This is a genomic window from Lampropedia hyalina DSM 16112 (genome assembly GCF_900129055.1).
GTDB lineage: Bacteria > Pseudomonadota > Gammaproteobacteria > Burkholderiales > Burkholderiaceae_C > Lampropedia > Lampropedia hyalina.
The window spans coordinates 1-57,671 of sequence record NZ_FQUZ01000020.1; the positions used below are offsets into that span (position 1 = coordinate 1).

The 57,671-nt window shown below is 60.1% G+C and carries 52 protein-coding genes and 1 tRNA gene (1 of these 53 running past the window's edge); 19 read left to right on the forward strand and 34 right to left on the reverse strand.

Annotated features, from left to right (window positions below; all coding sequences use genetic code 11):
* Positions 1-2: 2 nt before the first annotated feature.
* The 4 genes from tuf to rpsL all read right to left on the reverse strand — a co-directional run bounded on the left by tuf (position 3) and on the right by rpsL (position 4,576).
* The gene (gene tuf / locus BUE21_RS09025) at positions 3-1,193 is read right to left on the reverse strand and encodes an elongation factor Tu (protein WP_073356243.1); all 1,191 of its coding nucleotides are present in this window, start codon (positions 1,191-1,193) and stop codon (positions 3-5) included.
* A 156-nt stretch (positions 1,194-1,349) separates the two neighbouring features.
* Positions 1,350-3,458, reverse strand: a complete 2,109-nt coding sequence (gene fusA, locus BUE21_RS09030) for an elongation factor G (RefSeq protein WP_073356363.1) — start codon at positions 3,456-3,458, stop codon at positions 1,350-1,352.
* 85 nt (positions 3,459-3,543) lie between these two features.
* The gene (rpsG, locus tag BUE21_RS09035) at positions 3,544-4,017 is read right to left on the reverse strand and encodes a 30S ribosomal protein S7 (protein WP_073356364.1); all 474 of its coding nucleotides are present in this window, start codon (positions 4,015-4,017) and stop codon (positions 3,544-3,546) included.
* Between the two features lie 181 nt (positions 4,018-4,198).
* A complete protein-coding gene (gene rpsL / locus BUE21_RS09040) occupies positions 4,199-4,576 on the reverse strand; it encodes a 30S ribosomal protein S12 (protein ID WP_073356365.1) in 378 nt (125 codons plus the stop codon).
* 222 nt (positions 4,577-4,798) lie between these two features.
* On the opposite strand from rpsL, the gene BUE21_RS09050 reads away from it, so the two are divergent.
* Positions 4,799-4,888, forward strand: a tRNA-Ser gene (locus BUE21_RS09050).
* Positions 4,889-5,244: 356 nt separating this feature from the next.
* Here BUE21_RS09050 and BUE21_RS09060 read toward each other — a convergent pair.
* Complete coding sequence (locus BUE21_RS09060) at positions 5,245-5,646, reverse strand: GlcG/HbpS family heme-binding protein (RefSeq protein WP_073356367.1); 402 nt, start codon at positions 5,644-5,646, stop codon at positions 5,245-5,247.
* 229 nt (positions 5,647-5,875) lie between these two features.
* Between BUE21_RS09060 and BUE21_RS09065 the strand changes: the two genes are divergently transcribed.
* A complete protein-coding gene (locus BUE21_RS09065) occupies positions 5,876-6,937 on the forward strand; it encodes an RNA-guided endonuclease InsQ/TnpB family protein (RefSeq protein WP_073356368.1) in 1,062 nt (353 codons plus the stop codon).
* Positions 6,938-7,183: 246 nt separating this feature from the next.
* On the opposite strand, the gene BUE21_RS09070 is transcribed toward BUE21_RS09065, so the two are convergent.
* Genes BUE21_RS09070 through BUE21_RS09085 form a run of 4 tightly spaced genes read right to left on the reverse strand, consistent with a single transcriptional unit; the run spans position 7,184 to position 9,551 of the window.
* Positions 7,184-7,435: a BolA family protein gene (locus BUE21_RS09070; protein WP_073356369.1), complete on the reverse strand. Its 252-nt coding sequence runs from the start codon at positions 7,433-7,435 to the stop codon at positions 7,184-7,186.
* A 6-nt stretch (positions 7,436-7,441) separates the two neighbouring features.
* The gene (locus tag BUE21_RS09075; protein ID WP_073356370.1) at positions 7,442-8,197 is read right to left on the reverse strand and encodes an ABC transporter permease; all 756 of its coding nucleotides are present in this window, start codon (positions 8,195-8,197) and stop codon (positions 7,442-7,444) included.
* On the reverse strand, positions 8,197-9,156 hold the full coding sequence (locus BUE21_RS09080) for an ABC transporter ATP-binding protein (protein ID WP_073356371.1): 960 nt from the start codon (positions 9,154-9,156) through the stop codon (positions 8,197-8,199). Before BUE21_RS09080 ends, BUE21_RS09075 begins: the two co-directional genes overlap by 1 nt.
* Positions 9,157-9,158: 2 nt before the next feature.
* Positions 9,159-9,551: an arsenate reductase gene (locus BUE21_RS09085; protein ID WP_073356372.1), complete on the reverse strand. Its 393-nt coding sequence runs from the start codon at positions 9,549-9,551 to the stop codon at positions 9,159-9,161.
* 262 nt (positions 9,552-9,813) lie between these two features.
* Between BUE21_RS09085 and bfr the strand changes: the two genes are divergently transcribed.
* The gene (bfr, locus tag BUE21_RS09090) at positions 9,814-10,281 is read left to right on the forward strand and encodes a bacterioferritin (RefSeq protein ID WP_073356373.1); all 468 of its coding nucleotides are present in this window, start codon (positions 9,814-9,816) and stop codon (positions 10,279-10,281) included.
* A gap of 126 nt (positions 10,282-10,407) precedes the next feature.
* On the opposite strand, the gene BUE21_RS09095 is transcribed toward bfr, so the two are convergent.
* Entirely contained in the window at positions 10,408-11,424 is a 1,017-nt protein-coding gene (locus BUE21_RS09095) for a zinc-binding alcohol dehydrogenase family protein (RefSeq protein ID WP_073356408.1), read from the reverse strand.
* Positions 11,425-11,529: 105 nt separating this feature from the next.
* On the opposite strand from BUE21_RS09095, the gene BUE21_RS09100 reads away from it, so the two are divergent.
* Entirely contained in the window at positions 11,530-11,916 is a 387-nt protein-coding gene (locus BUE21_RS09100) for a winged helix-turn-helix transcriptional regulator (RefSeq protein ID WP_073356374.1), read from the forward strand.
* On the opposite strand, the gene BUE21_RS09105 is transcribed toward BUE21_RS09100, so the two are convergent.
* From BUE21_RS09105 to tadA, 3 genes are all read right to left on the reverse strand, one after another.
* Complete coding sequence (locus tag BUE21_RS09105; RefSeq protein ID WP_073356375.1) at positions 11,907-13,337, reverse strand: aldehyde dehydrogenase family protein; 1,431 nt, start codon at positions 13,335-13,337, stop codon at positions 11,907-11,909. The two genes, BUE21_RS09100 and BUE21_RS09105, sit on opposite strands and share 10 nt — an antisense overlap.
* A gap of 77 nt (positions 13,338-13,414) precedes the next feature.
* Positions 13,415-14,458, reverse strand: a complete 1,044-nt coding sequence (locus BUE21_RS09110; RefSeq protein ID WP_084523099.1) for an LD-carboxypeptidase — start codon at positions 14,456-14,458, stop codon at positions 13,415-13,417.
* Positions 14,459-14,489: 31 nt separating this feature from the next.
* Positions 14,490-15,827: a tRNA adenosine(34) deaminase TadA gene (tadA, locus tag BUE21_RS14510; RefSeq protein ID WP_143164476.1), complete on the reverse strand. Its 1,338-nt coding sequence runs from the start codon at positions 15,825-15,827 to the stop codon at positions 14,490-14,492.
* Between the two features lie 135 nt (positions 15,828-15,962).
* On the opposite strand from tadA, the gene BUE21_RS09120 reads away from it, so the two are divergent.
* The gene (locus BUE21_RS09120) at positions 15,963-17,252 is read left to right on the forward strand and encodes a mechanosensitive ion channel family protein (RefSeq protein WP_234971097.1); all 1,290 of its coding nucleotides are present in this window, start codon (positions 15,963-15,965) and stop codon (positions 17,250-17,252) included.
* A 9-nt stretch (positions 17,253-17,261) separates the two neighbouring features.
* Here the strand turns inward: BUE21_RS09120 and zapE are convergent, their stop codons facing one another.
* The 14 genes from zapE to BUE21_RS09190 form a co-directional block, all read right to left on the reverse strand.
* On the reverse strand, positions 17,262-18,359 hold the full coding sequence (gene zapE, locus BUE21_RS09125; protein WP_073356377.1) for a cell division protein ZapE: 1,098 nt from the start codon (positions 18,357-18,359) through the stop codon (positions 17,262-17,264).
* A gap of 119 nt (positions 18,360-18,478) precedes the next feature.
* A complete protein-coding gene (locus BUE21_RS09130; protein ID WP_234971098.1) occupies positions 18,479-19,435 on the reverse strand; it encodes a DMT family transporter in 957 nt (318 codons plus the stop codon).
* A gap of 62 nt (positions 19,436-19,497) precedes the next feature.
* A complete protein-coding gene (locus BUE21_RS09135; protein ID WP_073356379.1) occupies positions 19,498-20,280 on the reverse strand; it encodes a helix-turn-helix transcriptional regulator in 783 nt (260 codons plus the stop codon).
* 27 nt (positions 20,281-20,307) lie between these two features.
* Positions 20,308-21,108: a 3'-5' exonuclease gene (locus BUE21_RS09140; protein ID WP_084523114.1), complete on the reverse strand. Its 801-nt coding sequence runs from the start codon at positions 21,106-21,108 to the stop codon at positions 20,308-20,310.
* 22 nt (positions 21,109-21,130) lie between these two features.
* Positions 21,131-23,074: a DUF294 nucleotidyltransferase-like domain-containing protein gene (locus BUE21_RS09145; RefSeq protein WP_073356380.1), complete on the reverse strand. Its 1,944-nt coding sequence runs from the start codon at positions 23,072-23,074 to the stop codon at positions 21,131-21,133.
* A gap of 66 nt (positions 23,075-23,140) precedes the next feature.
* Positions 23,141-24,241 carry an SPFH and helix-turn-helix domain-containing protein gene (locus tag BUE21_RS09150; RefSeq protein WP_073356381.1) on the reverse strand — a complete coding sequence of 367 codons (1,101 nt, stop codon included), beginning with the start codon at positions 24,239-24,241 and terminating at the stop codon, positions 23,141-23,143.
* A 149-nt stretch (positions 24,242-24,390) separates the two neighbouring features.
* Complete coding sequence (locus tag BUE21_RS09155; RefSeq protein WP_073356382.1) at positions 24,391-26,961, reverse strand: PKD domain-containing protein; 2,571 nt, start codon at positions 26,959-26,961, stop codon at positions 24,391-24,393.
* A 62-nt stretch (positions 26,962-27,023) separates the two neighbouring features.
* Complete coding sequence (locus tag BUE21_RS09160) at positions 27,024-28,775, reverse strand: TonB-dependent receptor domain-containing protein (protein WP_073356383.1); 1,752 nt, start codon at positions 28,773-28,775, stop codon at positions 27,024-27,026.
* Between the two features lie 333 nt (positions 28,776-29,108).
* Positions 29,109-30,116 (reverse strand): FecR family protein, encoded by a 1,008-nt coding sequence (locus BUE21_RS09165; RefSeq protein WP_073356384.1) that lies wholly within the window; start codon positions 30,114-30,116, stop codon positions 29,109-29,111.
* Positions 30,113-30,778 carry an RNA polymerase sigma factor gene (locus BUE21_RS09170; RefSeq protein ID WP_084523104.1) on the reverse strand — a complete coding sequence of 222 codons (666 nt, stop codon included), beginning with the start codon at positions 30,776-30,778 and terminating at the stop codon, positions 30,113-30,115. Before BUE21_RS09170 ends, BUE21_RS09165 begins: the two co-directional genes overlap by 4 nt.
* Before the next feature lie 372 nt (positions 30,779-31,150).
* Positions 31,151-31,696 carry a Rossmann-fold NAD(P)-binding domain-containing protein gene (locus BUE21_RS09175; protein WP_200796720.1) on the reverse strand — a complete coding sequence of 182 codons (546 nt, stop codon included), beginning with the start codon at positions 31,694-31,696 and terminating at the stop codon, positions 31,151-31,153.
* A 23-nt stretch (positions 31,697-31,719) separates the two neighbouring features.
* Positions 31,720-32,781: an RNA-guided endonuclease InsQ/TnpB family protein gene (locus BUE21_RS09180; RefSeq protein WP_073356385.1), complete on the reverse strand. Its 1,062-nt coding sequence runs from the start codon at positions 32,779-32,781 to the stop codon at positions 31,720-31,722.
* Positions 32,782-32,898: 117 nt separating this feature from the next.
* Positions 32,899-33,693, reverse strand: a complete 795-nt coding sequence (locus tag BUE21_RS09185; RefSeq protein ID WP_073356386.1) for an SDR family NAD(P)-dependent oxidoreductase — start codon at positions 33,691-33,693, stop codon at positions 32,899-32,901.
* A 148-nt stretch (positions 33,694-33,841) separates the two neighbouring features.
* Positions 33,842-36,727: a UvrD-helicase domain-containing protein gene (locus tag BUE21_RS09190; RefSeq protein WP_073356387.1), complete on the reverse strand. Its 2,886-nt coding sequence runs from the start codon at positions 36,725-36,727 to the stop codon at positions 33,842-33,844.
* Between the two features lie 475 nt (positions 36,728-37,202).
* Here BUE21_RS09190 and BUE21_RS09195 point away from each other — a divergent pair, with 475 nt between their 5' ends.
* The 3 genes from BUE21_RS09195 (at position 37,203) to metG (ending at position 40,078) form a co-directional block, all read left to right on the forward strand.
* Positions 37,203-37,460 (forward strand): type II toxin-antitoxin system Phd/YefM family antitoxin, encoded by a 258-nt coding sequence (locus tag BUE21_RS09195; RefSeq protein ID WP_073356388.1) that lies wholly within the window; start codon positions 37,203-37,205, stop codon positions 37,458-37,460.
* Positions 37,461-37,465: 5 nt separating this feature from the next.
* Positions 37,466-37,888 carry a type II toxin-antitoxin system VapC family toxin gene (locus tag BUE21_RS09200; protein ID WP_073356413.1) on the forward strand — a complete coding sequence of 141 codons (423 nt, stop codon included), beginning with the start codon at positions 37,466-37,468 and terminating at the stop codon, positions 37,886-37,888.
* Between the two features lie 96 nt (positions 37,889-37,984).
* Positions 37,985-40,078, forward strand: a complete 2,094-nt coding sequence (gene metG / locus BUE21_RS09205) for a methionine--tRNA ligase (RefSeq protein WP_073356389.1) — start codon at positions 37,985-37,987, stop codon at positions 40,076-40,078.
* A 209-nt stretch (positions 40,079-40,287) separates the two neighbouring features.
* Here the strand turns inward: metG and grxD are convergent, their stop codons facing one another.
* Positions 40,288-40,605, reverse strand: a complete 318-nt coding sequence (grxD, locus tag BUE21_RS09210; RefSeq protein ID WP_073356390.1) for a Grx4 family monothiol glutaredoxin — start codon at positions 40,603-40,605, stop codon at positions 40,288-40,290.
* A 234-nt stretch (positions 40,606-40,839) separates the two neighbouring features.
* Between grxD and pilV the strand changes: the two genes are divergently transcribed.
* The 7 genes from pilV to BUE21_RS09245 all read left to right on the forward strand — a co-directional run bounded on the left by pilV (position 40,840) and on the right by BUE21_RS09245 (position 49,724).
* Positions 40,840-41,502: a type IV pilus modification protein PilV gene (gene pilV / locus BUE21_RS09215; RefSeq protein WP_073356391.1), complete on the forward strand. Its 663-nt coding sequence runs from the start codon at positions 40,840-40,842 to the stop codon at positions 41,500-41,502.
* Positions 41,503-41,518: 16 nt separating this feature from the next.
* Positions 41,519-42,439 carry a PilW family protein gene (locus BUE21_RS09220; protein WP_234971099.1) on the forward strand — a complete coding sequence of 307 codons (921 nt, stop codon included), beginning with the start codon at positions 41,519-41,521 and terminating at the stop codon, positions 42,437-42,439.
* A gap of 14 nt (positions 42,440-42,453) precedes the next feature.
* Positions 42,454-43,086 carry a pilus assembly PilX family protein gene (locus BUE21_RS09225; RefSeq protein WP_073356414.1) on the forward strand — a complete coding sequence of 211 codons (633 nt, stop codon included), beginning with the start codon at positions 42,454-42,456 and terminating at the stop codon, positions 43,084-43,086.
* A gap of 33 nt (positions 43,087-43,119) precedes the next feature.
* Positions 43,120-47,550, forward strand: coding sequence for a pilus assembly protein (locus tag BUE21_RS09230; RefSeq protein ID WP_073356393.1), 4,431 nt, complete (start codon positions 43,120-43,122; stop codon positions 47,548-47,550).
* A gap of 16 nt (positions 47,551-47,566) precedes the next feature.
* Positions 47,567-48,022, forward strand: coding sequence for a type IV pilin protein (locus BUE21_RS14995; RefSeq protein WP_073356394.1), 456 nt, complete (start codon positions 47,567-47,569; stop codon positions 48,020-48,022).
* On the forward strand, positions 48,019-48,582 hold the full coding sequence (locus BUE21_RS09240; protein WP_143164477.1) for a GspH/FimT family pseudopilin: 564 nt from the start codon (positions 48,019-48,021) through the stop codon (positions 48,580-48,582). Before BUE21_RS14995 ends, BUE21_RS09240 begins: the two co-directional genes overlap by 4 nt.
* Before the next feature lie 158 nt (positions 48,583-48,740).
* Positions 48,741-49,724, forward strand: coding sequence for an SGNH/GDSL hydrolase family protein (locus BUE21_RS09245; protein ID WP_073356396.1), 984 nt, complete (start codon positions 48,741-48,743; stop codon positions 49,722-49,724).
* Positions 49,725-49,737: 13 nt separating this feature from the next.
* Here the strand turns inward: BUE21_RS09245 and BUE21_RS09250 are convergent, their stop codons facing one another.
* Positions 49,738-50,742 (reverse strand): patatin-like phospholipase family protein, encoded by a 1,005-nt coding sequence (locus BUE21_RS09250; RefSeq protein WP_234971100.1) that lies wholly within the window; start codon positions 50,740-50,742, stop codon positions 49,738-49,740.
* 176 nt (positions 50,743-50,918) lie between these two features.
* Between BUE21_RS09250 and BUE21_RS09255 the strand changes: the two genes are divergently transcribed.
* Positions 50,919-51,260: a hypothetical protein gene (locus BUE21_RS09255; protein WP_073356398.1), complete on the forward strand. Its 342-nt coding sequence runs from the start codon at positions 50,919-50,921 to the stop codon at positions 51,258-51,260.
* 13 nt (positions 51,261-51,273) lie between these two features.
* On the opposite strand, the gene nrdF is transcribed toward BUE21_RS09255, so the two are convergent.
* The 5 genes from nrdF to nrdH all read right to left on the reverse strand — a co-directional run bounded on the left by nrdF (position 51,274) and on the right by nrdH (position 55,929).
* The gene (gene nrdF / locus BUE21_RS09260) at positions 51,274-52,263 is read right to left on the reverse strand and encodes a class 1b ribonucleoside-diphosphate reductase subunit beta (protein WP_073356399.1); all 990 of its coding nucleotides are present in this window, start codon (positions 52,261-52,263) and stop codon (positions 51,274-51,276) included.
* Positions 52,264-52,499: 236 nt separating this feature from the next.
* Complete coding sequence (locus BUE21_RS09265) at positions 52,500-52,787, reverse strand: GNAT family N-acetyltransferase (RefSeq protein ID WP_073356400.1); 288 nt, start codon at positions 52,785-52,787, stop codon at positions 52,500-52,502.
* 67 nt (positions 52,788-52,854) lie between these two features.
* Positions 52,855-55,059 carry a class 1b ribonucleoside-diphosphate reductase subunit alpha gene (nrdE, locus tag BUE21_RS09270; RefSeq protein ID WP_084523108.1) on the reverse strand — a complete coding sequence of 735 codons (2,205 nt, stop codon included), beginning with the start codon at positions 55,057-55,059 and terminating at the stop codon, positions 52,855-52,857.
* Between the two features lie 132 nt (positions 55,060-55,191).
* A complete protein-coding gene (nrdI, locus tag BUE21_RS09275; protein ID WP_073356401.1) occupies positions 55,192-55,614 on the reverse strand; it encodes a class Ib ribonucleoside-diphosphate reductase assembly flavoprotein NrdI in 423 nt (140 codons plus the stop codon).
* Positions 55,615-55,698: 84 nt separating this feature from the next.
* Positions 55,699-55,929 (reverse strand): glutaredoxin-like protein NrdH, encoded by a 231-nt coding sequence (gene nrdH / locus BUE21_RS09280; RefSeq protein ID WP_073356402.1) that lies wholly within the window; start codon positions 55,927-55,929, stop codon positions 55,699-55,701.
* Between the two features lie 524 nt (positions 55,930-56,453).
* On the opposite strand from nrdH, the gene BUE21_RS09285 reads away from it, so the two are divergent.
* The 3 genes from BUE21_RS09285 to BUE21_RS09295 form a co-directional block, all read left to right on the forward strand.
* A complete protein-coding gene (locus BUE21_RS09285) occupies positions 56,454-56,816 on the forward strand; it encodes a roadblock/LC7 domain-containing protein (protein WP_073356403.1) in 363 nt (120 codons plus the stop codon).
* 73 nt (positions 56,817-56,889) lie between these two features.
* Complete coding sequence (locus BUE21_RS09290; RefSeq protein ID WP_084523110.1) at positions 56,890-57,387, forward strand: PAS domain-containing protein; 498 nt, start codon at positions 56,890-56,892, stop codon at positions 57,385-57,387.
* 29 nt (positions 57,388-57,416) lie between these two features.
* On the forward strand, positions 57,417-57,671 hold the beginning of the coding sequence (locus BUE21_RS09295; protein WP_073356405.1) for a PhnD/SsuA/transferrin family substrate-binding protein. Its footprint extends 498 nt past the window's final position; 255 of the gene's 753 nt are visible here — the first part of the coding sequence; it begins with the start codon at positions 57,417-57,419; its stop codon lies beyond the right edge, outside the window.

Here is a 57,671-nt window from a genome sequence, read left to right on the forward strand (position 1 = left end):
ACTCAGGCGATGATGGTGGCGACGACGCCGGCACCGACGGTACGGCCACCTTCACGGATGGCGAAACGCAGACCTTCTTCCATGGCGATGGGAGCGATCAGCTTGACGGTGATGGAGACGTTGTCGCCAGGCATGACCATTTCCTTGCCTTCGGGCAGGGAGATGGAGCCGGTCACGTCGGTGGTGCGGAAGTAGAACTGCGGGCGGTAGTTGGCGAAGAATGGGGTGTGACGACCGCCTTCATCCTTGGACAGCACATACACTTCGGCGGTGAATTCGGTGTGGGGCTTGATGGTGCCGGGCTTGGCCAGAACCTGGCCACGCTCCACGTCTTCACGCTTGGTGCCGCGCAGCAGCAGACCAACGTTGTCGCCAGCCTGACCCTGGTCCAGCAGCTTGCGGAACATTTCCACGCCGGTGACGGTGGTCTTTTGCAGATCACGGATACCGACGATTTCGATTTCTTCGCCGACCTTGATGATGCCGCGCTCGATACGGCCAGTCACCACAGTACCACGACCGGAGATGGAGAACACGTCTTCCACGGGCATCAGGAATGCGCCGTCCACAGCACGCTCGGGCGTGGGGATGTAGGTGTCCAGGGCTTCGGCCAGCTTCAGGATGGCGGCTTCGCCGATTTCGCTCTGGTCGCCTTCGAGGGCCAGACGGGCGGAACCACGGATGATGGGGGTGTCGTCGCCGGGGAACTCGTACTTGTCGAGCAGCTCACGCACTTCCATTTCGACCAGTTCCAGCAGTTCTTCGTCGTCCACCAGGTCGGCCTTGTTCAGGAACACGATGATGTAGGGAACGCCGACCTGACGGGACAGCAGGATGTGCTCACGGGTTTGGGGCATGGGGCCGTCGGCAGCGGAACAGACCAGGATCGCGCCGTCCATCTGGGCGGCACCGGTGATCATGTTCTTGACGTAGTCGGCGTGACCGGGGCAGTCCACGTGGGCGTAATGGCGGTTTTCCGTTTCGTACTCGACGTGCGAGGTGTTGATGGTGATGCCACGGGCCTTTTCTTCAGGCGCGTTGTCGATCTGGTCGTAGCCTTTGGCTTCGCCGCCGAACTTCTTGGACAGCACGGTGGCGATCGCTGCGGTCAGCGTGGTCTTGCCGTGATCGACGTGACCAATCGTTCCCACGTTCACGTGCGGCTTCGTGCGCTCAAACTTTTCTTTTGCCATTTCTATACTCCGAAAGAACCAATCCGTGCAATGTTTTAGGTCTGCACCGGGCTGCATGATCTTCCCGCACGGAACACAGGAAGGCACCCGATCGCAGACCGTGCCTCAGGGGGTGGAGGCACACACCTGCAAAAAATATTGCGTTGTTGCTTGTGCTTACTTGGCGCGTGCTGCCACGATGGCATCGGCGACGTTCTTCGGGGCTTCAGCGTAATGCTTGAATTCCATCGTGTAGCTGGCACGACCCTGCGACATGGAGCGCAACTGGGTGGCGTAACCAAACATCTCGGACAGGGGAACCTCGGCCTTGATGGCCTGACCACCACCGGCCAGACCTTCCATGCCCTGCACCAGACCGCGACGGGAAGAAAGGTCGCCCATGATGTTACCGGCGTAATCATCAGGAGTTTCCACTTCCACAGCCATCATCGGCTCCAGAATCACAGGGTTGGCCTTGCGGGCTGCTTCCTTGAAACCAAAGATGGCAGCCATCTTGAACGCCTGTTCGGACGAGTCCACATCGTGGTAGGAACCGAAAGTCAGACGAACCTTGACGTCCACCACTGGATAGCCTGCCAGCACGCCGGAAGTCAGTGCCTCTTCCACACCCTTCTGCACAGCAGGGATGTATTCGCGGGGCACCACCCCACCCTTGATTTCATCAACGAACTCGAAGCCCTTGCCTGGCTCCTGTGGCTCCAGTGTGAACACCACGTGACCGTATTGACCCTTACCACCGGACTGGCGCACGAACTTGCCGTCCACATCGGCCACGGTCTTGCGCACGGTTTCGCGGTAGGCCACCTGGGGCTTGCCCACATTGGCTTCCACATTGAATTCGCGCTTCATGCGATCCACGATGATTTCCAGGTGCAGCTCGCCCATACCGGCGATGATGGTCTGACCGGATTCTTCATCGGTGCGCACACGGAACGATGGATCTTCCGATGCCAGACGCGACAGTGCAATGCCCATCTTCTCCTGGTCGGCCTTGGTCTTGGGTTCCACGGCCTGGGCAATCACAGGCTCCGGGAACACCATCTTTTCCAGCACGATCGGTGCGCCCACATCACACAGGGTTTCACCTGTGGTGACGTCTTTCAGGCCCACGCAGGCAGCGATGTCACCGGCGCGGATTTCCTCGATCTCGATACGCTCGTTCGCACGCATCTGCACGATACGGCCAATGCGCTCCTTCTTGCCCTTGGTGGCGTTGAATACGGTATCGCCCTTGGAGAGCACACCGGAGTACACGCGCACGAAGGTCAATTGACCCACAAATGGGTCGGTCATCAGCTTGAATGCCAATGCAGAGAATTTTTCGCTGTCGTCCGCCTTGCGCGAGAGCTTCTTCTCTTCGTCATCGGGATCGCTGCCGGCCACATCGGGAATATCCACGGGCGACGGCAGGAAGTCCAGCACGGCATCCAGCATGCGCTGCACACCCTTGTTCTTGAACGCCGAACCGCACAGCATGGGCTGGATTTCGGTGGCGATGGTGCGCTGACGCAGACCGGCGATGATTTCCTCTTCGCTGAGGGAACCCTCTTCCAGGTACTTGTTCATCAGGTCTTCGCTGGCTTCGGCAGCCGACTCGACCATCTTCTCGCGCCACTCTTCGGCCACATCCACCAGTTCAGCGGGGATATCCCTGTATTCGAACTTCATGCCCTGGCTGGCCTCATCCCAGATGATGGCCTTCATCTTGATGAGGTCCACCACGCCCTGGAAGTTGTCTTCTGCACCAATTGGAATGACGACTGGCACGGGGTGGGCATTGAGGCGAACCTTCATTTGCTCAACCACCTTGAAGAAGTTGGCACCGATACGATCCATCTTGTTCACAAAAGCCAGACGCGGCACCTTGTGCTTGTTGGCCTGACGCCACACGGTTTCGGACTGGGGCTGCACGCCACCCACCGCACAGTACACCATACAGGCACCATCGAGCACCCGCATGGAACGCTCCACTTCAATGGTGAAGTCCACGTGGCCGGGGGTATCGATGATGTTGATGCGGTGCTCTGGACGCTTGAGATCCATCCCCTTCCAGAACGCTGTCACGGCAGACGACGTGATCGTGATACCGCGCTCCTGCTCCTGCTCCATCCAGTCGGTCGTGGCCGCACCGTCATGCACTTCACCGAGCTTGTGGGTCACACCGGTGTAGAACAGGATACGCTCGGAGGTTGTGGTCTTGCCTGCATCGATGTGGGCCGAGATACCAATGTTGCGATAGCGTTCAATGGGGGTTTTGCGTGCCATAAATTTACTCCAATACAACCGAAAGCCCGCCCGCCAGGAATAGGACAGGTCGGGCTTTCAGCCTCGTCAAAATCAACTCAAAAGATCAGAAACGGAAGTGGCTGAATGCCTTGTTGGCTTCGGCCATGCGGTGCACTTCGTCACGCTTGCGCATGGCACCACCACGGCCTTCCGTGGCCTCGATCAGCTCGCCGGCCAGACGCTGAGCCATGGACTTCTCGCCACGCTTGCGGGCAGCCTCCTTGATCCAGCGCATCGACAGGGCCAGACGGCGCACGGGACGCACTTCCACGGGAACCTGGTAGTTCGCACCACCGACCCGGCGGGACTTCACTTCCACGATGGGCTTGACATTGTTGATGGCGGTATTGAAGACTTCCAGCGGATCCTTGTCCTTCTGCTTCTCTCCAATGATGTCCAGGGCACCGTAGATGATGCGCTCTGCAACCGCCTTCTTGCCGCCTTCCATGATCACGTTCATGAATTTGGACAGCTCTACATTACCGAACTTGGGATCCGGCAGAATTTCACGTTTGGGAACTTCGCGACGACGTGGCATTTTTCACCTCAAAAATTTGCTTCAGTTGGCATTTCTGCCATGCAGATCATCCGAACCTGCACTTACTCGACCATTGGCTCAGGCCAATCTGGCCACTACGCCCACTTCACTTGCCCAGCGAAGCAGACACCGTAAAACAAAACCATGACAAAAAGAAAACAGCGATTCAAAAAAGCCGCTATCAGGCTTTCTTCGGACGCTTGGCACCGTACTTGGAGCGCGATTGCTTGCGATCCTTGACACCCTGCAAGTCCAGCGAACCACGCACGATGTGGTAGCGCACACCTGGCAAGTCCTTGACACGACCGCCGCGCACCAGCACCACGCTGTGCTCTTGCAGGTTGTGGCCTTCACCGCCGATGTAGGAAATGACCTCGAAACCGTTGGTCAGGCGCACCTTGGCAACCTTACGCAAAGCGGAGTTTGGCTTCTTGGGAGTGGTGGTGTAAACGCGGGTGCAAACGCCCCGACGTTGTGGGCACTCTTCCATCGCCGGGCTTTTGGACTTGACAGTCTCAACCGCACGCCCCTGGCGAACCAATTGATTGATTGTTGGCATGTATTGACGTTCCTCAACGTGAAATTAAACGTGATTCTTTCCGGCCAGAAGGCCGAAAAGCCCTTAATTATGCCATGCCAGACACACGACAACAAGCCCCATTCCAGGCATGCAATGCCATATCGGTTTCAGACGTTCCAACATTTGGCTTTCGGTATGAAAAAATTCGACTATAATTTTTCGATTGTGCTGCATCTAATCTGACCGCAGTTCAAAACCACAGGAGAAGTGGCAGAGTGGTCGAATGTACCTGACTCGAAATCAGGCGTACGCGCAAGCGTACCGAGGGTTCGAATCCCTCCTTCTCCGCCAACATTGCTTCCACGGCCTTCCAAGCAAGTCCGTGGAAGAAACAGAAAGCCCCGCCCTTCACAGGGAGCGGGGCTTTTTTTCGTCCGTGTTCGTCCAGCGGCTTCCAGTACAAGCCACGGATTGCAGGGGGTATATTTGGGGGTATCGCATGGCACTGACGAACACCGAGGCGCAAAAGGCAATTGTGGAGACAATGCCGTGATGGAGCGTTTTTTTCCTGAACCTGAAGATGGAACGTGTCTGGCAACGTAGCTACGCCAATCCAGGGAGGCCATCTGCGGCATCACCCAGTACCTCGTTGGCTTATCTACAACACCCAGCAACTGCATTCGACGCTGGGCTACCGATAAATTTGTTTAGAGTGCAGCAATACCTGCTTTGGCAATTTGCGCATCTTCGTTGGACTTCACGCCGCTTACGCCAACAGCACCAATGGTCTGACCATCTTTGACGATTGGTACGCCACCTTCCAGCAGACCATCGATTTCTGGCGCAGAAAGGAATGCTGTGCGACCGCCGTTGATCATGTCTTCATAGCCTTTTGTTTCACGACGGCCCAAGGCGGCAGATTTTGCTTTCGCAGGTGCAATGTAGGCAGAAACTTGCGCTGCACCATCCAGTCTTTGCAGCCACAGCAGGTGGCCGCCTGCATCGGTGATGGCGATGGTGACAGGCCAGTTGTTGCTGGTTGCTTCGGCTTCCGCTGCGGCAGCAATACGCTTGATGTCCGCGAGTTCAAGTTCTACGATGTTCTTCATCAGTCATACTCCTGAAAAATCAATGAAATAGGGTAAACGAGAGTTGAGGCTACAGTATAGAAAAGATTTCTTTTTATTTTTTTATCAGGGTGCGCGGAAAACCCCGTCGTTCACAGCCTGCCCCGTACTGGATATGGGGGCGGGGATGCAGAGCGCGCAACCCGAAGGGTTCCATTTTGGTTCATGGATAACACATTGAAAATATATCTTCTCTGTTAAAGTCAGCACCATGGCCACCGTTGTCAAAACCCTGAAACTCCGCGTGAAGGACAAGCACGCGTCGCTGCTGTTGCAGATGGCACGGCAGGTCAGTTTCGTGTGGAATTTCATTAATGCACTTTCCAGTCGTTCTATTCGGGAGCGCGGAAAATGGCTGTCCGCATACGATATTCATCCGTACACCAAGGGAGCCGCCAAGGAGCTGGGTTTGCACAGCCAGACGCTGCAATGTGTGGCGCAGGAGTACGTCACGCGCCGTCGTCAATGCAAACGCGCCCGCCTGAACTGGCGTAAATCCATCGGCAGCCAGCGCAGCCTGGGCTGGATACCCATCAACACCGGCGCGGCCAGTTGGAAGAATGGGCAGGTCTATCACAACGGCCACTACTTCAGCGTGTGGGATTCCTACGGTCTGGGCCAGTACAAATTCAAAACCGCCAGCTTCAACGAAGATGCACGCGGTCGCTGGTATTTCAACGTGGCCGTGGAGGTTGAAACCAAACCCACAGAAGCCACGGCATCCGTAGGAATCGACCTTGGGCTGAAAGACTGCGCCACCACCAGCACGGGCCAGAAGCTGCATGGCCGCTGGTATCGGGAACTGGAGCCGCAGCTTGCAGTGGCGCAACGTGCACGCAAAAAGCAGCGCGTCAAGGCCATTCATGCCAAGATAGCGAACCGCAGAAAAGACGAAATTCACAAGTTCACAACGAACCTTGTGAAAAACAACGCCGCCATCTTCGTGGGCGACGTGGCTAGCGCGAAGCTGGTCAAAACCAGGATGGCCAAGTCCACGCTGGACGCGGGCTGGTCATCGTTGAAAACCGCTTTGGAATACAAGTGCCATCAGGCCGGAGTGGTTTTTGAGGAAGTGAACGAAGCGTATTCAACCCAGACCTGTTCGGCTTGTGGCTCGTTGCCGCAGTCGAGGCCGAAAGGTATCGCAGATCTTGGAATAAGGGAATGGAAGTGCAGCGAATGCGGGGCGGTACACGAGCGCGACGTGAATGCTGCACGCAACATTCTCGCGGCAGGGCATTGCCGTCTCGCAGGAGGAATCTCCTGCCTTTAGGCAGGGGAGGATGTCAATGCTGCAATCTGTCATAGCCAAGTTTTAATCAGACACGTTCCATCACGGCATTGTCCCCACAATTGCCTTTTGGGCCCATGCTGGCGATCAGGCCGTTGCGCGCCAGTAAGTCGTGGTGAGCCTGGCTGGCATACGGGCCAGGAAATACTCACGTTGATTTGACTACCGCTTTGAAGGCAGGCGCAAAAAATATTGCCATGGTGTCCATCCTGATGCACACCACACAAACTATGCACTCGTGCCGGATGCCGCCTGCCACTCGGCGGGTGTGAGGGTTTTCATGGAAAGGGCGTGGACTTCGTCGGTGTGCATGCGCTGGCCCAGCGTGGCATAGACCTTCTGGTGTCGCTGGATGGGGCGCAGGCCCTCAAATTCCGGCGAGACGATGGTGGCGAACCAGTGGCGGCCGTCGCCTTCGAGGGCGATGTGGGTGCATTGCAGGCCGTGGGCGATCAGGGTTTCGAGTTCATTCGCGGTCATGTTTTTTTATCCTCTTATTTTGTAGCCCTGCCGCAGCAGGCGCAAGGCCAGCGCGCTGGTCAGTGCCCAAGCGGTGGCGCAGATGCCCATGCTGACCCAGGGTGAAACGTCGCTCTGGCCAAAGAAGCCATAGCGAAAACCATCAATCAGGTAGAAGAATGGATTGAGGTGGCTCACGGTCTGCCACACCGTAGGCAGGGAGTGAATGGAGTAGAACACGCCCGACAGGAAGGTCATGGGCATGATGAGAAAGTTCTGGAAGGCCGCCAACTGGTCGAACTTGTCGGCCCACAGTCCGGCAATCAGCCCCAGTGTGCCCAGCAGCCCAGCCCCGGTGACGGCAAAGAACAGCACCCACAGCGGCTGGGCCAGCGGTGCGGGAGCCAGCAGCAGCGTCATCAGCCACACTCCTGCCCCCACGACCAGTCCGCGCACGATGGAGGAGCCGACGTAGGCGACGAACCAGTCGCGGTGCGACAGCGGCGTGAGCAGCAGAAAGATCAGGTTGCCGGTGATCTTGCTCTGGATCAGGCTGGAGGAGCTGTTGGCGAAGGCGTTCTGCAACACGCTCATCATCACCAGCCCCGGCACCAGAAAGTGGGTGTAGCCCACGTTGTCGTACACCTGCACATGGTCTTGCAGCACATGACCGAAGATCAGCAGGTACAGCAGGGCCGTGAGCACCGGCGCGGCCACGGTCTGGAAGCCCACGCGCCAGAAGCGGCGCACTTCCTTGATGAACAGCATCTGCCAGCCCGCCATCAGCGCACTCCCCCGGCGACAGCGGCATCGTTCGCGCCTGCCTCACCCATGATTTTCACGAATACGTCTTCCAGATCGGCGCGGCGAATCTCCAGATCGTCGATGCGAATGCCCGCCTCGCGCAACGCGGCCAGATGCGCTTCCACCTCGGCGACACTTTGTGCGGGCAGTTGCACGATGCGTCCGGTCACGCGCGCGAATCCCGCCAGTGCGGATGGCAATGCCTGATCGGTCTTGAACTGCACCACGGTGTGCGAGGCCGCACTGAGCAGGTTGCTGGTCTGGTCCAGTGCCACGATGCGCCCCTGCCGCAGCATGGCAATGCGGTGGCACAGGGCTTCGGCTTCTTCCAGATAGTGGGTGGTCAGCAGCACGGTACTGCCTTCGCGGTTCAGGCGGTCGATGAAGTGCCACAGGGTCTGGCGCAGTTCCACGTCCACGCCTGCCGTGGGTTCGTCCAGCACGATGATGGGTGGGCGATGCACCAGAGCCTGTGCCACCAGTACACGCCGCTTCATGCCGCCGGACAACTCGCGCATGTTCGCTTCGGCCTTGTCGGACAGCCCCAGATGGTGCAGCAGTTCATCGATCCAGTCGTCGTTGTGGCGGATGCCAAAGTAGCCGGACTGGAAGCGCAGTGTCTCACGCACGCTGAAGAATGGATCGAACACCAGTTCCTGCGGCACGATGCCCAGCCGCTTGCGGGCCTGGGCAAAATCCTGCTGCACGTCGAATCCTTGCACCAGCACCCGGCCCGAAGTGGCTCTGGACAGGCCCGCCAGAATGGCGATCAGCGAGGTCTTGCCCGCGCCATTGGGGCCAAGCAGGCCGAGGAATTCACCGGGGCGGATGTCGAGGCTGACGGCATCCAGTGCCTTGAAACGCCCCCGATGGGGCGTGGCGTATTCCTTGCTGACGGCCTGAAACGAGACGGCAGGCGCGTGAATGGAAGTGGGCATGTTCAGGCAGGCAACAGGGTTTGCCACTGCGCCACGGCCAGCCCGACGGTGACATGGCCTTGCCCTGCGGCATCCGTCCATTCCAGCACGGGCCGTTTGATGCTGCTGGGGTGCGCCAGCATCACCTGGATGGCCGATGCAGCATCCTGCACCCCGGCCTGCACGGCGGCATCGAGGCCACGCCAGGTCGTGCCCTTGCGGTTGAGCAGCGGCTCCCAGCCCAGCGCGTCGCTCCAGCGGACGAGTTCGGCCTGGGTCGGTGGGGTTTTCTTGAAATCGCGGAAATGGTATGGCAGGCTATGGTCGGTGAGCCACTGGCGGGCTTTCTTGACGCTGTCGCAATTCGGAATGCCGTGCAGCGCGATGCTGGGGACAGAAGGTGTGCTGGAATTCATGGCGGGGATTGTACGGTCAATGCCCCGCGCGATTGTTGCCCCTGCCGCAACAGCCTGAACGGGTTTTGCAGACCTTCCCTGAAGCAACAAAAACGCATCTCATGCCTGTTGCCATATCCATAAGCATACAGACTGGTTACGCGTGGTTAAGCATTTGCAACGGCAGTGATTTGGCGCATACTGGCTCATCACCAGACGGCTTAGAACGTGTTTACGATCTCATCCCGATGGGCTTTTTCTCCAGAACCCAGCGAGTCCCACCATGCAAGGCAATCCCAAAGTCATCGACACCCTCAACGAACTGCTGCGCGGCGAACTGACCGCCCGCGACCAGTATTTCGTGCATTCGCGCAAGTATGAAGATCAGGGCTTCGTGAAGCTGTATGAACGCCTGAACCACGAGATGGAAGAGGAAACCCAGCACGCCGATGCGATTCTGCGCCGCATTCTGTTTCTGGAAGGCGAGCCAGACATGCGCCAGAAGCCCTTCCAGGCAGGCAAGACCGTGCCAGAGATGCTGCGCATCGATCTGGACACCGAATACGAGGTGCGTGCCAACCTGCAAAAAGCCATGCAGTTGTGCGAGAGCGAAGGCGACTTCGTGACCCGCGACATGCTGTTGCAGCAACTGCGCGACACCGAGGAAGACCACGCCTACTGGCTGGAAAAGCAACTGGGCCTGATCGAGAAAATCGGCCTGCAAAGCTACCTGCAATCGCAGTCCGAATAAGCGGCATGAGCGGCTCCAGGGCATTGAGCATGCCCTTGCCCATCAGATTTTCCTTCCCTTGGGGCGTGAAGCAGCCATCTGCCTCACGCCATTTTTTGTTATTGGTATTCGGGGTGCAGCACGCGCTCAATCAAAACCACCCAGCGTGATTTTGCCAATGGCCTGTCCGCTCTCCAGCAGCGCGTGTGCCCGGCGCAGGTTCGCGGCGTTGATAGGCCCCAGCGACTGGGTACGGGTGGTTTTGATGCGCCCTTGATCGGCCAGTTCGGCCACGTTGCGCAGAATCTCCTGCTGGCGGGTCATGTCGGCTGTTGCCAGCAGGGAGCGGGTGAACATGAACTCCCAGTGGATCGACAGGCTCTTGCGCTTGAGCGCAACGATGTCGAGTGACTGGGGATCGTCGATCAGTGCGATGCGCCCTTGCGCAGCGATCAAGTCCACGATGTCTGCCAGATACCCGTCGGTGTGCGTGGTGGAAAACACGAAAGCGGGTGCGCCCAGGCCCAGTGCCTCGACCTGCGGTGCCAGCGGCTGGCGGTGGTCGATGACATGGTGCGCGCCACATTGGCGCACCCATGCCTGCGTCTGCGGGCGAGACGCGGTGGCGATCACCGTCAGATCCGTCAGGGCACGCGCCAACTGGACGGTGATGGAGCCAACCCCGCCCGCCCCGCCAATCACCACAATGGCATGGGCTGCACCTGCCACGGGTTGCGCAACCCGAAGGCGGTCGAACAGCATTTCCCAGGCCGTGAGTGCGGTCAGCGGCAGTGCTGCGGCATCTTCGTCGCCCAGCGTTTGCGGCGCATGGGAGACGATGCGGGCATCCACTGCCTGCACTTCGGCGTAGCAACCCGGGCGGTCGATGGCCCCGGCGTAGAACACCCGATCGCCCGGCCTGAAGCCAGTGACACGGGAGCCGACCGACCGCACCTGGCCCACGGCATCCCAGCCCAGGATGCGCCAGGTGCCCGGCGCGGGCTGCGCCGAGGCGCGCACCTTGGTGTCTGCCGGATTGACGGCAATGGCCTGCACCTCGACCAGCAGATCGTGCTCCCCGAATGCGGGTTCGGGCAGGGTGAGATCGACCAGCGATCCGGGTTCGGAAATGGGCAAGGGTTGATTGAAACCGACGGCTTTCATGGCGTACTCCATTCGTGAATAATGCACGCGATTGTTGCTGCTATTGTCGATTTACGTAAGAACGCACATACTTTGCATATAGTGTCACAAAAGGTACCACCCCCTATGCCCCGCATTCCCCACCCCAATTTCCATTGCGCCGCAGGCTGCACGGTCGAGGCCACGCTCACGCTGATTGGCGGCAAGTGGAAAGGCGTGATCCTGTATCGCCTGCTCACCGAACAGGTGCTGCGTTTCAACGAGCTGCGCCGCCTGCTGCCCAATATCACACAGCGCATGCTCACCCATCAGTTGCGCGAGCTGGAAGGCGACGGCCTCATCGCCCGCAAGGTCTATCCCGAAGTGCCGCCGAAGGTGGAATACCGGCTGACGGACTATGGACAGACGCTGGCCCCCGTCATCCACGCATTGAAGGCCTGGGGCGATGCCCATGTCGATAGGCACACAGCGGCAGTGCCGTCAGCCACTGTGGTGCCCCGCATTCAACCTTGAGGCAGCAGCAGGGCCTTGGCTTCCAGGAATTCTTGCAGGCCGTGTACGCCACCTTCACGGCCATAGCCGGACTGCTTGAATCCGCCGAACGGTGCGCTGCGGTTGAAGGCCCCGCCATTGATGTGGATTTGCCCGGTGCGGATGCGCCGCGCCACGGCGATGGCTTCGTCGTCGCTGGCGGCCCAGACGGCTCCGCCCAGTCCGTAGTCGGTGTCGTTGGCCAGTGCAACGGCTTCGTCGGTATCGCGGTAGGTGAGCACGGCCAGCACGGGGCCGAAGACTTCCTCGCGGGCTATGCGGCTGTCCGGGCGCACCTTGAAGGCATGGGGCCAGACGAAGTAGCCGCCCTGGGGTGCATCAGCCACGCCTGCTTCGGAACGGGCAATCAGTTCGTCGCCGTCATCCTGTGCCACTTGCAGGTATTGCTGCACCCGCACCTGCTGTGCGGCACTGATGAGCGGCCCCAGGCGCACATCGTCGCGCCAGGCAGAACCCACGCTCAGGCGGGAGATGGCAGCTTGCAGCAGCGGCACGATGGCGGGGTAATCGTCTTCATGGACGATCAGGCGGGTATGTGCCGAGCAGGTCTGGCCGGTGTTGAGCATGCACTCGCCCACGCTGGCCTTGATGGCTTTTTCCAGATTCGCGCCGCGCAGCACCACGCTGGCGGATTTGCCACCCAGCTCCAGTGCCACGCGCTTGACTCCCTGGCTGGCGAGTTCCGCCACGCGCTGGCCCGCGCGGGTGGAGCCGGTGAAGCTGACCATGTTCGTCTGCGGATGCCGCACCAGTGTTTCGCCCACTACGTCGCCCCGGCCATTGACCAGGTTGAAGACCCCGGCGGGCAGGCCGGCTTCGTGAATCGCCTCGGCCAGAATCAGTGCGTTGAGCGGGGCGACCTCGCTGGGCTTGAGCACCACGGTGCAGCCTGCGGCCAATGCCGGGGCCATCTTCAGCACGATCTGGCTGAGCGGGTAATTCCACGGTGTGATGGCCACCACCACGCCCACGGCTTCCTGAACGATGAGCGCGTTGCCGCTGCGCTCTTCCCATGCAAAACCCTGGCGCAGAATGTTGGCGTATTCCTGCACGACGGCAATCGGTGACTGCACCTGAATGCGGCGCGTCTGCACAATCGGCATGCCCACCTCGGCGGTGATGGCCTGCGTCAGAGCTTCCTCGCGTGCCTGCAAGCCCTGGGCGATACACTCGAGCCACTGTGCCCGTTCGGCAGGTGGGGTGGCATTCCAGGCAGGCCATGCGGCGGCGGCGGCCTCGATGGCCTGCTCGGCCTCCTGCGCCAGCCCGGAGGGGATGGATGCAATCACTTCGCCGGTGCTGGAATCGTGCACCTCGTGGGTGTCCGTACCCTGGGCGGTTTGCCATTGGCCGTTGATGTAATGTCGGGTGTGGTGCTGCATGGCGGGTCTCCTGGGTTGTGTGATACGGTTTGAATGCTGCTGATTGTCGCGTCTGGCCGTCATGGGCACGGCATTCCTTACAAATGCCCCCACACCAGCAGCGCGTCACGCCCCTGGGTTTGCAGGCTGACGGTCGCGCCCACCGGCAGGCTGACTTTCGTTGGGACATGGCCAAACGGCAGATTGGTGAGCACCGGTACGCCCAGCCGCTCGCGCAAGCCCTGCACCACCGTGTCCAGTTTGAAGCCGCGATCCTGCGGCACGCGCTGGTAGTCGGTGAACTGCCCCAGCACGATGGCTCGCTGTTTCTGCAACACCCCGGCCATCTCCAACTGGATCAACATGCGTTCGATGCGGTAGGGATGCTCGGCCACGTCTTCCAGAAACAGCACGCCGCCTTCCACGTCCGGCCAGTACGGCGTGCCCAGCAGCGACACCAGCACGGCCAGATTGCCCCCCCACAGCCGTGCATCTTCGATCAGCAGGTCGGGTTGCACCGGCGCGCCCTTGGCCGCCTTGCCCAATCGCCAGCCCGTGCCTTCGCCCTGACGGTAGAGCAGGTCTTCCAGACAGGCCAGCGTGATTTCGTCGGGTTCTTCGCTGGTTCCCAGATCCACGCCCAGCGCGGCCCCGGCCCAGGTGATGCGTCCGGTCTGGCGCAGCACGGCCAACTGGAATGCCGTGAAGTCGCTGAAGCCCACATACTGCAAACCACCATCGATGGCCTGCGCAATCGCGGCATAGTCCAGATGCGGCAGCAAGCGGCTCAGCCCATAGCCACCCCGGCTGATGAGGGCCACATCCGCACCGCTGGCGGTGGCACGCGCCACGGCTTGCAGGCGGGTGGCATCGTCCCCGGCAAAGCGGGTGTGGCGCGCCAGCGCGGCCTCATCCACTTCCACCTGATGGCCCAATGCCGTCAAACGCCGAATGCCGCGCCGGAAGGCAGCTTTGTCCTGCACGGCCCCCGATGGCGAATAGACGTAGATGCGCCTGACCGCATCCTGCGCATGGTCATGGGCATGGCAGCCACAGGTGGCACAGCCATCGTGGTGGGCATGGCTTTCGTGCGCGTGATGTGCGTGATCGTGGTCGTCGGGAGAAGGCGTGGCGTGGTGCATGGCGGGAAGAAAGAGGTGAGAAAAGCCGATGTCACCGCCCGCAGAGTGCATGGGCGGCAGCCAGCAGATTGTGCCAGACGGTGCCTGCGTTGCGGTCTGATGGCAACGACCACACAGGCACGCGGGCATCGGACTGCGCCGCTGTGCTGGCAAACCAGCCAGACAATGACCGGGGGCCAGCCAGATGCCCGGCATCGGGGAATGGCGCATTCAGCCAGGCCCAGGCCATCGGATCGGTCTGCTGTGCGGCATCGGGCAGCCACTGGCGCAGCGGCTGGCTCCAGTCGGGGCATTTGCCGCACTGGGCCAGTGCCTGCATCCACCGCTGGCTGGCGACCGGCAGGCTCCAGCCCCCATCGGCAGACCATTCGATTTCCGGCGAATCGCGCAGCAGTACACCGGCCACGGCATCGGCCACTGCGGGATGCCGCGCCAAAGCCAACGCCAGCGGCAGATTCAACCCCTGCGCCAGCAGCACCACAGGCCGACCAGGCTGGCGCAGCGGGTGCGTACAGAGCCACTGCGCCAGCAGCTCCCCATGCACGGCAGGCGTGTGCCAGGCCATCTTCTTGGGCTTGTCACTGCGTCCCCAGCCCGGCAGGTCGGGCGCAAGTGCGGGCACTCCCGCCTGCGCGGCCACGTCCAGCAACTCGTGCCAGTACGCACCCCAGTGCCACAGCGGATGCAGGCACAGCAGCAGCGGAACATCCGCGTCAGACACAGCATGATTGTCCAGCCAGTGCAGGCGCAGCCCCTGCAAGGCTGGTGCATCGGTGGCATCGGTGTAATGGCCTTCGGGGGCAGGCGGATCGCCACAGGAAAAACAGCGTGCGGGTGTGCGCAGCGCATCGTCGCGCAAGGCATTCTGGCGTTGTTGCTGCTGGTTGCGCTGGCGTTGCGTGGCAAAGAAGCCTTGCATCAGCGCGGCGCATTCATCGGCCAGCACGCCACCGGCAATCTGCGTGTGATGGTTCAGGGTGGAATTGGCATACAGGTTCAGCACCGAACCAGCCGCACCCATCTTGGGTTCGGCACAGCCGTAAACCACCTGCCGCAAACGGGCCTGAAATACCGCCCCGCTGCACATGCTGCACGGCTCCACGGTGACGTACAGACTGCAATCGTGCAGGCGATGGTTGCCCAGCTGCCGCGCCGCCGCCCGCAAGGCCAGCACCTCGGCATGGGCACTGGGGTCGTGGTCGGCCAGCGTGCGGTTGTGCGCCTGTGCCAGCAAGACATCCCCCTCGGGGCCGTGTTGCACCACCACTGCCCCCACGGGAACCTCCCCGGCCGCAGCCGCCTCCCGTGCCTGTTGCAAGGCAAGGCGCATCCAGTGGACATGGCGGGAGTCATCAGCAGGAGTGAACATGGCAAGAATTATCCCACCGCGCTGGCGACTGCTGTACAGGGGTTTGCCAACCAATCCAAGGGTTTCTACCGACGAAACACCCCGTCAAAACCAATGGCCTTTTAGAATTTCATCCGCGCAACCCAAGGAGAAACCGTGAATTTCTTGCAGGACTTTTTCAACGACCAATCCACCGCCGTCCAAATGGCCATCGGCCTGGCCTTGCTGCTGGCAGCCGCATTCCTGACCCGCTTCGTGCTGGCCGTCACCTGGAAGCGCATGATGGCGCGTCTGCGCGAACGGCTGGATACGCGGCTGACGCACACCTTTCTGGACGACCGCATCCTCACCCGCGTCACCAAGATCACCCCCTCCGTGGTGGTGCAACTGGGGGTGGGACTGGTGCCGCATCTGCCCGCCGGGCCGCTCAATGCAATTGGCAATATCGCTTTCGCCTTCACCACTTTTCATCTGGTGCGCACCCTCACGACCACGCTGAACGTGGTGCTGGAGAAAAGCCAGCACTACGACGACACTTCGGCCAAGTTCCGTTCACTCAAAAGCACCTTCCAGCTCATCAACATCATGCTGTACGCCGGTGGCGTGGTGGTCATCATCGCCGCGCTGCTGGACCGTTCACCGCTGATCGTGCTCTCGGGCATGGGGGCCATGTCGGCGGTGCTGATGCTGGTCTTCAAGGACACCATCCTGTCATTCACGGCAGGCGTGCTGATCTCCTCCAACGACATGCTGCGCGTGGGCGACTGGATCGAAATGCCCCAGGCCGGGGCCGATGGTGCGGTCATCGACATCGCGCTGCACACCATCAAGGTGCAGAACTGGGACAAGACCATCACCACCATCCCGACCTGGAAGCTGGTGTCGGAGAGCTACAAGAACTGGCGCGGCATGCAGGAGTCGGGTGGGCGGCGTATCAAGCGATCCATCCGCATCGATGCAGGCACAGTGCGCTTTCTCACGCCGGAAGAAGTGCAGCAGTTTCGCCAGATCGCACTGTTGCGCCCCTATCTGGACGAAAAAATCACTGCCGTGCGTGCCAGCAACGTCCAGCTCCAGCACAGCCTGGGCGACCTGGCCGAACTGGGAGCCAACCGGCGGCGGCTGACCAACATCGGCACCTTCCGCGCCTACGCGCTGGCCTATCTGAAAAAGCACCCCGGCATCCACCAGGACATGCTGCTGATGGTGCGGCAAATGGAACCCACGCCCGAAGGCATTCCCATGGAGCTGTACTGCTTCACCAACACCACCATCTGGGCGGGCTATGAAGGCATTCAGGGCGACGTGTTCGACCACCTGCTGGCCATCCTGCCGGAGCTGGGGTTGCGCACCTTCCAGAACCCCAGCGGCACGGACATGCGCACGGCATTGGCTGACCTCAAGGCAGCGAGCCAGCCACAGGCCACTGCCAGCGCAGCCGACTGATGCCCTGGCTCAGGTCAGCGAAGTGTCCACCAGCCTGCGCTCCAGCGACAGGTATTCCTGCGACTGCATTTCGTTCAGGCGCGAGACGGTACGCGGAAACTCGTGCGCCAGCGGCCCTTCGGTGTAGAGCTGTTCGGGCGGCACGGCGGCCGAAATGATGAGCTTGACGTGGCGGTCGTACAGCACGTCCACCAGCAACGTGAAACGCCGCGCCTCGGATGCCAGCGCGATAGGCATGTGCGGCACGTCGCTGAGCAGCACAGTGTGGCACTGGTTGGAAATTTCCAGATAGTCGTTCTGCGAGCGCGGGCCGCCACAGAGTTGCTTGAAATCGAACCAGATCACGCCTGCGGCACGGCGGCGGGCAGGAATGGTGCGCGATTCGATGCGGAATTCCGGCGGTTCGTCACTGGCGGCTGCCAGGCTCTCAAAAGCTTCGGTCATGGCCACATCGGCCTGTGGGCCATTGGGGCAGTGGTAGAGCTGCACATGCTCCAGCGCGCGGCGGCGGTAGTCGGTGCCGTTATCGACGTTGATGACTTCCATGCGCTGGTTCAGCAAGGCAATGGCAGGCAGGATGCGGTCGCGGTGCAGGCCGTTGGGGTAAAGGCCATCGGGCGTGAAGTTGGAAGTGGTGACAAACCCCACGCCATTGTCGAACAGGGCCAGCAGCAGGCGATACAGAATCATGGCATCGGTGATGTCCGCCACATGGAACTCGTCAAAACAGATCAGCTTGTAGCGTTTGGCGATTTTCGCGCCCAGCACGTCCAGCGGGTTCTCGATGCCCTGCAACACTTGCAGTTCCTTGTGTACCTCGCGCATGAACTCATGAAAGTGCAGCCGCACCTTGCGCTTGATGGGCACTTCCTGAAAAAAGCACTCCATCAAAAAGCTCTTGCCCCGCCCCACCCCGCCATACATGTACACGCCCTGGGGAATATCCGGGTGGTTGAGCCATTTTTTCAGGCGGTTGGAGCGTTTGCTTTTGTAGGCTCCCCATTCGTCGGCGCACCGCTGCAAGGCAGCCACGGCGCGCAACTGGGCGGGGTCGGGCTGGTAGCCTTTGTCCTGCAAGACGGCGTAATAGGCGGTTTCAACGCTCATGTGGGTATGTCCCCCGGTTTTCTGTTTGGTGTGTGGTGATGGGTGGCCTGCCCGGCACAGTGCGGGTGTGGTTGCGGCGTTTATAACGCAAATTTACCCACCACACAGCCTGCGACAGCTCATCGGTGCCGACCATGCCGCTGGTGCGCAGCCACGCAGGAAACCACACCCAGGCACAGAAAGGCGAATGCCGCCAGTTCGGTGCCGGTGGGCCACCGCTGCTCCCACAGAAAACCGTAGAGCAAAGCGAACAGCGTCTCGAACAAGATCATCTGCCCAGCCAGCGTGAGCGGCAGCAAGCGGCTCATGCGGTTCCACAGCCCATTGCCGACGATGGAAGCCAACAATGCCAGCGTGGCCACCACCGCTGCAAACTGCCACCAGTCGGCGGCGGTATGCGGTGTGGCATCCAGCACAATGGCCACCGGAATCAAGGGCACGACCATCGCTCCGGTCACGATGCCCATCAGCAGGTTCCAGTCGTGAACACCGACGTGCTGCACCCGTGCCAGCCAGCGGCTGTTGGCCACGGCAAACCATGTCCAGGCAAGCAACGCGCCCACCGCACAGCCCAGTCCAGCGACATGCCGCAGCGACACACCCGGTGCGGGCATGGCCAGCACCTGCCAGCCGATGCAAAACGCGCCCAGCGCACAACAGACCAGCGACGGAGTCAGCGCGCGCAAGGGCACGGCATGGCGGTCGCGGCTGCCAATGATGGTCACCCACACCGGCAGAAAGCCAATCACCAGCGAGGTCATGGCAATCCCGCCCCACTGCACGGCAGCCGACAGCAGCACATAGTAGAGCAGGTTGCCAATCAGGGCCAGACTGATGATGCCGACCCATTGCTGCCGCGTCAGCCGGGGCACCACCTTGCGCCAGCGGGGAGCAAGCAGCACCAGCGACAACAGGCCATAACACAGGTAGCGGCCTGTGGCCAGATGCAACGGCCCGAATCCGCGCACCAATTCCGGCGCGAGAAACACCAGCCCCCACACCGCCCCGGCCCCTGCGCCGCAGAGTATGCCAATGGTGATCCGGGATGCACCCGACAGAAATGAATGATTTTTCAACATCCCGCCACGATAGCCACCCGAACTGCGGCTGTCTTGTCCCAGGCTATTGCAGTTTGGACTCAGGCTGTTGCCGTGCCAGGGAAAGGGGTGCTGCGTGCCTGCCTGCGGTATGCGGCAGGGGGCATTCCGGTGGCCTTGCGCACTGCGCGGGTCAGCGCACTCTGATCGGAAAACCCCAGGGCAGCAGCCATTTCGGCAATCGGCCTGTCGGTGCCTGCCAGCCACTGGCGTGCCTGTTCCAGCCGACGTTGCACCAGCCAGTCGTGTGGCGTGGTGCCGAATGCGTCGCGGAACAGCACATGCAGCCGACTGGCACTCACCCCGACGCAGGCTGCCATGTCGGCCACCGTCCAGTGGCGCGCGAGATCGGCATCCACAGTGGCCGCCAGTTTGGCCCACCTCACCGATGGCTGGGGCGTGCCATTGGCCAGCGCATCCAGCAACAAAGGCATCCACAAGGCGGCACGCTCTGTCACACCCTCGCCTTGCAGTGAAGCCGCCATGTAATCGATCAGGTGGTTCGCTGCCGGGGAAACCGGCAGAAAACGGTGCGCCGCCCACTGCTCGGCCTGTCGAGAATCCAGCATGTGCGGCAGTACGTCCACGATCAGGAACCCGTTGGCCTGCTGGCTGGCCTGGATGTGGCACATCCCTTGGGGGACATAGGCCGCCCGCATTCGATCCAGCCATGCACCCCGACCGCCCACTTCGATTTCAAGGGCACCATGCAGCGGCAGTACGAGTTGCACGAAATCGTGTGCATGGGCCTGACCATCCTGACCGTAACTGCGCACCGTCAGGGCCAGCGGGCGGTGCGGCATCTGCAATGGGGTGGCTGGCATGGCAATCAGCGTGGCAGGGGCGAAGTTTCAGAACACCTGCTGCTGGTCGCGCTGTTCCTTCTGGGCGCGTTCGCGTTGCCAGGCCGCCAGCGCGTCGGCCAGTTGCGCCCAGGTGTGCAAGCCCTGTTGCCGCGCCTGTGCCAGCACGATCAAGGCAATCTGCGCGGTGGCGAAGGCATCGGCAGCGGCGTGGTGTCGCGCGGGCATGTCGAGTGCAAAGCATTGCAGCCAGTGATCCAGCCCCGCCTGGGGTTTGGCGTGCTGCGGAAACAGCATGGGGGCGAGGTAGGCCAAGTCCAGCGGCCTGGGGATGCGCGCCCCGTCCAGCCCCAGCCAATGGGCGGCGGCGCGTTGCAGCATGGCATGGTCAAAGGCCGCGTGGTAGGCCAGCCAGATGGCATCTGGCCCGAATTCGAGCAATTCGAGCAAGGCAAGATGCGGTTCCTGGCCGCGCGCCAAGTCGGCCTGGGTCAGACCGTGGATGAGCTGGCTTTCGGCATGCAGCGGCACTTCGACGCGCAGTATGCACTCCAGCGGCTTGCCCATGACAATGCTTTGCTGCTCGATGCGCACGGCCCCGGCGGCCAGCACCACGTCCTTGTGGATGTTCAGGCCACTGGTTTCCAGATCGAACACCACCAGCGGTTGTTCCAGCAGGCTGTGGGCCGTGGCCGCTGTCGCGGGCAGCGGCAGTGCCGCCAGTCGCTGCCGGGTGGCATCGTCCAGTGCAGCAGCGGGCGCACTGCCGGGCGACTGGCCGCGCCAGCGTTGCCATTGCTGGTGCAGCCACTGGCGCAGCGGGGGGGAATGAGAGGAATCGGGGGGCATGGCGGGCATCTCCGAAGCGGTGTTACGAGAGCCGGTAGCGCAGACGCAGTGAATCCTGCACCTGCCGCGCCTGCCGCAGCGATTCGCGCAGGATGCGTTCGTCCAGCGTGTTGAGGCTGGCAGGGTTCAGGCTGTTGTCCAGCGGCTGGTATGCCTGGGCCTGGCGGCGATGCTGCTGCATGCGCAGCAGTTGCAGGTAGTTGTAGGCTTCGCTCCACGCCTGGGCCTGCGGCTGGCCGATCACGCCTTTCTGTGCCAGTTGCGCCATGCGCTCCAGCGTGGATGCCTCTGTGATGCCATGCGCCAGTGCCAGAATGCGCGCGCCGTCCACAAAGGGCGTGAGGGCCTGGGTCTTGAGGTCGATGTCGGCCTTGGCCAGCCCCAGTGCCTGCTCCAGCCGGTTGCGCACACCGCCCAGCGTGGGGCTGTGCTCCAGCGCGGTCTGCGCCATCATGCGCTGGAACAGCGGGTTGTCGGCCACCATGGCCAGCAATTCCGCCTGCAAGTGCGCAAAGCCATTGTCCGCACCCCACAGCGGGCGAATGTCAAAGAAGATGGTGGCCTTGAGCAAATTCTCCGGGTCGGTCTCGCGCAGTATGGCCAGGAAGAAGCCATGCCACTCCCGCGCCGACAGGCACAGCCGGGGATTGCCCGCCATGATGTTGCCCTTGCACAGCGTCAGCCCGCACTGGTGCAGGGCCTGGTTGATGGCACGCGCCAGCGGCAGCAGGCGTTGCCTGTGCTGCTCGGCCTCCTGGGCACTGTCTGCCTGGAACAGGATGCCATTGTCCTGGTCGGTCAGCAGCGTCTGCTCCTGCCGTCCTTCGCTGCCGAACACCAGCCAGGTGAAAGGCACACCAGGGTCGCCGTGCTCGGCCAGCATCAGTTCGATGACGCGGGTGGTGGTGTGGTCGTTCAGTTGCGTGATGACGCGCAGAATCTGCGCCGCGCTGGCTCCATGCGCCAGCATGGCATCCACCAGCCGGTCGATGCCGCGCCGCTGCGCCTGCAAGGCCTCAATGCTGTCGGCCTGACGCAAGGCACGCGCCAGATGCACCAGATCGACCCGTTGCAGCGCGAACAGGTCGCGCTCGGACAGAACCCCCACCAGCTTGCCGTCATCGACCACGCAGACATGGGTAATGTGGTGCTGGGTCAGCAACAGGGCCGCATCGAAGGCGGTGCTGGAAGACGGCAGGCTGTAGGGATTGGGCACCATGCAATCGGCCATGAGACTGGACTGCATCGGCTGGCCCTGCGCCACCATGTTGCGCAGATCGCGCAATGTGAAGATGCCCAGCAGGTGCTGCTGGGCATCGACCACGGCCACACTGCCCACGCGCCGCTGGTACATCTGCTGCACCGCTGCCTGCACGGTGGTGTCGGGGCTGCACGTCAGTGGCTCGCGCCCCATCAGGGTTTGCAGGCGGGCATCCAGCGAATACTGCGCCCCCAGCGATACGGTGGCACTTTGCTGCACCTTCAGGTGCAGTTGCCCCAGCAGGCTGCTCACGCCCTTGAAGGCAAACTGCCGGAACGGCTCGGACAATTGCAGCATGTGCGCATACTGCTGCACCGGCAGTTGCAGGCAGAAAGTATCCTGCACGGCCGTATAGGTGGTGCGGGTGGATCGATCACCCACAATCGCGGCCACCGGAAACCCATCGCCGGGCCACAGCTCCAGCTCAGCCGTGTCCAGCCCCTCGCTGGCCGGAATATCCGCGCCCCCGCGCTCGCCCCGCACCTGCCCCTGCCGAATCAGAAACCACTCCTGCACCCGCCCGTCACCGGGATGCAGAATGCGGCTTCCCTGGGGGTAGAAGGCCAGCCTGCACCCTTCCACCAGTTGCACCAGATGACCCGGTTCCATCTGGCTGAACGGCGGATGCTGTTGCAGGAACTGCACGATGCCCTGCACATTCTGCGAGACCGCATCGCGGCCTGCGCGCTCCAACGAGTTTGTCATGGGCGAAAGCCTTTCTGTGATGGTAGTGGGTGAAGCCAGTCGAAGCGGAGGCACTCATGACACGCCCTAGCCGCGCAGAAACTCCTCCAGCGCGCTCTTGGCAATGCGCCAGGCACTGCCGATCTTGCGGGCCTTCAGGTCGCCGGTGTGAATGGCCGTCATGACATCTTCCACCGACACACCCAGGGCCTGCGCCGCCTGTTCCGGCGTGAGCACATCCAGCCCGGCGGTGGCAGCAGCAGCCGCTGGTGCCGCTGCGGGAGCAAAATTGCCCGGCAGGGGCGGCGGCACGGCAGATGCACCACCCGGTTGCTGCATGGAGCGCATCATCTCCTGCGCCAGCCCGAAGCCCATGGCCATCTGCGCAGGCATGGCTGCTGCGGCCCCGGCTTCGCCGCCCTCGCCCATGGCCACGCCCATCTGGTACTTGACGTAATCGTTCAGGTTGCCGATGACGCTCATGCTGCTGCGCTTGTCGATGGCCTGCTCCACCTCCGGCGGCACCGACACATTCTCCAGAATGAAGCTGCTGACCTCCAGACCATACTTCTGGCGGATGGCTGGGTTGATGATGGGCAGCAGCGCGTCGCCCAGCTCGCTGTAGCGTTGCGCAATGTCCAGCACCGGCACATGCGCCTTGACCAGTGCCTCGGTGAAGACACTGACGATGCGCGAACGCATGGTGTCGTTGAATTCGTCAAGGCGGAAATTCTGGTCGGTGCCCGCCACTTCCTTCAGAAACAGCGGCGCGTCCACAATGCGGAAGTCATAAGTGCCGAAGGCCCGCAGACGCACCACGCCGAAGTCCTGGTCGCGCATCATCACCGGATTGGATGTGCCCCACTTGTTGCCGGTGAACAGGCGCGTGTTCAGGTAATAGACATCGCACTTGAAAGGCGACTGGAAGCCGTATTTCCAGCCCAGGATGGTCGAGAGAATCGGAATGTTCTCGGTGGTAAGCGTATGCTTGCCGGGGTTGAACAGATCGGCAAACTGTCCAGCCGCCACGAACTGCACCTGCTGCGACTCGCGCACGATGAGCTGCGCCCCGTTCTTGATCTCCTTGTCGTTGTCCGGCCAGCGGTACGACAGGGTATCGCGCGAATCATCCGTCCACTCGATGATCTCGATCAACTGGTTTCTGACTAGATTGAAAATGCGTTCCATGGCATGAGGCAATGTGAGTGAATCCAGCGTTCATTCTAAGGGTGTGTCTGACCAAACACAAAACCGCCACAGGGCATGGCCCTGTGGCGACGTAAATCAGCGGATGGCGGGTGCAATGCCGTTCACCCCGCCGAATCCCGCCCCCGCGTTCAGAACACCCCGATGCTGGGGTTGAAGTTGAACGTGAACTGCGGTTTTTCCTGGATGTCGAAGCTCCAGCTCAGGTTGCGCCGTTCATCATCGACCCTGCCATCCGCATCCAGTACCGGCAGGCGGTCGATGGGCCAGACCAACTGGAAGTCCACGCTTTCGCCTTTCTTGATGAGCTGGTTGTTTTGCAGACCCACGAATTTCGGGCTGAACACGCCATCGGCATCGCTGGCCTTCAGGTTCACGACCGTGTAATCGCCACCAATGGCAGACAGACGGAAACTGCGCACCACAAAGTCACCCCGGAAGCCATTCTTGAAGCCGGTCTGGATGAGGTTCGCGCCAGCGATAACGGCATTGGCGGCATATTCCGTGCTGTTCGTTCCAACGAACGGGAAGATTTCCTGCCGGATTCTGACATCGTCATCCTTGACGGAATTGAACACCAACTGCTGGTCGTTGTTCGACCAGTCATGCTTTTGCTGGAGGTTTTCCAACAACAGATTCGGATAGTCCTCGCGGGTGGAGGCATAAACCTCCATGCTGTACGGCCCGGCAATGTCGATGCCATCGCTGACGGCCAGATCGAGCACATAACGACCGGTTGCCGTGGGTGCGAAACTGAACTGGCTGCACGTCCAGTTGCGGATGTTCAGTCCTGCCGCAATCCAGTCTTCCAGGCTGATGACGGATGCTCCGGGATAGCTGTTGCTGCCCGTGGCGGCGCAGAAGTAGTCGTTCGGATGCTCCAGCTTGCTGCCGGACGGCTCGGTGGAGAGCGTCCAGAGATAGCTCATCGGGTCACCATCCGGGTCATAGCCATTGGGCTGGAACTGCATGCTGTTCCATCGATCGACTCGCGTGGAGTCAGCCGCCGCGTTGTACTGAACGGTATTGCCGCTCTTGCCAACCAGCATGGGTTGCTCAGACGTGTAGGGCGCGCCGCTCATCGAGATGCGGCCAATCGGTGCGTTGTTGCTGGTTTTGGCCTGAACGGTCAGGCGTACCGGAGTGACAGAGATGTAGTCGCTGCTGGGATACCCATGTTCATCGGTCACCAGCAGGTCAAAGACGTACCGGCCCGGCTGGTCTGGCACGAAGGTGGCATGCACCTTGTCACCGCCCGTCAAGGTGGCCTGGCTACCATCGGGCTTGTCCAGCATCGTCCACTGGTAAGTGAGGCGGTTGTCGTCGGGGTCACTGCTGCCCTCGGCGGTGATCGTGACGGTTCTGCCCACTCCCACCACACCACTGCTGCCCATGACCTTGGCCGCCGCCTGAGGCGGACGGTTCGCGCCGTTGATGACCGTGTAGGTGGCCGTGACCGGATCGCTCCACTCGGTGCCATCGAACACGCGCAACTGCACTTCGTAGTCGCCATAGTGCGTGCCGACAAAAGTCTGTGCCTTGAAATTGGTGGCCGCGTCGTAGCCTTCGGGAGCCTTCAGCAGCGTGAACTCGCGGCCGGTGTAGAGGTTGTCGCCATCGATGTCATAAGAGTAAGCTGCCGTCATGCTGATGGAGGTGTCACGCTCGGCCTCCCAGGTCTTACTCCAGGGTGCGGTGATGCGGGCCACCGGCTTGGTATTGGGCGCGCCTTCAGGCTTGACGACCTTGACGGAAAGGGACTTTCCACCGTAGGCCTTGCCATCGAACACCGTCAGGCCCAGTGTGTAGCTGCCAGCAAAGTCGGGCACGAAGGAAGCCTGTGCCTTGTCGGCGTTCTCCAGCACCGGGTTGGAGCCAATGGGCTTGCTGCCGACACTCCAGCGGTAGGTGAGCGCGTCGCCATCGGCATCGCTGCTGTTGCGTCCATCCAGCTCGATTTTCTCGCCTCGGACGGCGGCCTCGATATTGGCGATGATGTCCGCCACCGGAATGGAGTTCAGGCCACCGATGCCAATCGTCACTTCCACCGGCGCGCTGCTTCTGGCTCCGTAATGCACCACCAGCGTGGCCTTGTAGGTGCCGACCTTGTCGGCACTGAAACGCGGCTGGGCATTGCCGGGGTTGTCCAGCACGGCAGTGCTGTCGGCGGGTTTGCTGGTCAGCTCCCAGGTGTAGGTCAAGCCTGCGGCACTGCCACCAGCGGGAGGCTGGCTGGCCGTGCCATCGAGTTGCACGGTGGTACCCACCAGTTGGTTGATCTCGGTGGCCACCACGGCCACCGGGTCGGGGTTGCTCACGGCGAAGGTGACGGCAGCCGTGCTGCTGCTGGCCGTGCCGTCATTGACCACGAGGGTGATGACGTACTCGCCGGGGCGATCGGGCGTGAAGGTGGGCCTGGCCACCGTGGCATCGGAAATGGTGGCTGTGCTGTTTTCCGATTTCTTTTCGATGGTCCACAGGTAGGTCAGCGTGCCGGCATTGGGCGTGGTGCTGGCCGAACCATCCAGTGTGATGGTGGTACCAGCGGCCACCTGGGTCTGGTCTGCCGAAGCCGATGCTGTGGGAGGATTGGTGGGCGCGACGGGAACGGATTCGCCGCCACCTCCGCCGCCGCAGGCAGCCAGAAACAGCGCAGTGGCCGAGCCAAGCACTGCAATATGGGTACGCAATGGTTTTTGCATGGTGATCTTTCTTTGCCTTGGGTTGCTTTGTCGAACTGAAAACGGGAGTGCGGGATGCGGCTTCAGAACAGCCAGGTCACGCTCAGGCGGGCACTGCGCCCAGGAGCCGGAACCAGACCGAGGCTGAGAGCATCGAGGTAGTAGCGGTCGGTGAGGTTGTCGATGTTGAGATCCACGCTGAACTGGTCGTTGATCTTGTAGGTGGCAAACAAGTCCCAGGTGGTGTACTTGTGCCAGGGCACGGGGGAAGCGAAGCCGTCATTCACGCCTTCGGTGTTGAAATCCGGCGTGGGTTTGCGCTGACCCATGAACGTGCCGCGCGCGCCCAGTGTGAGTTTTTCACCGAACAGGCGCGTGCCGATGGTGGCACTGGCATGCCACTCGGGCGGAATCATGTTATTGACGTAGCTGGCGGCAATGCCAAACTCAGTGCATTCCATGCGGCGATAGCTGCCGAAGTGGCAGGTTTCCACAAATGTGTAGCGGGTACCGCTCAACTCGGTGAAGAACCGCCCCACGTCGTAGGAGCCTTGCAGTTCCACGCCGTGGAAGCTGACGCTGTTGATATTGCGCAGGGTGAAGAACTGGTTGCCCGAGCCTTCTTCCCAGGTGTTGGGGAAGGTGCGGGTCAGGTAGTCCTTGGTGTGATTGCGGAAATAGGCGACCTTGGCACGGAACTTGTCGCCATCGCGCCAGAGGCTATCCTTGCTGAAGCCCATGCCCACTTCCTTGTTGCGGGTGTGTTCGGGGGCCAGGTGGATGTCCTGCGAGGGCGACACCGAGAAGCCGGAAGTCGTCTCGAACAGGCTGGGCATGCGCAGTGCCTCGGCATAGCGGCCATAGACCTGCAAGCCGGGGCGTGGCTCCCACTGCACACTCAGCAACGGGGCAGAACCGCTGCGGCGTGACGACATCATGAGCGGGTCGCAAACGCCATCTGCATCTGGATTGACGCAGTATTCGCTGTCTGCGGTGACACGCCGTGGCTTGTCGTCTTCGGAGCTGAAACGCGTATAGCGCACTCCCGCATCCAGCGTCCAGCGCGGCAGGGGCTTCCATTGCGCGGAAGTGAACAGGCTCCATTCGTCACGATGGCCTGCCCGCCCGCCGGACGAAAAAGTGCTGGCCTCGCCATCACCGTGCACTTTTTCGGTCTGCCAGGCCAGCCCATAGTCCAGCCGGACACCGCCCCAGCGATTCATATCGAAGCGCGTGCTGTTGCTCACGTCCGTACCCCAGCGTCGATAGCGTTCGCTGCCCGTGTCGAACATATCGCTCCACATGTTGTCGGAGTAATTGCGGTTCAGGCTGACCGTATCGGTATGCCAGAGGTTGGCACGCAGATCGATCTTGTCGTTCTCCTGCGGATTCCAGCGATAGCGGCTGGTGTAGGTATCGGCAGTGACCTGGCTGTTGGTGGTCTGGCGCACCTGCCCCAGCCAGATGAGTTGCGAAGGCATCAGTTCGCCATAGGTGCTGTCGTAGCGCAGATAACTCAGCTCCAGCTCGTGTGCATCCGCCAGATAGATTTTGCTCTTGAGCAGGGTGGACTGGCTCTCGTAATTGCTATTGACGATGCGCTCGCCAGCCCGAAAGCGCGTGGCCCCGACAATTTCAGGATGCACTTCGGTGTAGAAACCCCGGTTGTAGGTTTCGGACAAATCCAGGTAAGGGGCCGGCCCCTTGGTACCGGCGTAGTAATTGCCCTGGCTGCGCTGTGCATACGCGGCCACCAGATCGACCCGCTCCAGCCGCTTGGCCAGCGCGACACTGCCTGCCCAGCTCTTGGGCTTGAGCAGATTCGGACGATCCATGCCTTCGACTGCTTGCCCCCCGTCAGCTCACGGCTGGCCATGATGGAAATACCCGCCTGCTGCCCGAACTGGCCAATGGCCTGCTCCAGCGGCTGTGCCGGTATGTTGAACTGGATGGTTTGTGCATGGGCAAGGCCCGCGCCAAGTGCACAGGCGGCAATGCACACCGCAGTGGGTCGAAAGATTTGCATGGTGGAAGAACGCATCGGGTGACTGAAAAACTGGCCTGTTTAGGCCATCCCATATCGTCAAGACGCAGAAAAGCCCACCATACCCTTGCACGGAATGGTAATAATTCGTATCTTTTGATCGAACAGTAAGGGAGCGCGGCGATCAGCGCGGCAGCAGCAAGGTGGCGGCAGGGGTGTGCCGCACTTCCAGCGTGGCCAGTTGTGGCAGGTGGGAGAGGAAGCGATCAATGTCACGGGTCTGCACCACCGCGACGATGCGTGGCGTGTGGCCATTGCGGCTGTCGCCCTGGGGAGCCTGCACGGGCTTGGCCGTATAGCGTGAGAGCTGCACGGCCATCTCGCCAAGGGTCGCGCCGGAAAACACCAGCGCACCCTGTTGCCAGGCGAAGGCATCCGCTGCCGGGGTGGCTGGCCACAAGCCCCCGGATTCGGTGACATCCAGCACCTGTCCATCATGCAGCAGCCAGTGCTGCACTTCACGCCACCAGTAGCCGCCCAGCGAGGCGCGCATCTGCGCCACCCGCACACGCCCATGATCGACGCTGACGCGCACATGCGCATCGCTGAAGCGATCGACGGCAAAGCGCGTTCCCAGCACGGTGACACGTGCCTGTCGGCTGTCCACGACGAAGGGACGCTCGGGATCGGCCTGTACCTCAAAGGCCGCCACCCCGGCATGCAGCAGCACCAGTCGCCGGTCTGCCTCATAGCGCACCTGCACGCGGGTGGCAGCTCCCAGCGTCAGGCGACTGCCATCGGGCAGGATATGCACCTGGGCTGGCTGGCCCGAGGCATTGGCCAGTTCCACGGACGGCCACGCCCGCTGTCGCATCGGAGCCAGCATCTGCCAGCCCAGCGTGCCACCAGCCAGCAGTGCCACCGTAGCAAGGGTGCCGGTTCGCAGAACCCCGCGACGGCTCTGCCGCTGCGCACTCTGCCCCTGCTCCACGGCATGGGAGAGACGGGCCAGACGGTCACCGGATTCAAAATCCCCCCAGATGCCTGCCATCTGCCGATAGGCTGGGGCATGGCTCGGGTCGGCCCCCAGCCAACGCTCGAAGCGGGCATGTTCACGAAAATCGTCTTCCGCCACGTTTTGCATATGGGCAAACCAGCGGGCGGCTTCCTGACGGACTTTGCTGGCTTTCATGGGAGCTGGCAGGAGTAAGTCTCGCGCCATTCGGACAGCAGCACCAGGGCGCGTGCCACATGCCCTTCGACGGTTTTGAGGCTGATGCCCATGCGCTCGGCAATTTCCGGCTGGGTATAGCCTTCCACGCGCAGCAGCCAGAACACCTCGCGGCAACGCGGTGGCAGACGTTCGATGATTTTTTGCAGGTGCTGCAACCGCTGGCGCAAATCGGCCATGGTCTCGGCCGATGGGGCCACGGCCTGGCTGGCAACGATGGCATCGGCCTCCTCGGGAGGCAGATCGTCCAGCAGCACCAGTCGGCGGGCAGAACGATGCCGATCCACCATGACCGACTCGGCCACGCGGCGAATGTAGGCGCGGGGTTGCTGAATGGGCTGGCGCAGGGCCACGGTGGCGTAGCGAATCAGCGCATCGTGCAGGGTATCGCGTGCCTGATGCGGACACTGGGTCTTGTGGACAAGGCTTTGCAGAAAATCGCGGTACAGCCATTCGAGGTTGAGGCCCAGCCAGCTCGCTTCGGATTCGGGAGCCTGCGCGGCAGTGGCCTCGTGGCTGGCAGAAGTGGCATTCGGCTGCGGCGTGCTTGGCTCGCTGCGCGACTTCGCGCCCTGTTGCGCGATGCGAATCCCCCATTCGGGGACGGACAAATCATGCGACATCGTTCATTCCTGCGGAGCGTGGCGTGGATTGTTGCTGCGTCCCTGGTGTCGCGACACCACAGCGGGATTCAGCCGTATCGGTGTTTGTCGTGGGGGAATTGGGCCTGGGCTTGTTGCCCTACCGGGGAAGGCAAGGTGTACCAGACACCTTGCGAATGCGGCGATTTATAGCACACAAACGTCGCCAACATGCAGGAATGGTTTTTATTTATCCATCATCCTGAAGTCTCTGAAGCGCAAGCAAGGCGGCCCGGCCTGCTTCCACAGAAATACACTCAGAGCTTGGGAAAGTCTGCAAAATCCATGCTGTCGCGCAGATCCGTTCTGGCGGCGCATCGCTTTCCAGCAGAGTTTTGCAGACCTTCCCTTGGTTCAACCCTGGAGCGCGACCGCCACCGAGTCGGCCAACGGGGTCGTGGGGTGGCCAATCAGTGCAGAAAGCTGCTTGCCATCGTCAAACAGCACGCCCTTGGCCACTTCGGCATCCCAGCCTGCAATCGCCTTGGCAAACCCTTCGGGCACACCCACACCAGCCAGCACGGCAGCGTAGTCGGCCACGGGCAGATTCTTGTAGGGAATGTCCTTGCCGGACTGGCGGGAGATTTCGGCAGCCAGATCGCCCAGGGTGTAGGACTGGTCACCGGCCAGCTCATAGGTCTTGCCTTCGTGGCCCTCGCCGGTCAGTACCACCACGGCAGCCTCGGCAAAATCGGCACGCGGTGCCGATGCAATGCGGCCCTCGCCTGCACTGCCCAGGAATGCGCCACCCGCCAGTGCGCCACCAATCGAGCCGGTGTAGTTTTCGGTGTACCAGCCATTGCGCAGAATCGTGTAGGCAAGGCCGCTGGCCTTCAATTCGGCCTCGGTCACGCGGTGTTCCTCGGCCAGATCGAGTGTGGACGTGTCGGCATGCAGCAAGCTGGTTTGACATCCTCCCCTGCCTAAAGGCAGGAGATTCCTCCTGCGAGACGGCAATGCCCTGCCGCGAGAATGTTCCGTGCAGCGTTCACGTCGCGCTCGTGTACCGCTCCGCATTCGCTGCACGTCCATTCCCTTATTCCAAGACCTGCGATACCTTTGGGCCTCTGCGGCGGCAGACTGCCGCACGCAGAACAGGTCTGGGTTGAATACGCTTCGTTCACTTCCTCAAAAACCACTCCGGCCTGATGGCACTTGTATTCCAAAGCGGTTTTCAATGACGACCAGCCCGCGTCCAGCGTGGACTTGGCCATCCTGGTTTTGACCAGCTTCACGCTGGCCACGTCGCCCACGAAGATGGCGGCGTTGTTCTTCACAAGGTTCGTTGTGAATTTGTGAATTTCGTCTTTTCGGCGGTTGGCTATTTTTGCGTGAATCGCCCTGACACGCTGCTTTTTGCGTGCACGCTGCGCCACAGCAAGTTGCGGTTCCAGTTCCCGATACCATCGCCCGTGCAGCTTCTGGCCCGTGCTGGTGGTGGCGCAGTCTTTCAGCCCAAGGTCGATTCCTACGGATGCCGTAGCTTCTGTGGGTTTGGTTTCAATCTCCACGGCCACGTTGAAATACCAGCGGCCACGAGCATCTTCGTTGAAGCTGGCGGTTTTGAATTTGTACTGGCCCAGACCGTAGGAATCCCACACGCCGAAATAATGGCCATTGTGATAGACCTGCCCGTTCTTCCAAGAAGCTGCGCCGGTGTTGATGGGTATCCAGCCCAGGCTGCGCTGGCTGCCGATGGATTTGCGCCAGTTCAAGCGGGTACGTTTGAATTGACGACGGCGCGTGACATATTCTTGCGCCACACATTGCAGCGTCTGGCTGTGCAAACCCAGCTCCTTGGCTGCTCCTTTGGTGTACGGGTGAATATCGTATGCAGACAGCCATTGGCCACGCTCCCGAATCGATCGGCTGGAGAGCGCATTGATGAAATTCCAGACGAAATTGACCTGCCGTGCCATCTGCAAAAGCAGCGGCGCGTGCTTGTCCTTCACGCGAACTTTCAGGGTTTTGACCACGGTCGGCATGGTGCTGACTTTAACAGAGAGGGTGTATTCTCAATGTGTTATCCATGAACCAACATGGAACCCGTTAGGTTGCGTGCTCTGCATCCCGGTAAACAGGTTCTGATGGACAGAAAGGCTTCAGAACGGCGTTTCGACGATACCGCCTTCCACACGCAAGGCCGCACCGGTCGTGGCACTGGCCTGCTCGGATGCAACATACACCGCCAGATGGGCCACCTCCTGGGGAGACGCAAAACGCCCCAGCAGGGAGCTGGGTCGCTTCTCCGCCACAAAACGCGCCGACATTTCCTCCACGCTGATGCCCCGTTCGGCCGCCAGCGGTGCAAGAAAGGCATGCACATTCTCGGTCGCGGTGGGGCCGGGCAGGATGGCATTGGCGGTCACGCCCGTACCTGCCAACTCCTTGGCGTAGCCGCGCGAGAGGGCCTGCAAGGCTGCCTTGCTCACCCCATAGTGCACCATTTCGGTGGGAATATTGATGGCCGATTCGCTGGAAACGAATTGCAGCCGTCCCCAGCCACGTTCCTTCATCCCGCTGGCATAGTGGCGCGACAGGCGGGCCGCACTGAGAACATTCACCTGGAAGAACCGCTCCCAGTCGGCATCGTCCAGCTCCAGCAACGGCTTGGCCTCATAGATACCCAGGTTGTTCACCAGAATATCGGCCTCGGGATAAGCGGCAATCAAGGTCTGCGCTCCATCGGGCGTGGCCAGATCGGCAGCCACGCCACGGACCTGGGCAGCAGGCCATGCGGCATGAATGGCAGCAATCGCCCGATCCACCGCCAACGCAGTGCGGCCCGTCACCACCACCTCCGCTCCCGCCTGCACCAGCCCCTGCGCAATCGCCAGACCAATGCCAGCCGTGGAACCCGTGACGATGGCACGTTTGCCGCTGAGGTCGATAATCATGAAAATGCTCCTGTATGCAAGTGTTCAATCGGCCCATCCGTGGGCCTGCGAACCATCAGCATACGTTGGCTCTTGGAACCGTTGCTGCTGCCGGGTTTCTGCATTTCTGCTAAAGAAAGACTGCAAACTTTCTGTGGCAACCCCTCCTTCAAGCATCCTCATTCACAACGCCCACCCCGTCATCTGGCTCATGCAAGCCCAGCAGGCGGCGATAGGAAAAACCCGCCTGTCCCCAGACCGTACCGTTGCCGCGTTCGATCTGCGCCAGGTTCAGCACCTGGTAAATGGGTTGCCATTGCGGCTCGCCATCCGGCCCGGCCACGCGCAGTTGCAGGGCCGGATTGGGCAGGTAATGACCACTGCGCATGCGTTGCCAGAGTTTGCGGGCCGGCTGGTAGCTGCTGTCGATTTCGGCACGCGCCAGCACGGCATTCAAATAACTGCGCTTGCGCCGCGCATCCGGCCAGAGGGAATGCGGCATGTGCTCCAGATTGCGCATCAGGTAGGCGGCATCGAACCCGGCCAGGCGGCGCACGTCGCGCTGTTCCGGCTGGTGGTAGCGCAGCGACGCGAGGGTTTTCAGGCCACACAGCATCAAGTGCAGCAGCAGGTATTCGCCCTGATCTTCGTGCAGGCGCAGCAGACGGCCATCCACCTGCACGTCCAGCACCGGCTCCTTGACCCGCTCCCAGATGGCGGCAAAGGCATCTGCGGCATAAGAAGCATCGCGGCAGGCCCGCGCCAGTGCGAAGGACTGCGCGGTGTGGCCAAACAGGTCACGCATCTGCCCGTCGGCCCCTCGCTCCAGCAACTCATCGACCAGCGGCAGGTTGCCTGCCACCGCTGCCAGCATCAGCGGCGTGGCATCGGTGACGGTGCGGTGATCCACACCGTACTGGTCGCACTGTTGCAGCACCTCGCGCACATTTCTTCGGGTATAGGCCGCTGTGTGGCGGCTGGCCAGTGCCTGCCGTGTCTTGTCGAGGGCACGCTGATTCTTGCCCTGCATGGCGAAAATCTGCATGCCCTCCTGGGGGTTCAGCAGCAACAAATGGTCGTCCAGATAATGCCAGGCGGCCAGTTCCAGCAGTTGCTGGCGTGCCTTGCTGGATGTGCTCTTGGGGCTGCCAACCCGTGCCAGCGTCTCCCGCAAGAAGGCATTGTTCCAGACCGGCCAGGGCACGGGCTTGATGCCCAGCACGTTTTCACGAATCGCATCGGCCTGCTCCTGCTTGCCCTGCAACTCCAGCCGGTGCGCCTCGCGCTCCCACTCCGCACGACTGGACTCGGCCGCCTCGATGGCCAGTTGCCCCTGGTTCTCGTGGACATCCAGCAGTTGCAGCAGCGGATGCCCCATATCCTTCTCCACCAGGTACAGCCCTTCCACCGCGCGGGTGATGGCCACATACAGGGCATTGACGTAGAACTTCCACAGCTCCAGCGAACGGTCGTGCTTGTCCTTGGCACGGCGGTAATCCAGCGTGTCATGCTGCAAATCGGCAGGCTCCACGCCGTCGCAGATTTCCGCATAGGCCTTGCGCTGACTGCTGATGAAGCGGTACAGGATGATGTGCGGATACTCCAGCCCCTTGGCCTCGTGGACGGAAAACACCAGCGGCGTGCGAAAGACCAGCCGCGCCTCGGACTTGTCCTCGTCGCGCAGCACCAGTACGGCAAAGCGGGTGGACGCGCGGGTGCGGGCATCCAGATCGCGCTTGACGGCATCCTTGTCGGGCAGCAGCCGCACCTCGCCCTCGATCTGGCTGGCCGCCGTCACCAGATGGTTGCTCTCGCGGTCGATGGAGCCAAAGCGCGCATGCTTGATCTTCAGCAGCGTGTTGGCCAGCCGCGTGACCTGCCGCGTGTTGCGGTAATTCACGCCCAGCACGGAAATCTGCTGGCGTTCGGCCAGTGCCGGGTCGCGCCAGAACAGGCTCTTGACGGCACTCCACGAAAAGAAATTCGGATGCACGATCTGGTTGGAATCGCCGCACAGCAGAAACTGCCCGGCATTCTTCAGGGTGCGCAACACCAGGGCCAGTTGCGCATTCGTCAAATCCTGCACCTCGTCGATGACGATGAAATCGTACTGCGGCTGCGCCAGCGACTGCCACTCGTGCGCCAGCAGGTTGCTGTCGAACAGATGGAAGTCCGTCAGCCACTGGCGGTATTTGCCGAACAGCTCGTACATCGCCGCGCGCTGTTCCCGCTCGTAGATGGACTGGCGCGTGCCCAATGCGAGGTACTGCTCCAGCGACAACACCCCTTCGGGCTGGCTGCCGATCACGCCCCGGAACTCCTCGAAGCACGGATGCGCATCGGTGAAGCGGTACTGCTGGCGGTGCCGCTCGAACCAGCCCCGGAAATCCGCAAAACGCACCTCGCGCCCCGGTGGCACGCGCAAAGTCTCCAGAAACTCGCGGTACGACAGGAACTGTGCCTCCTGCTCCGGCTGGCTGTAGCCGTGCGCGTAATACAGGCTGCGGGCATGCTGTGCCAGCCACGGCGACTGCGTCACATACAGCACCGTGCCGGTGGCATGGCGCAGTTTCTCCAGCGTCAGGGCCGTCTTGCCCGAACCCGCCGACCCCACCAGCACCAGCGGCGGCGGCAGGCGATAGACGGCCTCCTGCACATCGTCGAAGGAAATCGGGCTGTCGAGCAGATGAAAATCCCCGCGCCCCGGATGCAGGTAACGCACCGGCACAGCCTCCTCCTGCACCTGCTCCAGCGTACTGTCAGGGGCCGCCTCGATCTGCTCCTCGCGCACCACCGCGCCACGCAGAAAACGCGACTTCGCATAGGCATGGTGCGCAATCACCTCCAGCACCAGACACACCGTCTGCCCGCCGTGGCGCACAAACTGCACCAGCACGCGGCTGGCCTCGTCCAGCTTGGCACGGTGATAAGGCGTGGAAGCAAGCTTCTTCATATCGACACTGCGGAAGTCGTCGCGCTCGATGGCCGCCCTCACCTTCTCCCACTTGCTGCGAAACCTGCCCACATCAAACTCGCTGTACACCAGTACCTGCATGGCGATGAAAACCCCTTTCTGCGGCGACTGCCCTGACAGTCCCGTCTGACTGTATTGTTGTGTTGAATTGGCTGCGCCACAGTTTAACGGCAGCGGCACAGGCCCACTTGGGCACACTTTGAAACTGCGGCCTACCGTTGCAATGCAGGGCGAACGCGCTATGGTGAGATAGTGTTTCTCCTGCGCAATTTGCGTGATGGTGAAATTCACTCACGGCGTCATGCCGGGCCTGACCCGGCATCCAGAAGCATTGCACGCTCCAGGCTATTGGAGTTTTCAAGGCAGACGTTGCCACTGGATGCCGGGTCAAGCCCGGCATGACGGGGTAGGTGGGGTTTGTGTTTGGCAAAAATGGGTGCGTATCGGATGCTTTTGACATAGCGCGATTGCCCTGCGTTGCAATGTCTGCAACATTGACACCGCATGACACATCCACCATACTGACCAGTCATCAAACCAGTCTGAAGGGGTAGTCATGCACACATGGCCCGTACAAGATGCCAAGGCACGGTTCAGTGAGTTTCTGGATGCCTGCCTGACCGAAGGCCCGCAAATGGTGACCCGGCGCGGCACGGAAGCTGCCGTACTCATACCGGTACAGGAGTGGAAGCGTCTGCAAGCCGCAGCGCGCCCTTCACTCAAACAACTGCTGCTGTCCGATCAGGCGCGGCATGAACTGCCCATACCACCGCGCGGGCAAGCCAGACGCCGTCAGATCGAAACACTGGCATGACTGGCATGTACCTGCTGGATACCAACATAGTCTCCGAACTGCGCCGACCCAGACCACACGGTGGCGTGGTGGCATGGCTGGAATCGGTGGACGATGCACACCTGTTTCTTTCCGCCGTGACGATTGGCGAAATCCAGGCGGGTATCGAACTGACACGCCAGCAGGACGCTGCCAAGGCCACAGAACTCGAATCCTGGCTGGACATGCTGGCGACCGCCTACAACGTATTGCCGATGGATGCCGTGACCTTTCGCCGCTGGGCCAGGCTGATGCACCGGCAGTCCGACACGCTGTATGAAGATGCCATGATCGCTGCCACTGCGCAGGTGCATGGCCTGATCGTGGCAACGCGCAATGTGGCGGACTTTCAGGCACTGGGAATGGAAGTGCTGAATCCATTTGCCCCCGACGCATCACACCGCCCATAGCGCGACAACACCCTGCGCCATGCAGGCACAAAGGCTAGAATCTCCACCCTGAGCCTTCCCCACCACCACGGCAGCGATTGCCGTTCGACTTCCACTATGACCCAGCCACGCAAATTCTTTGTCACCACCGCCCTGCCCTATGCCAACGGCAAGTTCCACATCGGCCACATCATGGAATACATCCTGGCCGACACTTGGGTGCGCGCACAACGAATGCTGGGCCACAGCGTGCAGTTTGTCAGCGCGGACGATGTGCACGGCGCACCCATCATGATCGCTGCTGAAAAGGCAGGCAAAACCCCGCAGCAGTTCGTGACTGAAATCGCGGCGGGCCGCCAGGAATATCTGGATGGTTTCCACATTCGTTTCGATAACTGGCACAGCACGGACAGCCCAGAAAACGTCGCACTGGCGCACCAGATCTACTACGACCTAAAGGCCAGCGGTCTGATCGCCACGCGCACCATCGAGCAGTTCTACGATCCGGTCAAGGGCATGTTCCTGCCCGACCGCTACATCAAGGGCGAATGCCCCACCTGCCACGCCAAGGACCAGTACGGCGACTCCTGCGAAGTCTGCTCCAGCGTGTACAGCCCCACCGAACTCATCAAGCCCTACTCCACGCTGACCGGCGCAACCCCGGAACTGCGCAGCAGCGAGCACTTATTCTTCCAGCTTTCCGATGAAAAAGTCGTGGACTTCCTCAAGGACTGGACGCAAGGGGGCAACCCACGCTCCGGCCAGCCGCACCTGCAAGCCGAGATGGCCAAAAAGGCCAGCGAATGGTTTGAGGCAGGCATGAACGACTGGGACATCAGCCGCGAAGCCCCTTACTTCGGCATTGAAATTCCCGACGCACCCGGCAAATACTTCTACGTCTGGCTGGATGCCCCCGTCGGCTACCTCGCCAGCCTGAAAAACCACTTCGACAAAGGCCAGGCCGCCCAGCACTGGCATGCCGCATCACGCACGACACAAACTTTCGAGGAATTCATTGCCGACCCGCAGGTGGAGCAAGTGCATTTCATCGGCAAGGACATCGTGTACTTCCACAGCCTGTTCTGGCCCGCCATGCTGCACTTCTCCGGCCGCAAGGTTCCCAGCCAGGTGAACGTACACGGCTTCATCACCGTCAGCGGCGAAAAGATGAGCAAGAGCCGGGGCACAGGCATCGACCCGCTGAAATACCTCAGCATCGGCATGAACCCCGAATGGCTGCGCTACTACATTGCCGCCAAGCTCAACCCCAAGGTGGAAGACGTGGACTTCACCGCCGAAGACTTCATGGCGCGCGTCAATGCCGATCTGGTGGGCAAATACGTCAATATCGCCAGCCGTGCCGCAGGCTTTCTGGCCAAGCGTTTTGCCGGTGTACTGGGCACGCCCTCCGGTGACGGTCAGGAATTGCTGGCAACCATTGCCGCACAAAAGGCCAGCATTGCCAGCCTGTACGACAGCCGCGACTACGCCCGCGCCATCCGCGACATCATGCAACTGGCCGACCGCGTGAACGCCTACGTCGATGCCAACAAACCCTGGGAACTGGCGCGCCAGGAAGGGCAGGAAACCCGCCTGCAAGACGTATGCACCACCTGCATCGAAGCCTTCCGCCTGCTCACCATCTACCTCAAGCCGGTGCTGCCGCAACTGGCCACGCAGGTCGAGGCCTTCCTGCAAGTGCCCGCCTTCGAGTTTGCCAGTGCCGATGCCCTGCTGGGTGCGGGCCACACCATCGGTGCGTACCAGCACCTGATCCAGCGCGTGGACGAAAAACAACTCGATGCGCTGTTCGAGCCACCTGCTGCCCCAGCCGAAGAAAAACCCCTGCCCGGCGGCGAAGCCGTGGCCGACACGATTGGCATTGATGACTTCGCCAAGGTCGATCTGCGCATTGCCCAAATCATCGCCTGCGAAGCCGTGGAAGGCTCCACCAAGCTGCTGCGCCTGACGCTGGACGTGGGCGAAGGCCGCACGCGCAACGTCTTCAGCGGCATCGCCAGTGCCTACCAGCCGGAGCAACTGGTGGGCAAGTTCACCGTCATGGTGGCCAACCTCGCCCCACGCAAAATGAAGTTCGGCCTCTCGGAAGGCATGGTGCTGGCCGCCGGCCACGCCGACGAAAAAGCGCACCCCGGCATCTTCATCCTGGAGCCCTGGGAAGGTGCGCAGGCCGGAATGCGGGTGCGCTGAGGCGCATGGATGTTTCTGGATCGTTCCCGCGCAAGAGCGCGGGAACGATCTAAACTGTCGTCATTCCGGCAAAGGCCGGAATCCAGTAACCCCATGTGCCATTTAGAAATATTGGCATTTTCTCAACGTCGTCACTGGATTCCGGCCTCCGCCGGAATGACGGAATTTCGAGGGGCAAGCACAGTTGGAATGACCCCATGGACAGCCCGTCAGGCTTGCAGCAGCTTCTGCAATTCACCGCTTTCGTACATCTCCATCATGATGTCGGAACCGCCGATGAACTCACCCCGGATGTAGAGCTGGGGAATGGTGGGCCACTGGCTGTATTCCTTGATGCCCTGGCGGATGGCATCGTTCTCCAGCACATTCACCGTAGTGAGGGTTTTCAGGTCCACACCGCTGGCCTTGAGAATTTGTGTGGCGCGCCCCGAAAAGCCACACAGCGGGAAGCTGGCCGTGCCCTTCATGAAAAGCACCACAGGGTTGTTTTTGACGAGTTCATCGATTTGGGCTTGTACGTCGCTCATGGCAGGATTCCTTGGTCTATGTCACGGAGTTTGAACAGGCCGATATTGTGACAAGTTTCGGCCACGGCATAGCACTGCCCCCTTATTCCCGACGGATTGCCCACAGATCGTCAGCCCGCCCCATCGGCTGATCTGCCGCTGGTCGGCCACAGCACACCGCTTGTCGGCTGCCACTACAGGCATTGGTAAATAAACGATACGGTCGAAACCTGTTTTCACCGCAATCGTTCTGCCATGCCTGCCTCTCCACCCCGCCACTACGCTTTACAGACCGGCTTCACGCTGATTGAAGTGCTGGTATCCATCGTCATTCTGTCGTTTGGCTTGCTGGGCATTGCCGGAATGCAGGCGGCCTCGCTGAAGATCAGCCGGGACTCCCAGCACCAGGCCACGGGGGTGCTGCTGGCGCGTGAATACGCCGAGCTGATGCGCAACAACATCCGCATCGCAGAACTAACCACGGGCACGGCCACCAGTGGCAACCGATATCTGATTGCCCACAACGCCACCAAACCCACCGCCACCAGCAAGGATTGCCGTACCAAAACATGCAAGAGCAGCGATATTGCCCAATGGGACAGGGACGACTGGTTGATGCGCGTACACGAGGCCCTGCCTGATGCCAAGGTGGAAGTCTGTTTCGACAACAGCCCGTTCCAGACATCAAGCAACGATGCCGGATTGCCCAAGGGCTGGGGCAACTGCGACAACACCGGCAACACCGTCATGATCAAGATCGGCTGGCTGCAAACCGCCGGAAAAACCGAAACCAAGGATGGCAAGACCGTATTCACCAGCAGCCTGAAAACCAGCGCGAATGCCCTCCCCTCCATCGTGCTGCCTGTGGTTCCCGGTGGCGCATTCGGTGCCGAGGCCACCCCGCCTGTCACACCATAAGCACGCAATGCACACCATGAAACACACACCCAATCTTCACCGGCAGCAGGGCCTGACGCTGGCCGAACTCATGGTAGCCATGGTCATTGGCATGATGATCGTCATGGCCACCTACGCTTCCCTGACCGTGGCACGGCAGGGATTCGGCACCGTAAACGCCACCTCGGAACTGCGTGACAACGCCCGTTTTGCCATTGCCATCATCCAGCAGATGGCCACGCAGGCAGGCTACAAGAACGACTACAACGCCACCTACATGCAGTCCAGCAGCGATGCCACCGGCTTCAATCTGGGCGGAGCAAGCGAAACCGTGCAGTTCGTGCACGGGCACAACAGCGCAATCATCACTGGCAAGAACATCGTGACCACTGGCAACACCATTGTGAACAGCAGTGACATCCTGACCCTGCGCAATATGACCGGCCAACTGACAGAGGCCAACAACTGGACAGACCGCACGATGGTGGATTGCACCGGCACACGGCGCGATGCCAGCAGCATGATCGAAAGCCACTTCTATGTAGCCATCAGCAACGGCGAACCCACCCTGATGTGCAAGTTCAATATGGATGCCAATGCCGAACCCCTGCTCTCTGGTGTGGAAACCTTCCAGGTGCTCTATGGCGTAAACACCGCCGCCGATACCAACACATTCAACGACACCGTGGCTAGCTTCCAGTTCCTGCGCGCCGACGAGATCACCAACAACGCCATGTGGCGACAGGTGCGCAGCCTGCGCATCGGCATGGTGTTGCGCTCTGCCCCCGGCTCTGGCGGCGAGAAAACAGCCCAGGACTACTGGCCACTGGGCAAGGCCATCGGTGATGACAACAATAAATTCACCAGCGAAGCCGATGACCGGATGCGTCAGGTCGTCACATTCACCGTGCAATTGCGCAACAACCTCAATCCACCCAATCTGAACGCCTCGCTGTGAAGGTGCCCTGCATGATGCCCGTATCTCCTCGTTCTTCACCCAGACTGCCCCGCCACAGCCAGCACGGTGCGTCGCTGATCGTCGTGCTGATGGTACTCGTCATCGTCAGCCTGCTGGGACTGGCAGCCGCCCAATTGGGCATTCAGGGCGAACGCGCTGCCCGCAACGACCGGGATCGCCAGATTGCCATGCAGGCCGCCGAAGCCGCCCTGACCGATGCCGAATTCGACATCGAAGGCACGGCACCCACGTCCAGCGGCAAGAAAAACCGCACGGCACTGTTCCAACGCCAATTCCACGCTGCATTCGAGGCTGGTTGCGGCACTTCCACCGCCGATGCGAACGGAACCCAAGGACTGTGTGCACAGCCTGCCACAGACAGCAAGCCTGCATGGCTGACCATCGATCTGGCCCAGGACACGACCCGCAGCGTTGCCTTTGGCGAATTCACCGGGCGCAGCTTCCCTGCCAACGAAATCGGCATTCAGCCTGCCCGGGCACCGCGCTACATCATCGAAAACATCCGCGATTACGGAGCCAGTGCCGATGGCGCGCGCGGCAATGATCGGGCCTACCGCATCACCGCCGTGGGCTTTGGCCCACGCGACAACACCTATGTGGTGCTGCAAACCATTTACCGCAAATAACCGACGCATGACAACCACCCGGAACACCCAGCCATGAACCGCCTTCCTCCACGCGGCCCCGCCACCGCTTTGTCACCGGCGGCCATCCAGCCTATGGCCCACAGCCAGCGTCGCCGCCTGACGCTCGCGGCCTTGACTGCCACCAGCATTCTGGCCATAGGAGTGCTGGGCTTTCCATACCAGGCCCACGGCAGCCTGAGCAGTGGCGTCAGTGGCATTCCCGCCATTCAACTGGCATCCGGCCCGCTGTACGCATCCGGCTCGCGTGCCAAGCCCACGCTGACCCTGACTCTGTCGGTGGAATTCCCGACTGTGGGAGCCGCATACCGTGACAGCTACAGCCCCACCAACACCTATATTGGTTACTTCCACACGGGAAGCTGCTACCGCTACAACAAGACCGACAACTACTTTGAACGCTATGGCAATGCCGATGCCAGCAAGGGATGCGATGGCAAGGGCTTTCATGGCAACTTCATGAACTGGGCGAATACCTCTTCAATCGATATTTTGCGTCTGGGTCTGACGGGTGGTGACCGGATCACAGACGAATCTGACAAAACAGTTCTTCAGCGCGCTGTACTACAAACTGGTTTCTACAACAGCAGCAGTTATTTCCCGGCAAAGACGCTTTCATCCAGTCATGTCAAAAGATCGGTTCCTGATGAACTGAAAATAAAAACCGATGGCAGTACCCACAGCGGTGATATAAAAATAGCAAATTGCCTCAACCGTATTTTCTTTGGCACGGAGTCTACCGGAAATTGTAATGGCCCCGGAAATAATGGCAATTTAGGTCAAGGCGGATTGCAGAATGGTCGAATTGGCGAGATTGTCAAAAATGAACGAAAAACCGTTATCAATTTGAACAATTATAAAACCACAGAATGCTCCGATGGTTCACAGTGCAGTTTTGAGGGGGTCAGAAAAGTCTACTTCGGCAGGCAAGATGGCAGGGATGCCTACTGGCACTGGGCTTATGTACGCAATGGCTTCACATGCTCCTGGAGCGAAGACTCCATGGGAGACCCCAGCGCGGGTACTGTCAAGAAATGCTATGTCTCGAATGAGAGATACGACGACGCATTCGAAGACAAATCGCTCACATCCAATACCCATTTTCTGACCAAAGTGCAAGTCTGTGAGGCTGGAGATCCTCGTGGTACAGATTATTGCCAACGCTATCCGAATGGTTACTACAAACCCGTAGGAAACCTACAAAAATACAGCGATCGCGTTCGGGTCGCTGCCTTCGGTTATTTGATGGAAAGTGGCAACAAACGCTACGGTGGTGTATTGCGTGCCCCTATGAAGTTTGTTGGCCCCAAAAACTACAGTTCCAATGGCACGGAGCTTCCTGGCGAAAACACAGAAGTGGAATGGAATATGCAAACAGGCGTATTCTTTACCAACCCCCAGAAGGCAGCAGAAGGCAACAGTGGAGTTATCAATTACCTGAACAAGTTCGGGCGCACCGGTACAGAAGGCACATACAAAAGCAACGACCCTGTAGGGGAGCTTTACTATGAAAGCCTACGGTATCTACAAGGATTGCAGCCTACGCCCAGAGCCATCAGTTTCAATAATACCGATGATACGAGCCAAGCAATCCCAGAGAGCTTCAAGGACGGATTTCAAGTCCTTACTCAATGGACAGACCCCCATGCAGACGGAGTCTCTACACAAGACTATAGCTGTGTCAGAAACAATATTGTTTTGATTGGAGATGTCAATACCCACAATGACAAATCACTCCCAGGAAATACACGAATCACTGGCGAAGGAGATTTCGACCGCAGTGGAGAAGTCGATTTATCCAGAAACATCCCAAATTTCAAAACATGGACGGAAGTCCTGGCCGGCTTCGAGAAAAACAGTGTTGTCCAATACATCGATAACAATGGAGTGCAACGTAAAACCAGCAGTCCCAATGGTCAAGTCTTCAATATGGATGCCAATGCCAACACTGGCAGCAGTAATGCGGCATACTATATTGCAGGTGCCGCCTATTGGGCAAACACCCATGATATTCGCGGAGAAAACTGGACAAAGAACAATAAAGACTCCAAAGGAAATTCTAAAATACGCCCAGGCATGCGTGCCAAAACATATGTCATTGACGTGAATGAAGGCGGTGCCAACAGCACATACAACACTCGCAAGCAACGGCAATTCTTTCTCACCGCCAAATACGGCGGCTTCAATGACATGTCCGGCTACGGCAACCCCTTTGTGGATGACAAAGGAATCACCAACAATGGCTCCTGGGCCAGAACCCCGGCTAGCCCAACAACTTCAGACCCCCAAACCTACTTCTTGGCCAATCAGGCACAGGATATTCTCGACGGTTTAGACGATATTTTCGAGAGCATCGTGGCCGAAGCGAACAGTATTGCCACCGGTGCCATTTCCAGCTCGGTGCTGCAACAGGATGACATTGGTTATCTGTATCGCGGCCAGTTTGATGTGAGCAGTTGGAGTGGCGACGTAGCGGCCATTTCTTTAAAAACCCAAGGCACTGGTCAGAACACCTCGCTGCAATTGGGAACCGAACAAGGCTGGAGTGCTGCCAGCAAGCTGGCCTCGATTGCCCCTGACGAGCGCAATATTGTGGTGGGCAATCCAGACCGCAGATCAGCCAGTCGTTTTCTGTGGAATGAAATTGCTGCCAGCCTGCAAGCCCACCTGCATGCCAGTGACAACCGTGGCACTGATCGACTGGCTTTTTTGCGGGGTGATCGCAGCAAGGAAGGCGCACCATTTCGAGTGCGGGGACGTTTGCTGGGCGACATTGTGAACTCGGGGGTGGTCTACTCTGGAGCACCATCGAACAGTGTGGCCGATACCGATTACTACACGAGTGCCCTGTACGCGGAAAAGCAAGACCGCGCACCGGTAGTGTTTGTGGGAGCGAACGATGGCATGCTGCACGCCTTCAACGCCACAGGTGACACCGACGGCGGCAAGGAACTGTTTGCCTATATTCCCAGTTGGGTCACTCCCCGCCTGCACCTGCTGGCCGACCCGAACTACAGTGTGAACGGACACCAGAGCTATGTGGATGCCACGCCCGTGGTGGCAGAAGCCAAAGTGGGCACCGGTGAGGATGTCACATGGAAGACTGTGCTGGTCGGCGGCACCGGGGAAGGCGGTCAAGGCGTGTACGCGCTGGATGTGAGCGACCCATCGGCCTTCAGCAAGGACAAGGTGCTGTGGGAATTCACCGATGCCGATGATGCCGACCTGGGCAATGTGGTGGGCGTGCCGGAAATCCTCAAGGTGCAGACCGGTGCCAACTCCTACAAATGGTTCGCCGTGGTCGCTGGTGGCGTAAACAACTATGTGAGCGATGGCCGTGCCAGCTCGAATGGCAAACCCACACTGTTCTTCCTCGACCTGGGCAAGGCCTATGGCAGCAACTGGAGCCTGGGGAGCAACTATTTCAAGATTCAGTTCCCGGTGAATACCAGCATCAACATGGCCAGCGGCATGGTGAACTTCACCTCATCGGTGAACGCCTATGGCGTGCTGGAGCGCGTTTATGCGGGTGACTTGCAGGGCAATCTGTGGCGGGTGGACTTCAAGGGCAAAAATCTGAAAGACGTAGGCGATGTCACAGGCAAACCCCTGTTCATTGCAACCGACAAGAACAGTGGAGGCGAACGCCAACCCATTTCCGCCAAGCCCATTCTGTTCCGCGCCGACAGCTACAACACCGTGGTGGCATTCGGCACCGGCAAGTATCTGGAGGAAAACGACAATACATCGACGAAACAGCAGACGTTCTATGCTGTGCTGGATGCCAACACCACCCCGGGGGGTGCAGAGGACGACAAGGACGACAGTGCCAGCGGCAGTGTCGTGGCACGCACTCGGCTCAAGGCTGCCGATGTGAACAAGGCAACCGGCGATGTCACGGTGGCCAACAGCACCGAAAGCCCTTTCAACTGGGCCACGATTTACCAGATCAAGGCCAATGACAAGCTCACCGACCCCAAACAGAAAAAATCGGGTCTGTATGCCGGCTGGTATTTTCACTATATAGATAACGGCGAACGCCAGATCAGCGAGGGAGCGGTGTATGGCCAACAGGTGCTGGTGAACAGCCTGATTCCACCATCGGCCAATCAGGGCATCTGCGGCACAGGCGACAGCTTTGCCTATATCGTGAACGTGGCCATGGGCACGGCAGAGCGCGAGGCATCCACCGTGGGCTTGCTGGGCGCACCCTTGGTGGTGGATGTGGACGAAAGCTATTCCGCACTCAACAGCGTGGGGCAGCGCACCCGCACCATTCGCTCCCGTGTCATTCAGCAAGGCTCGAAGGCAGGTACGGAAGGCACGAAGGTGGGAGAAATGATCAGCCGCACCTTGCTCACCGGTCGCCTGAGCTGGCGGCAAATTCCAAACTATCAGGAACTGCGTGGCATGCCGCTGGAAGACTTCGCTCCCACCAACCCATAAAAAAACAGGCACAACCATGACCTATCCGCACCGTCCCAAACGCTGCCACCCGCAACAGGGTTTCACGCTGATTGAGCTGATGATCGTAGTGGGCATCATCGGCATTCTGGCTGCCATTGCGTACCCCAACTACACCGAGTATGTCCGCAAGGGCAAACGCGCCGAAGCCCGCACGGCCCTGATGGAGCTGATGCAACAGCAGGAACGGAACATGACACAACGCAATACCTATGTGGAATTCGCTGCAACCTCCGCGCATGCCTCCCTGAAGAACTGGGCGGGTGATGGCGGCTGGGCTGCCGCCAGTTACCGCATGAAAGCGGAACGCTGCGATGGTCGCACTACCGGCAACGTGCTCTGCATCAAACTATCGGCCATTCCGACACGCACAGACCCCAAGGCCGGAACCTTGGAGTTCGACAGCCTGGGCAACAAATCCTGCACAGGTACCGAACCGGGAGTGTGCTGGTGAATCGCCTGTTACACCGGGGTTCTGCCCTGCCTCCTGTACGTTCACGCAAGGCCAGCGGGTTCACGCTGATCGAACTGATGGTGACGCTGGCCATTCTGGCCATTCTGCTGATGCTGGCGACACCCAGTTTTACCGAATGGCGCAGGAATACACAGCTGGTAACGGTCACGAATACATTGGTGAACGCCTTGGCAACGACGCGCTCAGAAGCCCTGAAGCGTAACCAGCCAGTGCGCCTGAACTTCATCGTCAGCAACAGTGTCGTCAGTGGCTGGCGCGTGTATGAGGACAGCGATCTGGACAACAGTTTCGATGCCACCAAGGATGAAGAACTGCACGACAGCGGCGTGGTGGTGCCGGATTTCATCACCGTATCAGCAGGCAACATCACAACATTCACCTACGACGGCAGCGGCTTCCTGAGGGGGGTGAACAACACCACCATCCGGGTGCAATACATGAATGGCGAAACGGTCAAGGCAGCCCGGCATATCATTGTCAGCCGTGCCGGACGGGTACGCACCTGCCGCCCCACTACGCCTGCTGGCACCTGCTCGTGAAACCATGAATCGTTCCTGCGCTCCCGCGTGGGAACGCCTCCCCCGCCGCTCCAGCGGTATGCCATGGCACGATCCTCGCAAGACCTCCCTTCTTTACGCGAACACATCCGTGCAGTCAGGCTAAACTAGCGCGTTATTTCACACGGAGTCAAACTCACATGACAGTTCAATGGACACGCTGCGCCACCTGGGTGGCGACCGGCATTACAGCCACATTGCTTGCCGCCTGCGGCTCCAGCACGGTGGACTCGGCCATTTCGCCCCAACGGGTGGTGGCATTCGGGGACGGCAACGCCGATCTGGGACAGGTCAGCGGCAGAACCTATACCGTCACGGCCCCGGACATTTATGCCAACTGGACCAGCCAGATCGCGCTGGGCTATGGCAAGACCTTGACATCGGTATCGGCTGGTGGCTTGAGCTATGCGCAAGGCAATGCCAGGGTCACGACTTCGCCCGACGCGGCGGGCAATGCCAGCACCCCCACCGTGCAGCAGCAGGTGACCAATTTTCTGGCCAGCAACCAGTTTGCCGGGGATGATCTGGTGCTGGTCAGTGCCGGTTTGAGCGATGTGGTGGTACAGGCCCAGGCCGCACTCACCAGCGGCCTGAGCCGCGATACCGCTCTGGCCAATGCGCGCACCGCCGGTGTGGAGCTGGCCCGTCAGGTCAATCGCATGACCAATGCCGGAGCGAAATATGTAGCAGTGGCCGGTGCCTACACGATCGGCAAAGGCCCATGGGGCGTGGCACTGAACAGTGCTGGCGTCAGCGATGCAGAGAACTTCCTGAACCAGCTCAGCAGCAAGTTCAATGAAGGCTTCAAGGTGGAGGGTGTGAATCTGGGATTGACCGGCGACAAAGTGCTGTACGTGGACTTTGAGGAATACGTCAATTACATCTACAACACACCCGCAGCCTTCAGTGTCGGCAACACCAATACGACTGTGTGCAATTCGGTGGATACCGGCAATGGCATCGGCACGGGAACCAACCAGATCAACTCGGCCCTGTGCAGCAAGGATACAGTGATCGACAGCAATTACGACCAGTATCTGTTTGCCGACCGGGTATATCTGACACCCAATGTGCATCGCCAGTTTGGCAACTGGGCTTACGACCAGATTCGCAGCCGTTGGTGAAAACCGGCTGAATTCATTGTTCAATTGATATCGGAATAGGCTTTGCCATTGCGCCCTGCGTGGGCAGATTCGTGCACTCACTCAGGGCCTGGCGGGCCGCCTCATAGCCGATTTCAATGATTTCGCTGGCGCGGTCGAACTCCATGAAGCGGATATCGCCCAGCGGAGGCTGGATCAGCAAGTCTGGTGCATCGTGCAGCAGGTTGATGCGGGTCAGGCGTGACTGGGTGATGTACACGGATGCCAGCAGAATTTCAAAAATGCCAGGAATCGGTGGCCCTTCGGATTCCAAAGGGACGGCATCCCGCTCTGCCAGCCATTCCACCAGTTGCTGCAACACCGGATGGCGGGTGGTTTTCAGCGTGTCGCGCACACGCATCCAGAACGGCAGTTCGCTGCTGGATGGCAAGGGTGCGGTAGTGTGCGTGACCGCAGTGGCCATGCGTTTTTCGACGATGTCGTGGTTCAAATCCACGGCAATGACAAACGATGCACCCATGTGGCGCACCGTACTGACCGGAACGGGATTGACCAGCCCCCCATCCACCAGAATATGCCCCTCGTGACGCAGTGGGGTGAAGATGCCCGGCACGGCAAAACTGGCATGAATCGCTTCCACCAGCCGCCCCTGTGAGAGCACCACTTCTGTACCACTGAGGATGTCGGTACACACGGCCTGAAAAGGCGTGGGCAAATCGTCAAAATACTGGCTGGGCAACAGGTCTTGCAGAAACCGCTCCACCTTGCGCCCATCGATCAGGCCGGAGCGCGGAAACACCGGGTCCAGCAACGCGACAATGCCGCGCCAGTCCATGCTGCGAAAGGCTTTCTCCAGGTCATCGACCTTGCCCGATGCCGCCAGAGCACCCACCAGCGCGCCCATGCTGGTTCCTGCCAGGCAATCCACCTGCAAGCCCCGCTCTGCCAGGGCACGCAATACGCCAATGTGCGCCAATCCGCGCGCCGAGCCACTGCCCAGGGCCAGTCCAATGCGAGAAGGAATTGCAGGTGTTTTCATGGCATGAATCATTTGGCATATTGTTTGCTTGACAGAACATCATGCACACATTGTGGTGCGATGCTGGCAAACTCGCTGTCAGGCATTGCTGTCGATAGGTACCGCCCGGATTACCCAAAATTGGGCCACCACAGGCGCATTTGCACCCAATCAGCGCAATCAAGGAGGGAGTTCAGATGAATAACGTTGAATTTGAAACTGCAAAACTTCTGGCCCATTTCAAGGTGCAGGCAAAGCGTTCAGGTATTTCAACGGATCTATCTCTGCTGCTGACCAGTGAGACGTATGCGCTGGCCATTTTCCAGGAAGTGGAAGATGTAACCGAAGACGAAGACCTGTTGGCAACCATGCTGCGCTTGCGTGCCAAGCTGCTGAAGCCGGTAGTCACGCCACCCGCCGCTCCCAGCATTCCTGCCATAGAGAGCACTGCCGCTCCAGTGACAACGGCAGCGGCCCCTGCCAAACCATCCACCCCCACGCCATTCCTGCGCGACTATCGCAATGGTGCGCGGGGGTGAGAAGCAAGCATTTTCAGAACGCCCAGTCCTCGTCTTCGGTGCTGACGGCCTTGCCAATCACATAGGATGAGCCGGAGCCGGAGAAGAAGTCGTGGTTTTCGTCGGCACTGGGTGACAGGGCCGCCAGGATGGCCGGGTTCACATCGGTCATGCTGCTGGGGAACAATGCCTCGAAGCCCAGGTTCATCAGGGCCTTGTTGGCGTTGTAGTGCAGGAATTTCTTCACGTCTTCCGTCCAGCCCACACCGTCGTACAGGTCTTCGGTGTACCTGACTTCGTTGTCGTAGAGGTCGTGCAGCAATTCGTAGGCATAGGCTTTCACCTCCTCCTGTTTCTGCGCTCCGGCCTTGTTGTACGCCTGCTGGAACTTGTAGCCGATGTAGTAGCCATGCACGGCTTCGTCGCGGATGATGAGGCGGATCAGGTCGGCGGTGTTGGTAAGCTTGGCGCGACTGCTCCAGTACATCGGCAGGTAGAAACCGGAATAGAACAGGAAGGACTCCAGGAACACGCTGGCGACCTTGCGCATCAGCGGGTCGTCGCCCCGGTAGTGGCCGATGATGATTTTGGCCTTGTTTTGCAGGTATTCGTTTTCCAGGCTCCAGCGAAAGGCTTCGTCCACGTCCGACATGGAACACAGCGTGGAGAAGATGGAGCTGTAGCTCTTGGCGTGTACCGCTTCCATGAAGCTGATGTTGGTGTACACGGCTTCCTCGTGCGGGGAGACGGCATCGGGAATCAGGCTGAGCGCGCCCACGGTGTTCTGCACGGTATCGAGCAGCGTCAGACCGGTGAAGACGCGAATGGTGAGCTGCTGTTCGTGCGGGGTGAGCGTGGCCCAGGACGGGATGTCGTTGGACAGCGGCACTTTCTCCGGCAGCCAGAAGTTGGAGGTCAGGCGGTTCCAGACTTCCAGGTCTTTTTCGTCTTCGATGCGGTTCCAGTTGATGGCCTGAACCAGATTGGGAATCAGCGTGGGTTCGTTCAGTGAGGGGATGGACATGGCAGTGCTACAGGCAGCAATACAGAAAAACAGCCTGCAACCCCAGGGGTCGCAGGCAGGATGGCAAACCTTAAAGATGGACTTATACCGAATGCTATTGACTTGAGCATCGTCATTGCGTGCTCAACCCGGAATCCAGCGACGACGCATCGGGTGGCGATAGGATTCTTCATAGCAACGGCTGTGCCACCTGGATTCCCGCCTTCGCGGGAATGGCGTTAAAAAACAATGTTGGGTTATACGGGGCACACCAGCGACTGCCATTCTGGCTTGCGCTGAATATAGGCAGCAATGAACGAGCATTCGGGCACAACACAGCGGCCCGCCTGCTGGATGTCTTCCAGCGCGGCCTTGGCCAGCAGACTGGCCAGCCCCTGGCCGTTGTATTGCGGCTCCACCACGGTGTGCGGCAAGGTGACTTGCCTGCCATCGATCACATAGTCGGCAAAGCCTGCGACGGTGGTGCCGTCGTCCAGCAGGACTTCATAACGGCTGGCGGATTCGTTGTTGCGAACAGAAGGCATGGCACAAGCTCCTTGGGGAAACAGGGTGGTGGAAAAACTCGGTATCAGTATCGATGGAGTGCGGGATTCACAGCGTGCAGGAAACGCAACCTTCCACTTCCGTGCCCTCCAGCGCGGCCTGGCGCAGGCGGATGTAGTAGATGGTCTTGATGCCCTTGCGCCAGGCGTAGATCTGCGCCTTGTTGATGTCGCGGGTGGTGGCGGTGTCGCGGAAGAACAGCGTCAGCGACAGGCCCTGATCGACGTGGCGGGTGGCCGCTGCATAGGTGTCGATGATTTTCTCCGGGCCGATTTCGTAGGCATCCTGGTAATACTCCAGATTGTCCTGCGAGAGGTAGGCGGCCGGGTAATAGACGCGCCCTACCTTGCCCTCCTTGCGGATTTCGATCTTCGCCACGATGGGGTGGATGCTGGACGTGGAGTTGTTGATGTACGAGATGGAGCCGGTGGGCGGAACGGCTTGCAGGTTCTGGTTGTAGATGCCGTGCTGCTGCACCGAGGCTTTCAGGGCCTTCCAGTCGTCCTGCGTGGGCAGCACAATGCCCGCCTGCTGGAACAGCTCGCGCACCCGTGCGGTTTTCGGCTCCCACTTCTGGAAGACGTACTGATCGAAGTATTCGCCGCTGGCATACCTGGAGTGCTCGAAGCCCTTGAAAGTGGAGCCAGTCTCGATGGCAATGCGGTTGGAAGCGCGGATGGCGTGGTAAGTGATGGCGTAGAAGTACAGGTTGGTGAAGTCGATGCCTTCTTCACTGCCGTAGAAAATGCGTTCACGCGCCAGATAACCATGCAGGTTCATCTGCCCCAGGCCGATGGCATGGGAGTCGTCGTTGCCTTTCTCGATGGATGGCACGCTGCTGATGTGGCTCATGTCGGACACCGCCGACAGCCCCCGGATGGCCACTTCCACGGTTTTCGCAAAGTCCGGGGAATCCATCGTCTTGGCAATGTTCAGCGATCCCAGGTTGCAGGAGATGTCCTTGCCAATGGTTTCGTAACCCAAATCTTCGTTGTACACGGATGGGCCATTGACTTGCAGAATCTCGGAGCACAGGTTGCTCATGTTGATGCGCCCCTGGATCGGGTTGGCGCGATTGACCGTGTCCTCGAACATGATGTACGGGTAGCCGGACTCGAACTGGATTTCCGCCAGTGTCTGGAAGAACTCACGGGCATTGATCTTCTTCTTGCGAATGCCGGGGTTGTCCACCATTTCGCGGTATTTCTCGGAGATGGAAATATCCGCCATCGGCACACCATAGATGCGCTCCACATCGTAGGGCGAGAACAGGTACATGTCCTCGTTGTTCTTGGCCAGCTCGAAGGTGATGTCGGGAATGACCACGCCCAGCGACAGGGTCTTTATGCGGATCTTTTCGTCGGCGTTCTCGCGCTTGGTATCGAGAAAGCGCAGGATGTCCGGGTGGTGCGCGTTCATGTACACGGCCCCCGCGCCTTGCCGCGCCCCCAGTTGGTTGGCGTAGCTGAAGGCATCTTCCAGCAGCTTCATGATGGGAATCACGCCGGAAGACTGGTTTTCGATGTGCTTGATGGGCGCGCCCGCCTCGCGGATGTTGGTCAGCAGAAAGGCCACACCGCCGCCGCGCTTGGACAGTTGCAGCGCAGAGTTGATGGAGCGGCCAATCGACTCCATGTTGTCCTCGATGCGCAACAGAAAGCACGACACCAGCTCGCCGCGCTGTTTCTTGCCACAGTTCAGGAACGTGGGCGTGGCCGGCTGGAAGCGGCCAGTGATGATCTCGTCCACCAGATTGCGCGCCAGGGTCTCATTGCCCTGCGCCAGCGTCAGGGCCACCATGCAGACACGGTCTTCGTAACGCTCCAGATAGCGTTTGCCATCGAAGGTTTTCAGCGTGTAGCTGGTGTAGTACTTGAATGCGCCCAGGAATGTGGGAAAACGGAATTTGTGCGCATAGGCCGCGTCCCAGAGCTTCTGGATGAACTCGAAACCGTACTGCTCCAGCACTTCAGCCTCGTAATAGCCCTTCTCGACCAGGTAATCGAGCTTTTCCTTCAGGTTGTGAAAGAAGACGGTGTTCTGATTGACATGCTGCAAAAAATACTGCCGGGCTGCCAGGCGATCCTTGTCGAGCTGGATTTCACCATTCGGGCCAAACAGGTTGAGCATGGCATTGAGGGCATGGTAGTCCAGCGCAGCTTCTTCGGGCGTAAAGCGCGGCTTGCCCACGGGCTTGACCGCAGGCGTGGCGGGACGATGGTGTTCCTGGAGTGAGGCAGTGGCGGAGGTCATGGGAGTGTGAATGCAGTCAAGAATATCGGGTTGTCGAAAGCGTCGGACGGGCATGACATGCCGAACCCACACCGGTCACTCGCCGGGATTCGCACGCCAGGAACCGGCCAACCGGAATGGGGATGGCAGCAATCAGGCCGGATGCAGGCTGGCCTGCTGCTGCCAGAACCGGCTCAGTCCACTGCGCACCCGCAATACATCGTCGGGAGTGCCCAGCAGCTCAAAGCCATACAGATAGGGAACCTGGCACTTCTGTGCCACGATTTTTCCGGCCAGACAGAATGCCTCGCCGAAATTGGTGTTGCCACTGGCCATCACACCACGAATCCACTCGCGGTTTTCGGCATGGTTCAAAAAGTGGATGACCGGCTTGGGAACCGCACCCCTGGCATTGCCGCCGCCATAGGTGGGCAAGAGCAACACATAGGGCTGGTCGAGCAGCAGGGGCTGCGCGTCGTCGGGGTGGGTGGGAATGCGCACCGCGTCCACGCCCAGCTTCTGCACGAAGCGATGCGTATTCTCGGAACTGCTTGAGTAATAGACCAGCAAGGACATGGATGCTTCCTCATTCGCCCGGCGAAACTGCCGAAATGGGCCTTCCCCTGCGCCGCTTGTGCCCCTTAGAACCTGTTCACGATCTTAGGCGGTGTGCAGCAGCGCGCTGATCTTGTCGGGGCGGAAGCCCGACCAGTGATCCTGCTCGGTAACCACCACAGGCGCCTCGCGGTAGCCCAATGCACGCACCTTGGCCAATGCGGCCTCGTCCTGGGACAGATCCACCACCTCGTAGGCAATGCCCTGGCGATCCAGGGCGCGGTAGGTAGCTGTGCACTGCACGCAGGATGGTTTGCTGTACACCGTGATGTTCATGGAAAAAGACCTCTCGAAATATGACAAGACGGATGCCCCCACACAATGGAGACACAGGGGGAAACGCCAAGACTGGGATGAGGGCATTGCGACGGATTCACAAACTGCCAATGCCGTATGCCGATGCCCGTTCTGCATGTGCCAGGAACGGGATATGTCACCCGCAAAAACCGGTGAAAAATGCCGTTTTTCCTCTCTTTTCTCAGCCCCCCGGAAAAAGTGAAAGCGATCTTACCACGCTAGATATAGTGTCCAATGGCAGATCAGACACTACCGGTAGGGTCTACGTGGGCATAAACCCAGCAAAAGCGACAGCCCTCAAAGCTAACCCCGTGTCACTGGTGCGCTTTGTGGAAGTCAAGCACTGCGCAGCTTATTTTGTAAAAAATTTCCCTTGAATTTCCTTGAAAAATGCCATGGATCACTGGCAAAAACAGGGGGCTCAACAGGGCTTAAGAGACTGCGGTATTGCAAGGATTCCCATGTAGAATCTACACTTTCTCACAAATCAAAGGCTTGCGATCATGCGTACGGACACCTTTCAGAAAACCCTGGATGAACTGAATGGCTCCTCGGCCGACATTGAGGCTTCTGCCCTGATTTCGGTCGATGGCTTGATGATTTCCTCGGCACTGCCCCAGCACATGGACGAGGATCGCATCGGTGCCATGTCCGCTGCGCTGCTGTCCCTGGGCGAGCGCGCCACCCGGGAACTGGCCCGTGGTGGACTGGAGCGGGTGCTGGTGCAGGGCAAGGATGGCTACATCATCATGACGGCAGCGGGCTCCGAAGCGGTATTGACCGTCACGGCCAAGGCCAACGCCAAGTTGGGCCTGCTGTTCCTGGACATCAAGCGCGCTGCACAGGTGCTGTCCAAGTCGCTTTGACACCGGCACGGCCAGCGCGGCCGGTTCCGTACACTCAACAAGGCCAGAAACCATAACAACAGGAGGTCTCATCGTGACTTTGCCAGACATCGCCCCACCCCTCTACGATCTGCCCAGCCAGGAAAAGCAGCACCGCTTCCACGACGGCAGCACGCGCGTGCTCCGCTGGGTGGACTTGGAATGCCCTTACCCCGATGGCAAGCTGATTGTCTCGCGCACCAACCGCGAGGGCATCATTACCCATGCCAACGATGCCTTTGTGCAGATGAGCGGCGGCTACACGCTGGAAGAGCTGCTGGGATCGCCCCACCACATCCTGCGCCATCCCGAAATGCCATCCCGTGTATTCCAGGATATCTGGGAAAAGTGCAAGAACCGCGAAAAATGGCACGGCTATGTCAAGAACCTGCGCAAGGATGGGGCCTATTACTGGGTCTATGCCAGCGTCGTGCCCAATGTGCGCAATGGGCAGGTCGTGGGTTTCACCTCGGTGCGCCGCAAGCCCTCCAGAACCAAGATCAACGAAATCATTCCGCTTTATGCGCAATACCTTCAGCAGGAAAAGTCCTGAGGAAGCCTTCACCAGCCGAATAAACCACCATGCAGAATTTGAACCTTCTTGTGGCTCCCGACTTTCTGCCTGTCCATTTTGCTGGCTGGCACATGCTCAACACCCTGCTGCAAAAGCGTCTGGATTGCCGTATGCACCTCTGGATGCCGGGCGACACCAGGGAGCAGCACCAGTTGCTGGAAGACAGCAAGGTCGATCTGATTTACGCCAACCCCTTCGATGCTGCCAAGCTGGTGCGCGAGAACAGCTTCACCGCGCTGGCCCGGCCTGTGCAGTGTTTCGAT

Coding starts and splice junctions, on each gene's coding strand:
- BUE21_RS09100 (WP_073356374.1), top strand. CDS start 11,530: ATGCCCCGCATTCCCCACCCCAATTTCCATTGCGCCGCAGGCTGCACG.
- BUE21_RS09080 (WP_073356371.1), bottom strand. CDS start 9,156: ATGCCCACTTCCATTCACGCGCCTGCCGTCTCGTTTCAGGCCGTCAGC.
- tadA (WP_143164476.1), bottom strand. CDS start 15,827: ATGTTCACTCCTGCTGATGACTCCCGCCATGTCCACTGGATGCGCCTT.
- nrdI (WP_073356401.1), bottom strand. CDS start 55,614: ATGTCCTTGCTGGTCTATTACTCAAGCAGTTCCGAGAATACGCATCGC.
- metG (WP_073356389.1), top strand. CDS start 37,985: ATGACCCAGCCACGCAAATTCTTTGTCACCACCGCCCTGCCCTATGCC.
- BUE21_RS09170 (WP_084523104.1), bottom strand. CDS start 30,778: ATGTCGCATGATTTGTCCGTCCCCGAATGGGGGATTCGCATCGCGCAA.
- zapE (WP_073356377.1), bottom strand. CDS start 18,359: ATGAGCGTTGAAACCGCCTATTACGCCGTCTTGCAGGACAAAGGCTAC.
- BUE21_RS09155 (WP_073356382.1), bottom strand. CDS start 26,961: ATGCAAAAACCATTGCGTACCCATATTGCAGTGCTTGGCTCGGCCACT.
- rpsG (WP_073356364.1), bottom strand. CDS start 4,017: ATGCCACGTCGTCGCGAAGTTCCCAAACGTGAAATTCTGCCGGATCCC.
- nrdF (WP_073356399.1), bottom strand. CDS start 52,263: ATGTCCATCCCCTCACTGAACGAACCCACGCTGATTCCCAATCTGGTT.
- BUE21_RS09195 (WP_073356388.1), top strand. CDS start 37,203: ATGCACACATGGCCCGTACAAGATGCCAAGGCACGGTTCAGTGAGTTT.
- BUE21_RS09225 (WP_073356414.1), top strand. CDS start 42,454: ATGCCCGTATCTCCTCGTTCTTCACCCAGACTGCCCCGCCACAGCCAG.
- BUE21_RS09190 (WP_073356387.1), bottom strand. CDS start 36,727: ATGCAGGTACTGGTGTACAGCGAGTTTGATGTGGGCAGGTTTCGCAGC.
- BUE21_RS09065 (WP_073356368.1), top strand. CDS start 5,876: ATGGCCACCGTTGTCAAAACCCTGAAACTCCGCGTGAAGGACAAGCAC.
- BUE21_RS09245 (WP_073356396.1), top strand. CDS start 48,741: ATGACAGTTCAATGGACACGCTGCGCCACCTGGGTGGCGACCGGCATT.
- BUE21_RS09265 (WP_073356400.1), bottom strand. CDS start 52,787: ATGCCTTCTGTTCGCAACAACGAATCCGCCAGCCGTTATGAAGTCCTG.
- BUE21_RS09180 (WP_073356385.1), bottom strand. CDS start 32,781: ATGCCGACCGTGGTCAAAACCCTGAAAGTTCGCGTGAAGGACAAGCAC.
- nrdE (WP_084523108.1), bottom strand. CDS start 55,059: ATGACCTCCGCCACTGCCTCACTCCAGGAACACCATCGTCCCGCCACG.
- BUE21_RS09250 (WP_234971100.1), bottom strand. CDS start 50,742: ATGAAAACACCTGCAATTCCTTCTCGCATTGGACTGGCCCTGGGCAGT.
- bfr (WP_073356373.1), top strand. CDS start 9,814: ATGCAAGGCAATCCCAAAGTCATCGACACCCTCAACGAACTGCTGCGC.
- BUE21_RS09085 (WP_073356372.1), bottom strand. CDS start 9,551: ATGAATTCCAGCACACCTTCTGTCCCCAGCATCGCGCTGCACGGCATT.
- BUE21_RS09230 (WP_073356393.1), top strand. CDS start 43,120: ATGAACCGCCTTCCTCCACGCGGCCCCGCCACCGCTTTGTCACCGGCG.
- BUE21_RS09160 (WP_073356383.1), bottom strand. CDS start 28,775: ATGGATCGTCCGAATCTGCTCAAGCCCAAGAGCTGGGCAGGCAGTGTC.
- BUE21_RS09075 (WP_073356370.1), bottom strand. CDS start 8,197: ATGGCGGGCTGGCAGATGCTGTTCATCAAGGAAGTGCGCCGCTTCTGG.
- BUE21_RS09070 (WP_073356369.1), bottom strand. CDS start 7,435: ATGACCGCGAATGAACTCGAAACCCTGATCGCCCACGGCCTGCAATGC.
- BUE21_RS09255 (WP_073356398.1), top strand. CDS start 50,919: ATGAATAACGTTGAATTTGAAACTGCAAAACTTCTGGCCCATTTCAAG.
- tuf (WP_073356243.1), bottom strand. CDS start 1,193: ATGGCAAAAGAAAAGTTTGAGCGCACGAAGCCGCACGTGAACGTGGGA.
- BUE21_RS14995 (WP_073356394.1), top strand. CDS start 47,567: ATGACCTATCCGCACCGTCCCAAACGCTGCCACCCGCAACAGGGTTTC.
- BUE21_RS09135 (WP_073356379.1), bottom strand. CDS start 20,280: ATGCCAGCCACCCCATTGCAGATGCCGCACCGCCCGCTGGCCCTGACG.
- BUE21_RS09285 (WP_073356403.1), top strand. CDS start 56,454: ATGCGTACGGACACCTTTCAGAAAACCCTGGATGAACTGAATGGCTCC.
- BUE21_RS09145 (WP_073356380.1), bottom strand. CDS start 23,074: ATGACAAACTCGTTGGAGCGCGCAGGCCGCGATGCGGTCTCGCAGAAT.
- BUE21_RS09185 (WP_073356386.1), bottom strand. CDS start 33,693: ATGATTATCGACCTCAGCGGCAAACGTGCCATCGTCACGGGTTCCACG.
- pilV (WP_073356391.1), top strand. CDS start 40,840: ATGCCTGCCTCTCCACCCCGCCACTACGCTTTACAGACCGGCTTCACG.
- BUE21_RS09110 (WP_084523099.1), bottom strand. CDS start 14,458: ATGCACCACGCCACGCCTTCTCCCGACGACCACGATCACGCACATCAC.
- BUE21_RS09165 (WP_073356384.1), bottom strand. CDS start 30,116: ATGAAAGCCAGCAAAGTCCGTCAGGAAGCCGCCCGCTGGTTTGCCCAT.
- BUE21_RS09095 (WP_073356408.1), bottom strand. CDS start 11,424: ATGAAAGCCGTCGGTTTCAATCAACCCTTGCCCATTTCCGAACCCGGA.
- BUE21_RS09220 (WP_234971099.1), top strand. CDS start 41,519: ATGAAACACACACCCAATCTTCACCGGCAGCAGGGCCTGACGCTGGCC.
- BUE21_RS09105 (WP_073356375.1), bottom strand. CDS start 13,337: ATGCAGCACCACACCCGACATTACATCAACGGCCAATGGCAAACCGCC.
- fusA (WP_073356363.1), bottom strand. CDS start 3,458: ATGGCACGCAAAACCCCCATTGAACGCTATCGCAACATTGGTATCTCG.
- BUE21_RS09060 (WP_073356367.1), bottom strand. CDS start 5,646: ATGAAGAACATCGTAGAACTTGAACTCGCGGACATCAAGCGTATTGCT.
- BUE21_RS09150 (WP_073356381.1), bottom strand. CDS start 24,241: ATGGAACGCATTTTCAATCTAGTCAGAAACCAGTTGATCGAGATCATC.
- rpsL (WP_073356365.1), bottom strand. CDS start 4,576: ATGCCAACAATCAATCAATTGGTTCGCCAGGGGCGTGCGGTTGAGACT.
- nrdH (WP_073356402.1), bottom strand. CDS start 55,929: ATGAACATCACGGTGTACAGCAAACCATCCTGCGTGCAGTGCACAGCT.
- grxD (WP_073356390.1), bottom strand. CDS start 40,605: ATGAGCGACGTACAAGCCCAAATCGATGAACTCGTCAAAAACAACCCT.
- BUE21_RS09140 (WP_084523114.1), bottom strand. CDS start 21,108: ATGCCCCCCGATTCCTCTCATTCCCCCCCGCTGCGCCAGTGGCTGCAC.
- BUE21_RS09200 (WP_073356413.1), top strand. CDS start 37,466: ATGTACCTGCTGGATACCAACATAGTCTCCGAACTGCGCCGACCCAGA.